The sequence below is a fragment of the Hydrogenophaga sp. H7 genome, from assembly GCF_002025745.1.
GTDB lineage: Bacteria > Pseudomonadota > Gammaproteobacteria > Burkholderiales > Burkholderiaceae_C > Hydrogenophaga > Hydrogenophaga pseudoflava.
This window is the reverse complement of sequence record NZ_MCIC01000017.1, coordinates 337510-392135: the sequence shown is the minus strand read 5'-3', so window position 1 is coordinate 392135 and position 54626 is coordinate 337510. Positions and strand designations below refer to the sequence as shown.

The window sequence follows — 54626 nt, the reverse complement described above, 5'->3', positions numbered from 1 at the left end:
GTGCGCCTCGGGGAAGCCGCTGAGGATGAGCACGGCCAGGTCGGGGAAGCGGGCCTTGATGGCCTTGAGCGCGTCCACGCCGCTCTGGTCGGGCATGGAGATGTCCAGCAGCAGCACGTCCACCTCGCCCGCGCGGGCCAGCTCCAGGGCTTCGGCGCCGTTGGTGGCTTCCCCCGTGACGCGCAGGTCCACATGGTCGGCCAGGTACTGCCGCAGCCCGGCCCTCACCACCGCGTGGTCGTCGACGATGCCAATCCGGATCATGCGTTCTCCTTGTGTCTGGTTCTCTCGTGCGTGCCGCCCGCAGGCGGCTCAACCAATGTAGCGCGGGGTAGCCGCGCTGTCCGTCAGACAGTTCCTACACCCCTCCGACAGCCGGGCGGGGCGCTGTCCTACAGGGGCACAGGGGCCCGACCGACAGCCCGCGGGCGCTGCGTTTTCTACAGTGACCACACAGCGCGGCGAGTCCTTCGCCCTGGCTGTTCCGGGTCGGTCCACGCACCGGCCCGGCCTTCCGCCAACCCATCCAAGGAGCACGAGATGAAACTTTCCAACCGAGCACAAGTGGTCATTGCCACCACCGCCGTTCTGCTGTCGCTGACCGCCTGCGGACAGAAGGAGGAGGCCACGGTCGGCCAGAAGATCGACGGCGCCATGACCAGCACCGAGCAGGCCGCCCTGCAGGCGCGCCAGGACATGGAGAGCACTGCCGCCGACATCAAGCGCGAAGGTGAGCAGGCCGTCCAGTCCGTGACGACCGCAGCCACGGACATGGCCATCACCACCCAGGTCAAGGCCGCACTGGCCGCCGACGACCAGCTCAGCGCTTTGAAGATCGAGGTTGACACCGTGCAGGGCGTGGTGTCGCTGACCGGCCCGGCGCCCAGCGCCGAAGCCGCCGAACGGGCCACCACACTGGCCAAGGCCGTCGAAGGCGTGACCGAGGTCCAGAACAAGCTGGTGGTGGGCTGACAGGGCCGACCCTGAACCGACCACCGATCACCCACCCAACACAGGAGATCCACATGCTCAAGACCATCGCCCTCGCCTCGGCCCTCGCCCTCGGCGCTGTCACCATCACCGGCTGCGCCGTGGCGCGCGACCAGCAGACCGTGGGGTCCTACATCGACGACACCACCATCACCACCCAGGTCAAGGCCCGCTTCGCCGAAGACCCGATCGTCAGCGCCATGTCCATCAAGGTGGAAACGCTCAAGGGTGTGGTGCAGCTCTCGGGCTTTGCCAAGAACAGCGCCGAACGCGATCAGGCCGCCACCATCGCGGCCAACGTGAAAGGCGTCACACGTGTGACCAACGACATCATCGTGAAATAAAGTGTGTCAGACATGTCCTACAGCGGTGGCCACGCACAGTGGCTATCGTTGCAGGACTCTCCAGGCCCGTGTTCCATGCCAACCCTCAGCGCATTCATCGTCGAAGACAACCCCACCATCCTCAGCAACCTGGTCGCCACCCTGGAGGAGCTGACCAGCGTCCGGATCGTGGGGTCTGCGCCTTCCGAGGAGGCCGCGGTGCGCGGGTTGCACGAACATGCCACCGACCTGGACCTGGTGATCGTGGACATCTTCCTGGCCGCCGGCAGCGGCCTGGGCGTGCTGGAAGCGGCGCAGGGCATGCAGATGCGCGCCCAGCGCGTGGTGCTCTCCAACTTCGCGACCCCGGAGGTGCGGCGGCGCTGCCTGGCGCTGGGGGCGGCCGAGGTGTTCGACAAGTCCCGCGACCTCGACGCCCTGATCGACTATTGCGACAAGCTGGCCGAGGCCTGAGACTGCCGCATGCCTCCGCCGCCCAGCCTCACGCCCGACGCCGAACGCGTCCAGCGGTTCCGCCATCGCTTTGAACTGGCCGCCCGCGGCCGCTACACCATGCCCATCGTGATCGCCCTGGGGGTGGTGGGCATGGTGGTCAACGAGAGCGCCTACCAGCACTCCGGGGCCACGCTGGACAACGACATCGCACTCACCGACGCCCGCGTGAAATCGGCCGAGACGCTGCAGCGGCTCACCGAAGTGGGCCTGTACGCCCGCTCCTACATCCTCACCGCCAGCCCCGAGGAGGCCATCCGCTACCGCGCCGCGGTGGAGGAGCTGCAAGCGGTCAAGGACAGCGCCTTCGCCCTGATCACCCGGGAAGTTCCGGAGGAGACGGTGTCGGTGGAACCGATCGAGCGCCTGATCGACGAACACATCCGCACCACCGAGTCCTGGATCGCCATGGTGGCGCGCGGCGAGCGCGCCCCGGCGATCGCCGCCGCCGCCAGCAGCGCCAGCCTGGAGCGCCGCAACGCCCTGCGCCAGGCCTTTGCCGAGGTGCTGGAACAGACGGCCGCGGTGCAGCAGAAGTCGCGGGTCAACCTCTACGACGCGCTGATGATCAACCGCATGGCCGTGCACCTGCTGGCGCTGGCCACCATGCTCGGCCTGTTCCTGTTCCAGCGCCAGTTGCACCGGGGCGACCAGCAGATGCTCGAGGAAGGGCAGCGCCTGGCGGCCCGGGTGAAGGAACGCACCGCCGAGCTGACCGAAATGGCCAACCACCTGGTCAACGCCCGGGAGGACGAGCGCGCCCACATCGCCCGCGAACTGCACGACGAGATGGGCGGGCTGCTGACGTCGATGAAGCTGGACTTTGCCCGGCTGCGCCGCCAGCCCGACCTGCCCGCGAAGGCGGTCGAGCGCATCCTGGCGATCGAGGCCCGCCTGGGCGAGGGCATCGCCCTCAAGCGCCGCATCATCGAAGACCTGCACCCGTCCGCGCTGTCGCAGCTGGGCCTGGTGCAGGCGCTGGAGATCCTGTGCCGCGAGATGGCCGAGCGGCTGGACAGGCCGGTGCACGCCGAGCTGCAGGATGTGGCCCTGGACAAGCCGGCGCAGCTCGCGCTCTACCGCATCGCACAGGAGTCGCTGACCAACATCGGCAAGTACGCCGGTTGCACCGAGGCCCGGGTGCGCCTGCAGGCCGAGGGGCCCACGGTGCGCCTGAGCGTTCACGACAACGGCAAGGGTTTCGACCCGCAGCGCGTGCCGCACGGCCGCCACGGTCTGCTGGGCATGCGCGTGCGGGTGGAGTCGCACGGCGGCACGCTGCGGGTGGACAGTGCGCCCGGCGCCGGCACCACCATCGTCGCCACGCTGCCGTCCCGGCCGGTGCCGGCCTGAGCCGGGCCGCCCCCGCAGCAAATTTCAAAGCCGAAAAGCGGTTTTCAATGGGCGCGCGCCACCGCCGCCGCTACGATCCGGTGCATTCAAGCCCACCCCGGAGACAACCCATGCCCGTGATCACCAACATCGAAGACCTGCGCGTCCTGGCCGAGAAGCGCGTGCCGCGCATGTTCTACGACTACGCCGATTCCGGCTCGTGGACCGAGGGCACCTACCGCGCCAACAGCGAGGACTTCCAGAAGATCAAGCTGCGCCAGCGCGTGGCGGTGAACATGGAAAACCGCACCACCGCCACCAAGATGGTGGGGCAGGACGTGAAGATGCCGGTGTGCATCGCGCCCGTGGGGCTGACCGGCATGCAGAGCGCCGACGGCGAGATCAAGGCGGCCAAGGCGGCCGAGCGCTTCGGCATCCCGTTCACGCTCTCGACCATGAGCATCTGCTCGATCGAGGACATCGCGCAGAACACCACGGCGCCGTTCTGGTTCCAGCTCTACATGATGCGTGACCGCGAGGCCATGGCCCGCATGATCGAGCGCGCCCGCGCGGCCCGCTGCAGCGCGCTGGTGCTGACGCTGGACCTGCAGGTGATCGGCCAGCGCCACAAGGACCTGAAGAACGGCCTGACCGCGCCGCCCAGCCCCACCATCGCCAACATCATCAACCTGATGACCAAGCCGCGCTGGTGCCTGGGCATGGCGGGCACCAAGCGCCACAGCTTCGGCAACCTGGTGGGCCACGTGAAGGCGGTGACCAACATGAAGTCGCTGGCCTCCTGGACCAACGAGCAGTTCGACCCCACGCTGTCGTGGGAAGACGTGGCCTGGGTCAAGGCGCAGTGGGGCGGCAAGCTGATCCTCAAGGGCATCATGGACGTGGAGGACGCGAAACTGGCCGTGGCCAGCGGCGCCGACGCCATCGTGGTGAGCAACCACGGCGGCCGCCAGCTCGACGGCGCGCCCAGCAGCATCGAGGCCCTGCCGGCCATCGTGGCCGCGGTGGGGGAGCAGATCGAGGTCTGGATGGACGGCGGCATCCGCAGCGGGCAGGACGTGCTCAAGGCCTGGGCCCTGGGCGCGCGCGGCACCATGATCGGCCGCGCCATGGTCTACGGCCTGGGCGCGATGGGCGAAGAAGGCGTGTTCAAGGCGCTGCAGATCATCCACAAGGAACTGGACATCACCATGGCCTTCTGCGGCCACACCAACATCCAGAACGTGGACACCGGCATCCTGCTGCCGGGCACCTACCCGACCGCCTGAATCAGCTCAGCGCGTCGAGGATTCGTTTGAGGGCCCACCACAGCGTGGCCATGTCGGACGACGGTCCGACCGCGCGGGCCTCGTGCCAGCGCAGGCCACGGGCCTCGGTCGTGCTGCGCAGCGAGTCGCTGAACCAGCTGTCGGCCCCCAGCCCGACGATCACCGGCTGGTGGTGCACGTGCTGGCAGGCCGTCAGCAGCCGGTCCAGCAGGTGTTCGTTGCGTTCGGCGTCGGCATCCAGCAGGATCACCACCGCTGCGTAGTCGGGCAGAAAGGCGTGGGTCATGCCCATCGCCAGGCCCTTGCGGGCATTGACGATCAGCCGCCGGCCGGCCGCGGCCTGCTGCGGCAGGTCGAGGTAGTCGCTTTCCACGTCCAGCGCATCGCGCGCCGCACCAGCAAAGCGCCGGTGCACCACGGCCCGCTGTTCGTGGGCGGACAGCCAGCGCAGCAGATCGAAGGCATCGGTGCGGGCGGCCGACATCATCATCACCCGCTGGTAGCTGCCGTCGTTCGCAGCGGCCACCTCGACGTGTCCCGGCAGCGGTGAACACAGGCTGCGCCAGACGCTGGCCGGCTCGTAGCCCCTGCCCTTCTGGTGGCGCTCCTGCAACGCCATCACGCGGCGCGCGAACTCGCCGGTGGTCTCGGTGGTTTGGGCGATGGAGCCGATCCAGGGCTTGAACAGGCGCGGCTTGCCCACGCTCTCGTGCACCACCCGCAGGCTGCGATGGCGCGGATCAAGCGCGACCCGCTCCAGCAGTGCCCTGATGCCGTCGGGCGGCCCCTCGATCCACTCGACGAACCAGCCGCAGCGGTGCATCAGCGCGACACGGAGGTTGTGGGCCTGGTTGTTGACCACCGCGTGGTCGCGGATGCGGCGCATCTCGTCGAGCACGGGCCCATCGACCTGGCAGATGCTGGCGTAGATCAGGCGGCCGAGCTCCTGGCGCGACAGTTCGCTGCCGCTGTCCGGCCAGTTGGTGTTGTCGGGGTCCTGCAGTACGGAACTCATGCGAAATTGTCCCCCTGCAACGACCGGACGAGCATGCACAGGCTGTGCAGGATGTCATGCCTGCAGGGGTTTTGAAGCCACGGCGAGGGGCGCCAGCCGGGTTCAGAGACTGGCCGGCTGGGTCTCGGCCAGCCAGGGCGACAGCGCCACCGGAGCCTGCGGCCGCAGCACCCAGGTGCGCCGCAGCACCCGCTCGGGCTCGTCGTGTGCATGCAGGGCCAGTTGTTCGGCCAGGTTGATGATGCGGACTGCGGCGGATTCGTCGGTGCCGGCCGGCACGTCGACCACACCGATGGCCACTTCCGGCTGGAACGGCAGCGAGAGCGGATCGGGACCGACGCTGACCGACATGCGCAGTTCGCGCAGCACCCGCTCGGTCACCAGCTCGGCGCGCGTCGGGTCCTGAACGGCCGAGAGGGCCAGCACGAAGCAGCGCTGGTGGTACAGGCCCACGACGTTGCGGAACCCCACCAGTTGCCGGATGCGCGCCGACAGCGCCACGAGGATGTCCCCTTCCGGGTTCATGACCGGCGACTCGCGGTAGGCGTACAGGTTGGACACCGACACCGCGGCCACGAGGCAGGGGCGGCCCATGCGCTGGCTGCGCCAGAGCGCATCCTCCACCCGTGCCACCAGATGGGCGCCGACGGGGAGGCTGGCCGAGGCCATCGCCGGCACCTGGCCCGCAGCCTGGCGCCGCAGGTGCCGGAAGTGGCGGCTGCGCTGGCGCACCAGCACGACCACGGTGGTGAAGTAACCGACGGTGGCACAGGCGGTGAGCGTCCAGTAGGCGTTGCCCATGTCCATGCCCAGGCCCTTGGCGTACAGCCCGGCGGTCATCTGGGCCAGGCAGAGACAGGCCAGCACCATCCAGCGCGAGAGCTGGTCGCCCAGTGTCACGCTGCGCACGGCGATCAGAACGCCCATCAGCACCGCTAGGCTGTTGACCGCGCCGGTCAGCAGGAGCACGGTGTCGGCCGGCAGGCCGGCGACTACCAGGCCCAGCAGGAGGAAGGTGCCGCCCACCAGAAACGACGCACCCGGTCCCATCACGCGCCGCACCAGCAGGTCTTCGCTGCGCAGGCCCGACCACAGCCCGAGGTAGGTCATCGCCAGCGCGCCGCACAGGGGGCCGATCGTGGCCTTCAGCGGCAGCCAGTTGATCTCGTTCCAGGAGGGCCACAGCGCCTCCGGCAGGCCCGACATCAGGATGCAGGCGCCACCGGTGAGCACCAGGCTCAGCCACGAGCGGGCCGACGACAGGCTGGGGCGGGTGGCCACGTCGAACGTCGCCGCCACGGTCAGGGTCACCAGGACACCCGCCATGGCAGACCAGATCGCCATTTCTAGAACTTGCATGGCTGGCCGTGAGTGAAAAAGGACCTCCGCTTCTGTGGCATCGGATGCCGGCGCCGCAGGCGGTGGACGGCGTTCAGGATGCGGCGCAGTGTACCGCCGCTGGTGTCAGGCAGCGCCCCGGCCCCCCGCCCCTCGCGGGCATACTTCCGGCATGAACGATCCGCACACCGTCCCGACCGACACCCCCCGCGCCCCCGCCAGCCGCCGCGTCTCGCCGTGGTGGCGCGCACTGGCCATCGTCCTGCTGCTGGCGCTGATGCTGGGCTGGGCCGCCAGCGCCAGCCTCTACGAACAGCTCAAGGCGCAGATCGGCCACCTGCAGGCCAAGGTGGCCAACGTGCCGCAGATCCGCCACATCGCGGTGCTGCTGGACGACCAGGGGGCTGCGGCCATGCTGGTGACCATGGACCCGCAGGCCGGTGTGCTGCAGCTGCAGCGCCTGAACGAGGTCAAGGAAGGCCGCGAAGACAGCATGCAGCTGTGGGCGGTGAAGGACGGCCAGGCGCCGCGCTCGCTGGGCGTGATCGAGAGCAAGTTCAAGACCCTGCAGCTGCCGGCGCAGGAGGCGGCGCTGGCGGGCGTGGCCGAGCTGGCGATCAGCGTCGAAGACAAGGGCGGTGTGCCGGAAGCCCAGGGCCCGCGCCTGCCCTGGCTGTTCAAGGGCGCCCTGGTGCACAAGGCCATATAAGGGCAGCTCCGGGGCGGGCTCGGCCGGGCGCTGCGGCGCTATGCTCGCGGCACCGTGACCGAGTCCGCGCCCCGACCCCGCCGCATCGCCCACCTCGACATGGACGCGTTCTACGCGTCGGTCGAGCTGCTGCGCTACCCGCAGCTCAAGGGCCTGCCCATGGTCATCGGCGGCGGGCGCCGGCGCGAAGCCGAAATGTTCGAACGCCTGCGCCAGGCCTGGCCCGAACGCGAGTGGGGCCCGGCCACGCTGGACCGCATCCCGGTGGACTTCTTTCCGCGCCTGAAGGACTACGTGGGCCGTGGCGTGGCCACCACCGCCACCTACGCGGCGCGCCAGTTCGGCGTCGGCTCGGCCATGGGGCTGATGAAGGCCGCCAAACTGTGTCCGGACGCCATCCTGCTGCCGGTGGACTTCGAGGAGGTCAAGCGCCTCTCGCGCCTGTTCAAGCAGACCATCCTGGAGATCGCGCCGGTGATGCAGGACCGCGGCGTGGACGAGGTCTACATCGACTTCACCGACGTGCCCGGCGGCCAGCGCGAGGGCGGGCGCGTGCTGGCGCGGCTGATCCAGAAGTCCATCTTCCAGGTCACGGGACTGACCTGCTCCATCGGCGTGGCGCCCAACAAGCTGCTGGCCAAGATGGCCAGCGAGTTCAACAAGCCCAACGGCATCAGCATCGTGCAGCCGGAGGACCTGCAATCCCTGATCTGGCCCCTGCCCTGCCGCAAGATCAACGGCGTCGGCCCCAAGGCCGACGCCAAGCTGCAGAGCCACGGCATCCACACCATCGGCGAGCTGGCGGCGCGCGAAAAACACTGGCTGGTCGAGACCTTCGGCAAGAGCTACGGCGCCTGGCTGCACGAGTCCGCCTGGGGTCGCGACGACCGGCCGGTGGAGACCGAGAGCGAGCCGGTCAGCATGAGCCGCGAGACCACGTTCGACCGCGACCTGCACGCGGTGCGCGACCGGGCCGAAGCCGGCGCCGTGCTCACGCGGCTGTGCGAGCAGGTGGCCGCGGACCTGCAGCGCAAGGGCTACACCGGCCGCACCATCGGCATCAAGATCACCTTCGACAACTTCGAGAAGGTCACGCGCGACACCACCATAGCCGTGGCCACCGCCGATGCGGCCGTCATCCGCCGGCACGCGGGCCTGTGCCTCAAGCGGGTGGACCTGTCCCGGCGCTTCCGCCTGCTGGGCGTGCGCGTGGGCAAGCTGGTCAAACCCGGGACAGAAGGTGCCGAGGCGGCGCACTACAGTGGCGCGACCCCTCCCCCCCGACACCCGAAAGCCGACCATGAGCGCACCGACCTGCTTTTCCCTGAACTGGATTGACGGGCACATTGCCCACCTGGTGCTCAGCCGCCCCGAGGCGATGAACACCATGCACCCGACCTTCTGGCGCGAGCTGGACGAGATCGTCACGCAGCTGCACCGAGAGGGCACGGCGCGCGCGCTGGTCATCAGCTCCACCGGCAAACATTTCAGTGCCGGCATGGCGCTGGAGACCTTTGCCGGCGCGATCCAGATGGACGACCAGAGCCCGGAAGGCCGCGCCGCCATCTTCGACCTGCTGACCGACATGCAGGCCACGTTCACGAAGATCGAAGCGCTGCGCTGCCCGGTGATCTTCGCCATCCAGGGCGGCTGCATCGGCGGCGCGGTGGACATGGTCACCACCGGCTGCATCCGCTACGCCACGCAGGATGCCTTCTTCTGCATCCAGGAAATCAACATCGGCATGGTGGCCGACGTCGGCACGCTGCAGCGGCTGCCGAAGCTGGTGCCCTTCGCCGTGGTCAAGGAGCTCGCCTACACCGGCCGCCGCCTGCCGGCCGCCAAGGCGCTGGCCTACGGCCTGATCAACGAGGTGTTCGACACGCCCGAGGCCCTGCTGGCCGCCGCGCTGCAGTGCGCGAAGGAAATTGCCAGCAAGCCGCCCATCGCCATCTGGGGCACCAAGCAGGCCGTGACCTACGCGCGCGACCACAGCGTGGAGGACAGCCTGCGCCAGATGGGCTGGCTGCAGGGCGCGATCTGGAGCAACGCACACGTGCGCGAGTCCATCGCCGCGATGAAGGACAAGCGCGCGGGCTCGTTCACGCCGCTGTCGGCGCTGCAATCCTTCAAGGAACTGGGCTGAGCGCGCGGCGGGCGCCGCTCAGGGCTTGCAGCTGGCGTTGCCGCGCACCACGGTGCCGTCGCGGCACTCGGTGATGATGTCCGCGTCGTCCGTGCGCGAGGCCACGGTGGCGGCCGGCCGGGCCGGACGCCCCGCCGCCGGTGGCGTGCTGGCCCGCACGTAGACCAGCTTGCGCGCGCCGCGGGCGCAGGTGCCGACCACCTTGCCCGCCACCTCGGCGTCCGCGTCCACCACGATCACCGCAAAGCCGGTGGCACCGGTGCTGGCGATCTGGAACTCGATGTGCTCGCGCAGCGGTTCGCAGATGTCGGCGGCAAAAGCACCGCTGCTCACCAGGCCCAGGGCCAGCGCGGCCCAGCGTGTGGATCTCATCGCACGCCCCCTCAGGACGCCAGCAAGCCATCGAGCCGCCGCAAACCGGCCACGGTCTGCAGGCAGGCGTCGGCCGCCTCGGTGCCCTTGACCGCAAAGTGGCGCAGGAAGTACTTGCGATGCTCGGCGTGTTCGCGGAAGTGGTGCGGCGTGTGTACGGCCAGGATGGTCGGCACACCGGTGTCCAGCTGCACGTTCATCATGGCCTGGACCACGGTCTGCATCAGCGCGTCGAACCGGTAGATGCCGTCGTCCACCACCAGCGCGCTGCCGACCACGGCGGCGTAGCGGCCCGAACGGGCCAGGCGCTGGGCGTGCAGCGGAATCTCGAACGCACCGGGCACATCGAACAGGTCGATGCGCTCCGGGCCGATGCCGGCTTCGGCCATGCGGGCGAGGAAGGCGTCGCGCGCCTGCTGGACGATGTCGGCGTGCCAGACGGCCTCGACGAAGGCAAAGCGCAGACCGGCAGGCAGGTCGGTGGGAAAGGTGGCGGGGGTAGTGGTGCTCATGGATGCCGGTATTGTCCGGGATGTCAGGCCCCGGTGATCCAGCCTTCGAGCGGGTCGAACGGTGGCAGACCGTAACAGGGGTGACCCGAGGTGTGCTGCTGCAGCGCCCAGGCCGCCTGCAGCAGGCACAGCACTGCGTCGAGGGTGTCGCCGCTGGCGTCGTCGGCCAGGGCGTCGCGCTGGGCGTGGCTGAGCTTGAGGCGCAGGCCGGCGCCGCGCAGCAGCGGCGCGTCGCCCAGCTCCAGCGCGTGGATCAGGGTCTTGCGCGCGATCAGGCGCTCGGGCGTCTGCTTGGCCCGGTCGTCGCTCTTGTACGAGGTGCTGCCGAGCACACTGCGCGCCAGCAGGCCGGGGTAGGCCTCCAGCGCCACGCGCCGCGGGTCACCCTCGTGCAGGCCGGGCAGGCTCGCACCGGCGGCGATCAGGCGCGGCACGCCCGCGTGCAGCATGAAGGCCACCGGCGGATTGACCCACTTCATGCTCGGGCTCGACCCGGCCGGGCCGTCGGTGGCGCGGTGGGCGAACTTGCCACCGGCCGGGCGCGCATCGCAGAAGGCCGCGAAGGTATCGCGGATCTGTTCGCGCGTGAGCGCCGCATAGTGCGCCATGCAGTCGCACCAGGCGGTGGGCCAGCCCAGGGTTTCGACCAGCTCGCGCGGCAGGCCGAACGGCAGGTCGAAACCGCCGACCCAGCCGCCGCCGGGCGACTCGGCCAGCCGGGCCTGCCAGGCGTCCAGGGTCTCGAAGGTCTCGATGCGCTCCAGCAGCACGCGCCCGCGGTCGCTGCGGCCCACGGCCAGCGTGACCGGCTTGCGCTTCGAGGGCGCGCTGGTGAAGTCGCAGCCCAGCAGGGTGACGGGGTGCCTGTCCATCGTCGTCACCCGAGTCCCAGCGCCGCCACGCCCGCCGCGATGCAGCAGGCCCCCAGGATGCGCAGACCGCGTTCACCTTCACCCAGCAGCTGGCCGCCGATCAGCGCCGCGAACAGCATCGACACCTCGCGTGCGGGGGCCACGTGCGAGAGCGGCGCCTGCTGCATCGCGTAGAGCACCAGCACGTAGGCGATGGGGCTGACCGCCGCGACGGCCAGGGCGTAGCGCCACTGCTTCTGCCACAGCACCCAGGCGGTGGCGCGGTCGCGCAGCACGGCCGGCGCCAGCAGGGCCACGCGCACGAAGTTGCCCATGTAGTCCACCAGGATGGGCGACATCAGCAGCCAGCGCACCGCATAGCCGTCGACCAGGGTGTAGGACGCGATGAAGGCGCCGGTGAGCACGCCGTAGAACATGCCCTTGCGCACCCGCTTGCGCGCCACCGGGTCGTGCGCCGCGCGCCACAGGCCCGGACCGCCCGCGATCAGGAACACGCCCAGCACCACGCCCGCGATGCCCGCCGCGCCCAGGGCCGAGATGCGCTCGCCCAGGAACACGATGGCGACCAGCGACGACAGCAGCGGGCCGCTGCCGCGCGCCAGCGGGTAGACCACGGTCAGGTCGGCCTTGCGGTAGCCACGCAGCAGGATCACGTAATAGAAGACGTGCAGGACGCCGCTGGCCACCACCAGCGCCCACTCGGTGCGGCCCCAGGTCGGCACCACGTCGCGCCCCAGCCACCAGCCCAGCGGCGCCCAGAGCAGCATCATGATGAAGGCGGTGAAGAAGGCGAAGCGCGCATCGCCCGCCGCCTTCTTGGCGACGATGTTCCAGCCGGCGTGGATCAGGCCGGCGAGCACGATGAGCGCGAAGGCAGTGGGGGTCACACGAAAACCAAAAAAAGACCGCAGGCCCGCCAACGGGGCACTGCGGCCTCACAGGAAAAAGAGTCAGGCTCTTCCGATGATCGAAGCAGTCGCCATCAGCTCTTCGAGCAGGGCCAGCGAGACCTTGCCCGAGACCTGGTACGGATCGAACTCGGGCCGCTCGGAGTACTTGAGAACGATGGAGGTGTTGAGCTTGGCCAGGTTGACCGTGCCCATGGTCCAGCCGCCGAAGCGACGCTCGCTGATTTCCTCGTAGTGCAGCAGCGCCACGTCGGTGTGGCGCTTGTCGAGCACGATGTGGTTGTAGAGCGTGTTGACCGCGTCGCGCCCGCCCTCGATGGCTTGCAGGAAGATGCCGCCGCCGTAACACAGCACGCCGGTGATGCCGTGGTGGAGGTTGTGGGCGCGGGAGGTTTCGAGGATCGACTCCATGGACTTGGCGCAGTCCTTGTCGATCGCACGGCTGACGTATAGCAGGCGTACCAGCATAGTGGTTTCCTCAGGATTTGCGGGGAATGAGGGAGAGGAATTCGCGGCGCAGGTTGGGGTCCTTGAGGAACACGCCGCGCATGACCGAGTTGATCATCTTGCTGTCCATGTCCTTCACGCCGCGCCAGGCCATGCAGTAGTGGCTGGCCTCCATGACGATGGCCAGGCCGTCGGGCTGGGTCTTCTCCTGGATCAGGTCGGCCAGCTGCACCACGGCCTCTTCCTGGATCTGCGGACGGCCCATGATCCATTCGGCCAGCCGCGCGTACTTCGAGAGGCCGATCACGTTGGTGTGTTCGTTGGGCATGACGCCGATCCAGATCTTGCCGATGACCGGGCAGAAGTGGTGGCTGCAGGCACTGCGCACCGTGATCGGGCCGACGATCATCAGCTCGTTGAGGTGCTCGGCGTTGGGGAATTCGGTGACGCTCGGACCCTTGACGTAACGACCGTTGAAGACCTCCTTGAGGTACATCTTGGCCACGCGGCGCGCGGTGTCGCCGGTGTTGTGGTCGTTCTCGGTGTCGATCACCATGGCGTCGAGCACACCCTGCATCTTGACCGTCACCTCGTCCAGCAGCTTCTCCAGCTCGCCGGGTTCGATGAATTCGGCGATGTTGTCGTTGGAGTGGAAGCGGTGGCGCGCGGCCTTCAGGCGCTCGCGGATCTTGACCGAGACGGGGGTGCCTTCACCGTCGTCCAGCTGTTCTGAATTGCTCATGGGTGTTCCGGATTTCATCAGCATCGGGCCATGCTAACACCGCACCCCCGGCCCACGGCCCCCAGGGGTTTCAGTACCGGTGGCCTGTCAGGAACAGCAGGGTCCGCATGGCCATGAAGGCGATCCGGTCCAGCAGGCGCTGGTGCCAGGGGCGGCTGTCCAGGGCCCGGGCGTCCAGTTTCTGTCCGGCGTGTTCCAGCAGCATGTCCAGTCGCTGGTGCAGCAGTTCGGCGAACCGCCGGTCGGTGGTCATGACGTTGGCCTCGCGCGCCAGCAGCAGGGACAGCGGGTCCAGATTGGTCGAGCCGACCGTGGCCCAGGCGCGGTCCACCACCGCCACCTTGGCGTGCAGGGCGCTGGGCGCGTATTCGCGGATGTCGATGCCGGCGTCCACCAGCCGCTGGTAGACCGGGCGGGCCGCGCGGTACTGGAAGAAGTTCTCGTAGCGGCCCTGCATCATCAGCCGCACCCGCACCCCGCGGGCCGCCGCCATGGTCAGGGCCTTGCGCAGCTTGCGCCCGGGGATGAAATAGGCATTGGCGATCACGATGTCGTGCCGGGCCGTGCCCAGGGCCTTGAGGTAGGCCCTTTCGATGTCGTGCCGGTGGCCCACGTTGTCGCGCAGCAGCAGGGTGGCCCGCGCGTCGTTGACACCCATCGGACCGTCGCTGACCAGCACCGAACTTCCGCTTTCGGCGTCGGTGTTGACCCGCGACCCGAAGCCGGTGTAGAGCTCGACCTTGCGCAGCAAGCGCGTGAAGTCGCCCACCGGCTGGGCTTCCTTGAACGCCTCCCAGGCGGCCCGGAACTCGCGCTCGCGCGCCTTGCGCACGGCCTGCAGCCGCCACCACAGCGTCTCCATGGTGTCCACCATGTCCTCCACCAGCGGCCCGGCCACGCGCAGCGCGAAATCGAGCCGCGGCACCTCCAGCCGGCCCAGCGACACGTCGTCGCGGTCGTCGATGATGTTGATGCCGCCACAGAATCCGACCAGCCCGTCGACCACACACAGCTTGCGGTGCAGGCGCCGCCAGCTGCTGGGAATCAGCAGACCCAGCCCGCCCAGCGGCGCATACACCCGCCAGCGCACGCCGGCCGCGGCAAAGCGGCGCTGCCACTCCTCTGGCACCCTGGGCGTGCCCACGCCATCGACCACCAGGCGCACCAGCACGCCGCGGCGGGCGGCGCGTTCCATCGCCTCGGCCACACTGAGCGCGGAGCCGGCGAATTCGAAGATGTAGGTTTCCAGGTGCACCACGCGCCGGGCAGCGTCCATCGCCTCGACCAGCGCGGGGAACAGCGCGTCGCCACCTTCGAGCAGCAGCAGCTGGTGGCCAGGTCTGGGCGGCGCCAAGGGCCTGTCGTCGGCCAAAGGGGGGTCGACAGGTCCGTCGGCTTTCACAGTTCCAGCTCGGCGATCAGCGGCAGGTGGTCGGACATGCGCGTCCAGGCCCGGCCGTGCGGCACATGCGCGCTCACCGGCCTGAGCCCGCGCATGTAGATGCGGTCCAGGTGCAGCATCGGCAGGCGCGCCGGGTAGGTCGGCAGCCGGATGCCGTCGAAGGTGCGCAGGTCCAGCGCCGCCATCGGCTTGAGCAGCTGGGCGCCCCAGTCGTTGAAGTCGCCAGCCACGATGAGCGGCGCGTCGGCCGGCACCTCATTGGCCACGTAGCGCCCCAGTCGCTGGACCTGGCGCTCGCGGCTGGCGTGGATGAGGCCGAAGTGAACCACCACCACATGCACCTCGCGCCCGTCGATCAGCAGGTGCACGTGCAGCAGGCCGCGCTGCTCGAAGCGGTGGTCGGACACATCCGAATGGCGGGTGTCCAGCACCGGCCAGCGCGACAGCAGCGCGTTGCCGTGTTCGCCGTGGCGCGTCACGGCATTGGTGCGGTAGACCGACTCATAACCCTCGGGCGAGAGGTAGTCGGCCTGCTCCAGGTCGGGCCAGCGGGTGAAGTGCTTTTCCAGCTTGCGGTGGTGGCGCCGCACCTCCTGCAGGCAGACGATGTCGGCGTCGAACTGCTCCACCGCATGCGCCAGGTTGTGGATTTCCAGCCGGCGCACTGGCCCCAGGCCCTGAACGCCCTTGTGGATGTTGTAGGTCGCGACTCGCAGGATGCTCATATACGAATGATCGCACGCCAGCAACCCGCGCAAGCAGCGGAGCTTGGGGGCTTAGAAGCCGCCTTCCCGCACCAGCACAGATGCCACCTTGCGGAACACCCCCACGGCCAGCGACTCGGCCTCGCCCTCGATGCGCACCCGGAACAGCGCGCCGCGCACCACGTGGCCCCGCCTGCGCCTCTTCGATGCAGGCATCCACCACCCAGCTGCGCCACCGGCTCGCGCGGCTTGACCCAGACGCCGGGCGCCGCCGAAAGGTCTTCCTCCAGCCGCAGCAGGTTCAGCGGGGGCGCTGTGACGGCCGTCCCGAAGATTTGGCAAAACAACACTAGATCAGGCCTAGCCGAAGGTTGCAGAAAGCCTATCTTTCTGCTTGAAAGATGCGTGGCAGCTGCAAGATGGCCTCCGCGTTGGAGAATGAAAAGCACCGGTCCGCCGCCTCCAGCCGGGGCAGCCACACCTGCGCCCGGTGCTCCCGTGGGTTGAGCACCACCGGCCGAGCCTCGGGCACGCACAGGCCGAACACCCGCTCGGTGTTCAGGACCACCCCGGGCGCATACCGGTGGCGCCACTGCGGATAGATCTCGTAGATGTTCTGCAGGCCCCAGTCGCTGAGCCGGTGACCTGGCGCGGACACATCCAGCCCGGTTTCTTCGGCCACCTCGCGCGCGGCCGTGACGTCAAACGGCTCGTCCCACGCATCCTTGGACCCGGTCACCGACTGCCAGAAACCCGGCGACTCGGCCCGCTCGATCAGCAACACCTCCAGCGCCGGGGTGTGGATCACCACCAGCACCGACTCGGGGATTTTGTAGGGGGGAGAGGACGGCACGGTGGTTCGGTAGGCGGCACAAAAAAAGGCGCCCGCAGGCGCCCTTTCATCCTAGCCGAAGCCCTGTTCAGGCCGGCTTGACCGCGTCCGGGTTGCGCAGCCGGATGTGCAGCTCGCGCAGCTGCTTCTCGTCCACCGGGCTGGGCGCCTGGGTCAACAGGCACTGGGCGCGCTGGGTCTTGGGGAAGGCGATCACGTCGCGGATCGACTCGGCGCCGGTCATCAGCGTGACGATGCGGTCCAGGCCGAAGGCCAGGCCGCCGTGCGGGGGGGCGCCGTACTGCAGCGCGTCCAGCAGGAAGCCGAACTTGAGCTGCGCCTCTTCGGGCGTGATCTTCAGCGCGTCGAACACCTTCTGCTGCACATCGGCACGGTGGATGCGGACCGAGCCGCCACCGATTTCCCAGCCGTTGAGCACCATGTCGTAGCCTTTGGCGATGCACTTCTCGGGCGCGGTGACCATCCAGTCCTCGTGGCCGTCCTTGGGTGCGGTGAAGGGGTGGTGCACGGCCGTCCAGCGGTCTTCTTCCTCATCGTGTTCGAACATCGGGAAGTCCACCACCCACATCGGCGCCCAGCGGTCCTCGAACAGGCCGTTCTTCTTGCCCAGTTCGCTGTGGCCGATCTTCAGGCGCAGCGCGCCGATGGCGTCGTTGACGATCTTGGCCTTGTCAGCGCCGAAGAAGATGATGTCGCCGTCCTGCGCACCAGTGCGCGAGAGGATCTCGGCAATCGCCTTGTCGTGCAGGTTCTTGACGATGGGCGACTGCAGGCCGTCCTTGCCCTTGGCCACTTCGTTGACCTTGATCCAGGCCAGGCCCTTGGCGCCGTAGATCTTGACGAACTCGGTGTAGGCGTCGATCTCGCTGCGGCTCATCTCGGCGCCGCCGCGCACGCACAGGGCGACCACGCGGCCGTTCTTCATGGTGGCGGGCGCGCTGAAGACCTTGAAGTCCACGTCGGCCATCACGTCGGTGAGCTCGGTGAACTCCATCTTCACGCGCAGGTCGGGCTTGTCGGAACCGTAGCGGTGCATGGCTTCGCCGTAGGCCATGACCGGGAACTCGCCCAGATCCACGTTCAGCACGTTCTGGAACACCGTCTTGATCATGCCCTGGAACATGTCGCGGATGTCCTGCTCGGTCAGGAACGAGGTCTCGATATCGATCTGGGTGAACTCGGGCTGGCGGTCGGCGCGCAGGTCCTCGTCGCGGAAGCACTTGGTGATCTGGTAGTAGCGGTCGAATCCGGCCACCATCAGCAGTTGCTTGAACAGCTGAGGGCTTTGCGGCAGCGCGAAGAAGTGGCCGTCGTGCACGCGACTGGGCACCAGGTAGTCGCGCGCGCCTTCGGGCGTGCTCTTGGTCAGCATCGGGGTTTCGATGTCGATGAAGCCGTTGGCGTCCAGGAACTTGCGCACTTCCATGGCCACGCGGTAGCGCAGCATCAGGTTGTTCTGCATGTAGGGGCGGCGCAGGTCCAGCACGCGGTGCGTCAGGCGCGTGGTCTCGCTCAGGTTGTCGTCGTCCAGCTGGAACGGCGGCGTGACCGAGGGGTTGAGCACCTTCAGTTCGTGGCACAGCACCTCAATCTGGCCGCTCTTGAGCTTGTCGTTGGTGGTGCCGGCCGGGCGGGCACGCACCAGGCCGGTGACCTGCACGCAGAACTCGTTGCGCACATCCTCGGCAGTCTTGAACATGTCCGGGCGGTCCGGATCGCACACCACCTGCACATAGCCTTCGCGGTCGCGCAGGTCGATGAAGATCACACCGCCATGGTCGCGGCGGCGGTTCACCCAGCCGCAGAGTTGCACGGTTTGCCCCAGCAGGGCTTCGGTCACCAGACCGCAATAGTGGGAACGCATGGCCATATCGGTTCTTCTTTCAGCAGGCGGGCTGCACAGCGGCAGCCCCGGGTATCAGGCGGTCGCGGAAGCGGTCGCCTTGAGGTTGGGGTTCTTGGGTCCACCGGGCACGATCACACCCATGGAGACGATGTAGGTCAGCGCTTCGTCCACCGACATCTGCAACTCCACGCAGTCGCGCGCACGCACCATGACGAAGTAGCCGCCCGTGGGGTTGGGGGTGGTGGGCACGTAGACGCTGACGAAGTCTTCGTCGGCGGCACTGCCCGGCTTGGTGCGCAGCTGCTGCAGCACCTCGCCCTGGGGCGTGCCCGTCAGGAAAGCGATGGTCCACATGCCCTCCTGCGGCCACTGCACCAGCAGGGCCTTGCGGAAGGCATTGCCCTTCTCGGAAAACAGGGTGTCGGAGACCTGCTTGACGCCCGAGTAGATGGAGCGCACCACCGGGATGCGGTGCAGCAGGGCGTGCCACCAATTCACCAACTGGTGGCCGATGATGTTGGACGCCAGGGCGCCGATGGAAAGCACCACCACCAGTGCAAAGATCACGCCCAGGCCGGGCACATGAAAGCCGAACAGCTGGTCCGGCTGCCAGGCGCCGGGCAGGATGCGCAAGGTCTGGTCGAGCGTGGACACCACCCAGTCCAGCACCCAGAGGGTGATGATCAGGGGCACCAGGACCAGCAGGCCCGAGAACAGCCACTTGCGCAGGTTGGCCACAGGGAAGGTCTTTCCGTTTCGATCAGTGGCAGGCGCAGGAGCCGCCACAGGCGGCGGCTGGTGCGGCGCTGGCCGTTTCAGCCGGTTTCGAGTCGGTCGAGGAAGCGGCTGCCGTACCGGTGGCCGCGGCGGCCGTGCCACCTGAGCCGCCCTTGAAGTCGGTCGCGTACCAGCCCGAACCCTTGAGCTGGAAACCGGCGGCGGTCAGCTGTTTGCTGAACGTGGCGGCACCGCAGGCCGGGCATTCCGTCAGCGGCGCGTCGGAGATTTTCTGCAGGACGTCCTTGGCATGGCCGCAGGACTCGCACTTGTAGGCATAGATCGGCATGGCGTGAACGGTGGAATGGCCCGGCGACCACAGCCCAAAGGGCCCGAAATGCACCGCAGCGGTGCAAACACGGCGGGGCGCCGGGAAGTTGAACAAAACCCGTCATTATAGGTGGGGCACCCCACCCGCGCCTTCAAGGGCAGCCCGCCGGTCGACCCCTCACCAAAGGCGGATGCGCAGCATCACCTGGGTGACGATCAGCCCCAGCACGAAGCCGATCCCGCCGTAGATGATGTACTGCAGCAGGCGGTTGGTCCGCCGCTGCTCCGCCATGAGTTCGTCCAGTTCGGCCCTCAGCTGGTGCGGCCGGTGCTGCAGGTAGTCCTGCAGCAGGCGCGGCAGCGCCGGCAGCAGCTTGGCGTACTGCGGCGCCTCGGCCTTGAGCTGCTGCAGCAGCTTCTGCGGCCCCACCTGCTCCAGCATCCACTTCTCCAGGAAGGGCTTGGCGGTGTTCCACAGATCCAGTTCGGGGTCCAGATCGCGGCCCAGACCCTCGATGTTGAGCAGGGTCTTCTGCAGCAGCACCAGCTGAGGCTGGATTTCGACATGGAAGCGGCGTGAGGTCTGGAACAGGCGCATCAGCACCATGCCCAGCGAGATCTCCTTGAGCGGCCGGTCGAAGTACGGTTCGCACACCGCCCGGATGGCCGACTCCAGCTCGTCCACCCGGGTGTCAGGCGGCACCCAGCCGCTTTCGATGTGCAGCTCGGCCACGCGCTTGTAGTCGCGCCGGAAGAAGGCAGTGAAGTTCTGCGCCAGGTATTCCTTGTCGAACTCGGTCAGCGTGCCGACGATGCCGAAATCGAGCGAGATGTAACGACCGAAGGTGGCCGGATCGACACTGACCTGGATGTTGCCCGGGTGCATGTCAGCGTGGAAAAACCCGTCGCGGAACACCTGGGTGAAGAAGATGGTCACACCATCGCGCGCCAGCTTGGGTATGTCCACGCCTTTCTGGCGCAGCTCGTCCACCCGGTTGATGGGCACCCCATGCATGCGCTCCATCACCATCACCTCGGTGTGGCAGTAGTCCCAGAACATCTCCGGAATCAGCACCAGATTGAGGCCCGCCATGTTGCGGCGCAGCTGGGCCGCGTTGGCGGCTTCCCGCAGCAGGTCCAGCTCGTCGTGCAGGTACTTGTCGAACTCTGCGACCACCTCCAGCGGCTTGAGCCGCTTGCCATCGGCCGAGAGCTTTTCGACCCAGCCGGCCATCATGCGCATCAGGCTCAGGTCTTTCTCGATCACCGGCAGCATGTTGGGCCGCAGCACCTTCACCGCCACCTCGCGCCCGCCGTGACGCCCATCGCGAAGCGTGGCGAAGTGCACCTGGGCAATCGAGGCGCTGGCCACCGGCGTGCGATCGAAATGGCCGAACACCTCGTCCAGCGGCTTGCCAAAAGCCCTTTCGATGGTGGCCACGGCGATGGCACTGTCGAACGGCGGCACCCGGTCCTGCAAGCGCGCCAGTTCGTCGGCGATGTCGGACGGCAACAGGTCGCGCCGGGTCGAGAGCACCTGACCGAACTTGACGAAGATGGGCCCCAGGCGCTCCAGCGCCTCGCGCAGGCGCTGGCCGCGCGGGGCATCCAGGTTGCGACCAACCGACACAATGCGCGTCAGCAGCCGGATGCCTGGCCGCTGGAAACTGGACAACACCAGCTCGTCCAGGCCGTGGCGCAGCACCACCCAGACGATGAACAGGCCGCGGAACAACCGCGTCATGCCGAGCGTCCGTCGCTGTGACCCGGTTCGGTCGGCGAACGGCGACCGACGAATGCCTTGATGCCGGCCACCGCCGACTTGGCGCCACCCACCAGAGTGTGCGCAGCGGCGTCACCGACCAGCCGCGACAGGTCTTCCTCGACGTCCCAGCGCACGTTGTCCACCAGCCAGGCCACCTCGGCCGCCAGCTGCACATCGCCCTGGATGTCGACATTCGGTCGCTCGCCGCCCAGCACCTGCTGGGCCAGGGCGAAAGGCGAGGTCTGGGTCACGGTCACGTGCAGTTCGGGTTGCCGGTCGCCAGCCGGCCGCTCCAGCAGGCCGGCGGCGGTGGGGGCGAGCGTGAGGTGGAAGTCGCCCCAGGCCACGCGCACCGGCTTGCCCAACTGGCGGCGCAGACGCTGCTGCGCCTGGGGTTCCTGCATCAGGACGTGGTTGAGGAACAGCACCACCCGGTTCTGGACCTCGTCCACCACCCATTCCGGCGGCCGGACACTGCCCAGCAGGGACTGGAGCATGCCCAAAGGAGAACGGGAACTGGTCGAATGGTTGGGGAATTCACTGTTCATGATCCCCCGATTCTGACGGATAACCGTGCCGCCTTTTACCGCAGCGCCTGCACCCCGGCCACCAGCCAGCCAGCATCCCCGGACTTGGGGCGGGTGATGTTCCAGATCTCCCGGAACGGGTTCGGGCCAGCCGACGGGTCCTCGCGGATCAGACCGGAGAACTCGACGCTCGCCAGGTAGGCTTCGTCCTGCTCCTCCAGACCGAGCAACTGCGCTTCCAGCATGACCACCTCGGTCTTGTTCGGGGCGGCACCGGCGCGCTCGCGCTCGGCCAGCTGGGTCTGGATCTCGGCCAGCATGCCGCCGGTCATCATGGCGCGCAGGCTGGCAATGTCGGAGCGGTCCCAGGCGTCCTGGAGATTCACGAAGTTCGTCTTGGACGCCCGCAGGAAGCTTTCGGCATCAAACCCTCCGGCATTCTGGCCAGCCGGTTCGGGCGGACGCGGGGCATCCGCCAGAGATTCCCAGGGCCTTGCCGACGCGTCGTTGCCCACGTTCTTGGGGCTGTATCCCCGGGGCGCCGACACCGCGCCGTCCGGCCCCACCCCTGCCAGCAGGCCGGGCGCTCCAGTCGTGGACTCGTTGCGGCGCAGCGTCTTGCGCTGCGCACGGCGCCCCCCCAGCAAATCCGACCACCACCGAGCTTCCATGACGCTGTCCTCCTTTTGTCCCCGTCATCAACACTTGATACCGACGTGGAGTGCCACCACCCCCGCGCTGAGGTTGTGCACGTCCACATGACCGAAGCCCACCGACTTCATCAGCTGGCGCAGTTCCTCCTGCCCGGGATGCATGCGGATCGACTCCGCCAGGTACTGGTAGCTGTGGGCATCGCCCGCCACCATCTGACCCAGCTTCGGCAACACGTTGAACGAATACCAGTCATAAGCCTTTTCCAGTGGCTTGGCGACGCGGGAAAACTCCAACACCAGTAGCTTGCCCCCCGGTTTGAGGACGCGCCGCATCTCCGACAGGGCCTGCTCCTTGTGCGTCATGTTGCGCAAACCGAAGGCCACGGACACCAGATCGAAGCTGTTGTCGGCAAATGGCAGCTTCTCGGCGTCGCAGACCATGGTCGGCAGCACCAGGCCTTCGTCGAGAAGTCGGTTGCGGCCTTCGCGCAACATGGCCTCGTTGATGTCGGTGTGCACCACCCGGCCGGTCGGGCCCACGCGCCGGGCAAATGCACGCGAGAGGTCGCCGGTGCCGCCCGCGATGTCCAGCACCTGCTGGCCCGGTTGCGGGTTGGCCACGGTGATGGTGTAGCGCTTCCAGATGCGGTGCAGGCCAGCCGACATGAGGTCGTTCATCACGTCGTACTTGGGCGCGACCGAATCGAACACGCTGCGCACGTGTTTCGCCTTCTCCTGTTCGTCGACGGTCTGGAAGCCGAAATGGGTCGTGGCCATGGAATGGGTCTCCGTCGGGTCAGTGGCTGCCGCAGGCGTGTCCGCCCTTTTCCGGCATCGGTGCATCGCGGTCCACCCCTGCGGCCTGAAGCCGCTGGTGGTAATCGTTCCAGAGTTGTTCCTGTTGCGATCCCAGGAAATACAGGTAATCCCAGGCGTAGATGCCGGAATCATGGCCATCCGAGAAGGTAGGCTGCACCGCGTAGTTGCCCACCGGCTCCAGCGCCACCAGGGTCACATCGCGCTTGCCGGTCTGCAGCGTTTCCTGTCCAGGCCCGTGGCCCTGCACCTCGGCCGAAGGCGAGTAGACGCGCATCAACTCGAACGGGATGCGGAAGTGCGCACCGTCGGAAAACGCCACCTCCAGCACGCGCGAGGCGCTGTGCACGGTGATGTCCTGCGGCGTCGGGGTGTCCTTGTTGAGTCCAGCCATGGGGGCCTCCAATGTGTTCAGACCAGCACGCGCTCGATACCGCCCTGGTTCGCTTTCTCGACGTATTCGGGCAACCAGTTCTCGCCCAGGATCTGGCGCGCCATTTCGACCACGATGTAGTCGGCCTCCAGCAGGCCGTTCTGCAGGTCGTCGGTGTAGCGGGACAGCCCCTGGAGGCAGCTGGGGCAGGACGTGAGCATCTTGACGTTGGTTTTTTCGCCCACCGTACCCGCCGCGCGCAGAGCCGCTTCACCCTTTCGGATTTCCTCTTCTTTTCGGAAGCGCACCTGGGTCGAGATGTCGGGGCGGCTCACGCCCAGCGTGCCGCTCTCACCGCAGCAGCGCTCGCTCTTGATCACGCCATCGCCCACCAGTGCCTTGACGGTCTTCAGGGAATCCTGGAGCTTCATCGGGTTGTGGCAGGGCTCGTGGTACAGGTAGCCCCCCTGCCCGGCCGGCAAGGTAATGCCCTTCTCCAGCAGGTACTCGTGGATGTCGATGATGCGGCAGCCGGGGAAAATTTCCTCAAACTTGTAGCCCTGCAGCTGGTCGTAGCACGTGCCGCAGGAGACCACCACCGTCTTGATGTCCAGGTAATTCAGCGTGTTGGCCACACGGTGGAACAGCACCCGGTTGTCGGTGATCATCTTCTCGGCCTTGTCGTACTGGCCCGAGCCGCGCTGCGGGTAGCCGCAGCACAGATAACCCGGCGGCAGCACGGTCTGCACGCCCGCATGCCACAGCATGGCCTGGGTCGCCAGGCCGACCTGGCTGAACAGGCGCTCCGAACCACAACCCGGAAAGTAAAACACCGCCTCGGTCTCGCTGGTCGTGCCTTGCGGGTTGCGAATGATCGGAACGTAGTCCTTGTCCTCGATGTCCAGCAGCGCGCGCGCCGTCTTCTTGGGCAGGCCACCCGGCATCTTCTTGTTGATGAAGTGGATCACCTGCTCCTTGACCGGCGCTGGCCCCAGACTGGCCGGCGGCGCATTGGTCTGCGCCCGTGCGGCGGGCTTGAGCAGGTTGTTGGCCAGGCGCTGGGCCTTGAAACCCACGTCCACCATGGCCGAGCGCATGAACTTGATGGTCTCGGGGTTGGTGGCGTTGAGGAAGAACATGGCCGCCGCGTTGCCCGGCCTCCAGCTCTTCTGGCCCATCTTGCGCAGCAGGTTGCGCATGTTCATCGACACGTCGCCGAAGTCGATCTTCACCGGACAGGGCGTGTAGCACTTGTGGCACACCGTGCAGTGGTCGGCCACGTCTTCGAACTCTTCCCAGTGCTTGATGCTGATGCCGCGGCGCGTCTGCTCTTCATACAGGAAAGCCTCGATCAGCAGCGAGGTCGCCAGGATCTTGTTGCGCGGGCTGTAGAGCAGGTTGGCGCGCGGCACGTGGGTGGCGCAGACCGGCTTGCACTTGCCGCAGCGCAGGCAGTCCTTGACCGAATCGGCGATCGCGCCGATGTCGCTCTGCTGCATGATCAGCGACTCGTGGCCCATCAGGCCGAACGAGGGCGTATAGGCATTGGCCAGATCGGCCTGGCGCACGCTCGCATCGCGTTCCACCAGCGCCTGGTGTGCGCCGCCCCGCAGCAGCTTGCCCTTGTTGAAGCGACCCTCGGGATCGACCTTGGCCTTGTATTCGGCGAACGGGCTCAGCTCGTCGTCGGTCAGGAATTCGAGCTTGGTGATGCCGATGCCGTGCTCACCCGAAATCACGCCGTCCAGGCTGCGCGCCAGCACCATGATGCGGGCCACCGCCTCGTGTGCGGTCTGCAGCATTTCGTAGTCGTCGCTGTTGACCGGGATGTTGGTGTGCACGTTGCCGTCGCCGGCGTGCATGTGCAGCGCCACCCAGACGCGACCCTTGAGCACACGCTTGTGGATGGCATTGCACTCCGCCAGGATGGGGCCGAAAGCCGCGCCGCTGAAGATCTGCTGAAGCGGGGTGCGGATCTGCGTCTTCCAGCTCGCGCGCAGCGAGTGGTCCTGCAGCTGAGGGAACAATGTGTCGACGTCGCGCAGCCAGCCAGCCCACAGGTCGCGCACCTCGCGCACCATCGCCAGCGCCTGCTGCACGCGGTCTTCCAGCAGCTCGGCGTTGGGCAGGTCGTTGGCGTCGTCGGTCTTGCCCAGCGGCAGGCTGCCCCGGGCAAAGAAGGCCTCCAGCGCATCGCACAGCTTGAGCTTGTTGCGCAGCGAGAGCTCGATGTTGATGCGCTCGATGCCCAGGGTGTACTCGCCCATGCGCGGCAGCGGGATCACCACGTCTTCGTTGATCTTGAAGGCGTTGGTGTGCTTGCTGATGGCCGCGGTGCGCTTGCGGTCGAGCCAGAACTTCTTGCGCGCTTCATAGCTGATGGCGATGAAACCCTCGCCGCTGCGGCCGTTGGCCAGGCGGATCACCTCGCTGGTGGCGCGCGCCACGGCATCAGCGTCGTCACCCACGATGTCGCCGATCAGGACCATCTTGGGCAGGGTGCCGCGCTTGCTCTTGGTCGCGTAACCCACGGCCTTGAGGTAGCGGTCGTCCAGATGCTCCAGGCCGGCCAGCAGGGTGCCGCTGCGCTTCTGCTCGGCAAACATGAAGTCCTTGATCTCGACGATCGAGGGCACGCCATCCTTGGGGTTGCCGAAGAACTCCAGGCACACGGTGCGTGTGTGCTCGGGCATGCGGTGCACCACCCAGCGGCCGCTGGTGATCAGGCCGTCGCAGCCTTCCTTCTGGATGCCCGGCAGGCCGCTGAGGAACTTGTCGGTCACATCCTTGCCCAAGCCTTCCTTGCGGAAGGTCCGGCCCGGAATGGCCAGCTGTTCGGTGCGCAGCGGTGTCTTGCCGTCGGCGGCGAAGTACTTGAGTTCGAAGGTCGCGACCTCGGCGTCGTGGATCTTGCCCAGGTTGTGGTCCAGGCGAGTCACCTCGAGCCACTCGGCCTGCGGCGTCACCATGCGCCAGCTCACCAGATTGTCCAGTGCCGTGCCCCAGAGCACGGCCTTCTTGCCACCGGCGTTCATGGCGATGTTGCCGCCCACGCAGGAGGCCTCGGCCGAGGTCGGGTCCACCGCAAACACATAGCCGGCGCGTTCGGCCGCATCGGCCACGCGCTGGGTGACCACACCGGCCTCGGTCCACACCGTGGCCACGGGTTGCACATGACCCGGAATCGAGACATGCTCGACCTCGGTCATGGCTTCGAGCTTCTCGGTGTTGATGACCACGCTCTTCCAGGTCAGCGGGATGGCGCCCCCGGTGTAGCCGGTGCCGCCCCCGCGCGGGATGATGGTCAGGCCCAGCTCGACACAGCCCTTGACCAGGTGCGCCATCTCGGCCTCTGTGTCGGGCGTGAGCACGACGAAGGGGTACTCCACGCGCCAGTCGGTCGCGTCGGTAACGTGCGACACGCGCGAGAGGCCGTCAAACTTGATGTTGTCCTTGGCGGTCAGCTTGCGCAGCACCTTGTTCGTGCGCTGGCGCAGTTCGGCCATCTCTTCAAAAGAGAGGGCAAACGACTCGACTGCGGCCCTGGCTGCGGCCAGCAGCTGACCCACCGACTCGTCACGCCCCGGGTCGTCCTGCGGCGTGCGGCGCTTCTGCACCTCGCCCAGACGGTGGTGCAGGGCATCAACGAGCGCCGAGCGGCGCTTGGGGTTGTCGAGCAGGTCGTCCTGCAGGTAGGGGTTGCGCTGCACGACCCAGATGTCGCCCAGCACCTCGTACAGCATGCGGGCAGAGCGGCCGGTGCGCCGCTCGCCGCGCAGTTCGTCCAGCAGCGCCCAGGCCCGGGAGCCCAACAACCGCATCACGATTTCACGATCCGAGAACGACGTGTAGTTGTAGGGGATCTCGCGCAAACGGGGTGATTCGTCTGCAGCGGTTTCCAGAAGCGGAAGCGGCGTGGGGGCGTTCATGAGGGAAATGGGCCAGCAAACGGAGCTGAGCCAAGGATGGTACCGCAGCGCAACATGCGCGACACCGTCTCATGGAAAGCCCTTGTTGTCACCTTTCGGAAAGAAAGCTGCAATGCCTTGGTCACATTCGTTGCCTAGGCTGGCTTTTTTTGTGTCATCGAAACCGTTCCCAACCTACAGGAGACCCACCATGCCCATGCGCCAACATCTCTCCACACTCACCGCCGCGCTGCTTGTGTTCGGCTTCGGCAGCAACGCCCAGGCACAGACTGAAATCCAGTGGTGGCATTCGATGACCGGCGGCCTGAACGACTGGGTCACGGACCTGGCCAATGGTTTCAATGCCAGCCAGAAAGACTACAAGGTGATCCCCACCTACAAGGGGACCTACGACGAAACCATGCCGGCCGCCGTGGCCGCCTTCCGGGCCGGCAATGCGCCCCACATCCTGCAGGTCTATGAAGTGGGCACGGCCACGATGATGGCAGCCAAGAGCGCGATCGTGCCCGTGGGCAAGGTGCTGGCCGACGCGGGCTACAAGTTCAACCCCCAGGCCTACATCCCGGCCGTCGTCGGCTACTACACCGCGCCCAACGGCCAAATGCTCAGCTTTCCGCTGAACAGTTCCACGACGGTCTTCAACTACAACAAGGATGCCTTCCGCAAGGCCGGCCTCGACCCGGAGAAGCCGCCTCAGACCTGGCCCGAAGTGGTGCTGGCCGCAGCCAAGCTCAAAGCCGCCGGCGTCAGCTGCCCGTTCACCACCAGCTGGCAGGGCTGGACGCAGCTGGAAAGCTTCTCGACCTGGCACAACACCGAGTTCGCCACCAAGGGCAACGGATTCGGTGGCACCAGCGCACGCCTGAACTTCAACAGTCCGCTGCATGTGCGCCACATCGAGAACCTGGCCAACATGGCCAAACAGGGCCTGTTCGTCTACCGCGGCCGCGGCAATGCGGCGGATGCGCCGTTCTATTCGGGTGAATGCGCGATGGCCACCGCGTCTTCATCGACCTACGCCACCATCAAGAAGAACGCCAAGTTCGACTTCGGCATTGCCCCTCTGCCTTACTACCCGGACGTCGCGGGTGCCCCGCAGAACACCGTGATCGGCGGCGCTTCGCTGTGGGTGATGGCGGGCAAGAAGCCGGACGAGTACAAAGGCGTGGCCGCCTTCTTCAACTACCTGACGAACGCCGAGATCCAGGCCAAGAGCCACCAGCGCACCGGCTATCTGCCCATCACCATGGCCTCCTTCGAAGCCACCGAGAAGTCCGGTTTCTACAAGCAGAACCCCGGAACCGACGTGGCGGTGAACCAGATGATCCGCAAAACCACCGACAAGTCGCGCGGCATCCGACTGGGCAACTTCGTGCAGATCCGCGCGATCGAGGACGAGGAACTCGAGCAGGTGTGGGCGGGCAAGAAGACCGCCAAGGAAGCCCTGGACAGCGCCGTCAAGCGCGGCAACGAGCTGCTGGTGCGCTTCGAGGCCGCCAACAAATAAGCGCAAGCTCGGCGAGCCCGCGGACGGCATGGCAGTGCCGCCGCTGGCCGCCGTTGTGCGGCATCGCCTGCCTGATCCAGTCCACCTCGTCCGACAACCCGAATGGCCTCAGAAAAACGCGTCGTTTTCCGCTCCCGCTGGCTGCCGTGGGTACTGCTCGCGCCCCAGGTCTCGGTCATTCTCGTGTTCTTCTTCTGGCCGGCCGGCCAGGCCTTGCTGCAATCGTTCCAGCAATCCGATGCCTTCGGGACTTCGACGGAGTGGGTCGGCCTGCAGAACTTCGCCAACCTGCTCGAGGACGACACCTACCTGGCATCGTTCAAGACCACGGCCATCTTTTCGGTGCTGGTGGCCGGGCTGGGCATCGGCATCTCGCTTGTGCTGGCCGTGTTTGCCGACCGGGTTGTCAAGGCCACGCTGATCTACCGGACCCTGCTGATCTGGCCCTACGCGGTGGCTCCCGCCGTGGCCGGTGTGCTCTGGCTGTTCATGCTCGCACCCTCCATCGGTGTCGTGTCCCACGCGCTGCGCGCCCTCGGCATCGAGTGGAACAGCCTGCTCAACAGCAACCACGCCATGATCCTGATCGTGCTGGCGGCCGTCTGGAAGCAGATCTCCTACAACTTCCTGTTCTTCCTAGCAGGTCTGCAGAGCATTCCCAAATCGCTCATCGAGGCCGCCGCCATCGACGGTGCGCACCCCTGGCGGCGCTTCTGGACCATCCAGTTCCCGCTGCTCTCGCCCACCACCTTCTTCCTGTTCGTGATCAACGTGGTGTATGCCTTCTTCGACACTTTCGCCATCGTGGATGCGGCGACCCAGGGCGGTCCCGGCAAGGACACCGCGATCCTGGTCTACAAGGTGTACTACGACGGCTTCAAGGCCCTGGACCTGGGCGGCTCGGCCGCCCAGTCGGTCGTGCTGATGGCGATCGTGATCGCCCTGACGGTGATCCAGTTCCGCTTCGTCGAAAAGAAAGTGCAGTACTGACATGATCGAACGCCGCCCTGGCCTGACCTTTCTGTCGCACGCCGTTCTGATCCTCGGCATCTCGGTGGTCTGCTTTCCGCTCTACCTCACCTTCGTGGCATCGACCCAGACCGCTCAGGAGATCATCCACGCCCCCATGTCCCTGCTGCCAGGCAGTCACCTGATCGAAAACTACGTTGCGGCGCTGCAAGGGTCGGGCATGGGAGCGGCCTCCAACGCCCCGGTGGGCCGGATGATGATGGTGAGCCTGATCACCGCCCTGGTGATCGCCGTGGGCAAGATCGCGATCTCGCTGCTCTCGGCCTTCGCCATTGTCTACTTCCGGTTCCCGTTCCGCATGCTGTTCTTCTGGTGCATCTTCGTCACCTTGATGCTGCCGGTGGAGGTCCGCATCGGCCCGACTTACGCGGTCGTCGCCAACCTGGGCATGCTCAATTCCTACGCAGGCCTGACCGTGCCGCTGATTGCGTCGGCCACCGCCACCTTCCTGTTCCGCCAGTTCTTTCTGACCGTGCCCGACGAGCTGGTCGAGGCCGCGCGCATAGACGGCGCTGGCCCGATGCGCTTTTTCAAGGACGTGCTGATGCCGCTGTCGGCGACCTCGATCGCGGCCCTGTTCGTCATCCAGTTCATCTACGGCTGGAACCAGTATCTGTGGCCACTGCTGGTGACCACCGAGGAAAACATGTACCCGGTCGTCATCGGGATCAAACGCATGATCAGCGGTGGGGACGCGGCCACCGACTGGAATATCGTGATGGCCACCGCCGTGCTGGCCATGATTCCGCCGGCACTGGTCGTCATCCTCATGCAGAAATGGTTCGTCAAGGGCCTGGTCGACACCGAAAAATAAGCACCCTCATGGCTTCCCTCTCCTTCCGAAACGTCGTCAAGCAATACCACCAGGGAAAACAGTCGCTGCAGGTGATCCACGGTGTCAACGCCGAGATCACCGACGGTGAATTCATCGTCATCGTCGGCCCCTCGGGCTGCGGCAAGTCGACGCTGCTGCGCATGGTGGCCGGGCTCGAAGAAATCAGCGGTGGCGAGATCCGCATCGGCGAGCGCGTGGTCAACCAGCTCGAACCCGCCGACCGTGACATCGCCATGGTGTTCCAGAACTACGCGCTCTACCCGCACATGAGCGTGTTCGAGAACATGGCCTACGGGCTGAAGATCAAGAAGCTGCCGGCCGCCGAGATCCGCCAGCGCGTGGACAAAGCCGCGGCCATCCTCGAGCTGGGCCACCTGCTGGACCGCAAGCCGCGCCAGCTCTCGGGCGGACAGCGCCAGCGCGTCGCCATGGGCCGCGCCATCGTGCGCCAGCCCCAGGTGTTCCTGTTCGATGAACCGCTGTCCAACCTGGACGCCAAGCTGCGCGCCCAGACCCGGCTGGAGATCCAGAAGCTGCACCGCGAGCTGGGCATCACCTCGCTGTTCGTCACCCACGACCAGGTCGAGGCGATGACGCTGGCCCAGCGCATGATCGTGATGAACGCCGGCCGCATGGAGCAGTTCGGCACGCCCGAAGAGGTCTACTCCCGCCCCGCCACCACCTTCGTCGCCAGCTTCATGGGATCGCCCCCGATGAACCTGCTGAACAACGCGCCTGGGGGGCGGCTGGGCTGCACCATGGGCATCCGCCCCGAACACATCGATCTCGCGCAGGAAGGCTGGAGCCTGCAGGTGGAGACGGTGGAATTGCTCGGTGCCGAGCGACTGATCCACGCCCGCCTGGGCGACGAGGCGCTGATCATCCGCACCCACGAGGACCAGGGCGCCCCCGAAGTCGGCAGCACGGTGGTGGCGCGCCCGCGCGAGGACCGGCTGCACTGGTTCGACCAGCAGACTGGAGCACGCCTGTGAAGGACACCCCCACACCCTGGCCCTACCCGCGCTGGATCGCCCACCGCGGCGCCGGCAAGCTGGCCCCGGAAAACACCTTGGCCGCGTTCCGCCTGGGCGCGCAGCATGGCTACCGCATGGCCGAGTGCGACGCCAAGCTCAGCGCCGATGGCCAGGTCTTTCTGCTGCACGACGACACGCTGGACCGGACCACCGACGGCCAAGGGATCGCCGGCCACCAGCCCTGGGCGGAACTGAGCCTGCTCGATGCAGGCAGCTGGCACTCGCGCCAGTACGCGGGCGAGCGCCTGCCCACGCTGGAGGGCGTGGCGCGGTTCTGCCGCGCCAATGCCTTCCTGCTCAACATAGAAATCAAGCCCACACCGGGGCTGGAGGAAGAAACCGGGCGGGTCGTCGCGCGGGAAGCAGCCCGTCTATGGGCGGACGCCCCCATCCCGCCGCTGCTGACCTCGTTCCAGCCGCAGGCGCTGGCTGGCGCCGTCGAAAGCGCACCCGAGCTGCCCAGAGGACTGCTGCTGGAGACCCTGTGGGACGGCTGGCTGGAGATGGCGCAGCGGATGGGCTGCGTGGCCGTCGTCTGCGACCAGGTGCTCTGGACTTCCGAGGTGATGGCCACCGTGCACGGCCGCCAGATGCGCGCCCTGGCCTACACGGTGAACGAGCCGCAGGAAGCCGAACGGCTCTGGGGACTGGGCATCGACGGCCTGATCACCGACCGGGTCGACCTGTTCGCGCCCGACTGACCGGGTGGCGCCTGGTCAGCGCCTGCGCAGCCACCAGCCCAGCGAACCCTGGGCCAGCACCAGCGCGGTGTAGCTGAGCATCTTGCCGTCCCTGCCGAAGAGGACCAGCCCGGCCAGCAACACCGCCACCCCCAGCGCGCAGAGCGCCATCAGTTCGTGGCGGGCGCCCCACCGCCCCGCCCGCGCCTTCGGCCAGATCCGGGGCATGCCCCACAGCAACAAGGCCACCCCGATGGCCGGGGCGATGAAGTTGGCAAGGTGCCCGATCAGGGCCAGAAACGACATGGGTGGTGAAATCCGTCCGGGCAGAGGCGGCGAATTTTATAATCGCGGCCATGTCTGTCTGGGCGCTCGGCATCAACCACCACACGGCTCCGCTTGATTTGCGGGGCCGTTTCGCGTTCGCGCTCGACCAGATCCAGCCCACGCTGCACGGCTACCGCAGCAGTCTGGCGCGTCAGCCCGAGGCCACGCTGCTGTCCACCTGCAACCGCACCGAGCTGTACGCCGCGGGCGAACAGTCGGCCGTGGAGCCCACGCTGGAATGGCTCGCACAGACCGGTGGTGTCAGCACCCATGTGCTGAAAGACCACGCCTACATCCTGCGCGAAGGCGAGGCCGCGCGCCACGCCTTCCGCGTCGCCAGCGGCCTGGACAGCATGGTGCTGGGCGAGGCCCAGATCCTGGGACAGATGAAGGACGCGGTGCGTGCCGCCGACGAGGCCGGAGCCCTGGGCACCACGTTGCACCAGCTGTTCCAGCGCTCCTTCGCAGTGGCCAAGCAGGTGCGCACCTCCACCGAGATCGGTGCCCATTCGATCAGCATGACCGCCGCCGCCGTGCGCCTGGCCAGCCAGCTGTTCGAAGACCTGAAGGACATCAAGGTGCTGTTCGTCGGCGCCGGCGAGATGATCGAGCTGGCCGCCACGCACTTCGCGGCCAAGACACCCAAAAGCATGGCCATTGCCAACCGCACGCTCGAACGCGGCGAGACCTTGGCCAGCCGCTTCGGCGCCCAGGTCATGCGCCTGGCCGACATTCCCGAGCGCCTGCACGAGTTCGACGCCGTGGTCAGCTGCACCGCCAGCACCCTGCCCATCATCGGCCTGGGCGCGGTCGAACGCGCGCTGAAGAAGCGCAAGCACCGCCCCATGTTCATGGTCGACCTGGCCGTGCCGCGCGACATCGAGATCGAGGTCAAGGGCCTGTCCGACGTGTACCTCTACACCGTGGACGATCTGGCCAGCGTGGTGCAGACCGGCAAGGAAAACCGCCAGGCGGCCGTGGCCCAGGCCGAGGCCATCATCGACGCAGGCGTGCTCAGCTTCATGCACTGGCTCGACCAGCGCGACCCGGCCAAGGGCGGCGTGGTGCCGCTGATCCAGCAGATCAACGCCCAGGCCGACGCCTGGCGCGCCGCCGAACTGGCCCGTGCGAAGAAGCTGCTGGCCAAGGGCGAGCCGGTCGAGAACGTGCTCGAAGCCCTGTCCAAGGGACTGACGCAGAAGATGCTGCACGGCACCCTGGCCGAGCTGCACGCCGGCGACGCCGAGACCCGCGCCGCGACGGCGCAGACCGTCTCGCGCCTGTTCCTGCGCGAAAAGTCCTAGCGACGCCGCCCGGCGCCCTCGGGCGCCCTGCACGGTCCGCCGGCCCCGTGCGCCCCTTGCCGCCGTCGCTTCTTGTCCGTTCCCGCATGAAACCCTTCGTCCGCGACACCCTGCTGCGCCAGAAAGCCCGCCTGCACGAGCTGGACGCCCTGCTCTCCGCTCCCGATGTGGTGAGCGACCTCGAGCGCTTCCGCACCCTCAGCCGCGAACACGCCGACGCCTCCGTCATCGTCGAGGCCTTCGACCGCCACCAGCAGCGCGAGGCCGATCTGGCTGCGGCGCAGGAGATGCTGGCCGACCCCGACATGGCCGAGATGGCACAGGAAGAGATTGAGGCGGCCCAAGCCGACCTCGAACGCCTGGACCAGGAGTTGCAGCACCTGCTGCTGCCCAGGGACCCGGACGATGAACGCCCGGCCTTCGTGGAAATCCGTGCCGGCACCGGCGGCGACGAGTCGGCCCTGTTCGCGGGCGACCTGGCCCGCATGTACACCCGCTACGCCGACAGCCAGGGCTGGACCACCGAGATCGTGAGCGAGTCGCCCAGCGAACTCGGCGGCTACAAGGAGGTGGTGCTGCGCATCGCCGGACGCGGCCCAGGCGCCAGCGTCTACGGCCAGCTGCGCTTCGAGTCCGGCGGCCACCGCGTGCAGCGCGTGCCCGCGACCGAAACCCAGGGCCGTATCCACACCAGCGCCGCCACCGTGGCCGTGATGCCCGAGCCCGACGAGGCCGAGGCGGTCAAGCTCAATCCGGCCGACCTGCGCATCGACACCTTCCGCGCCAGCGGCGCCGGCGGCCAGCACATCAACAAGACCGACTCGGCCGTGCGCGTGGTGCACCTGCCCACCGGCATCGTGGCCGAATGCCAGGACGGCCGCAGCCAGCACAGCAACAAGGCCAAGGCGCTGCAGGTGCTGCAGGCGCGCATCCAGGAAAAGGAACGCAGCGAGCGAGCGGCCAAGGAAGCCGCCACCCGCAAGGGCCTGGTCGGCAGCGGCGACCGCAGCGACCGCATCCGCACCTACAACTTCCCGCAGGGTCGGCTGACCGACCACCGCATCAACCTCACGCTCTACAAGCTGCTGCAGGTGATGGAGGGCGACCTGGGCGACGTGATCCACGCGCTGCAGGTGGCGCGTGGTGCCGAGCTGCTGGCCGACCTGGAACAGCAGAACAGCCGATGAACACGCTGCAAGACGCCCTGCGGCAGGCCGCCACCGCCAGCCTGGACCGGCTGGATGCACAGATGCTGCTGCTGCACGCCCTGGGCCGTTCGCCGCACGACAGGGCCTGGCTGATCGCGCACGACAGCGACCCGCTGCCACCGGAAGCGGCGGCTCGCTGGCAGGCGCTGCAGCAGCGCCGCCGGGCGGGCGAGCCGGTGGCCTACCTGTTGGGCGAAAAGGAATTCGGTGGCCTCACGCTGCAGGTCGATGCCCGCGTGCTGGTGCCGCGCCCGGACACCGAGGTGCTGGTGGACTGGGCCCTGGACGCACTGCCAAAGCCCGGTGGTGCCGAACCTCCCCGCCTGCTGGACCTGGGCACCGGCAGCGGCGCCATCGCGCTGACGGTCGCCGCCCGCCGCCCGGACGCACAGATCAGCGCCACCGACGCCAGCGCCGACGCCCTGGCGGTCGCGCAGGCCAATGCCCAACGGCTGAACCTGCCGGTGCGCTTCGCCCAAGGCGCCTGGCTGGCGGCGGTGCCGGGCGAGCGCTTTGATGTGATCGCCAGCAACCCTCCCTATATCGCCGAAGGCGACCACCACCTGGTCGCCCTCAGCCACGAACCCCTCACCGCCCTGACCGCCGGCCCCGACGGACTGGACGACATCCGCCAGATCGTGGCGCAGGCCCCCGGCGCGCTGCGCCCCGGTGGCTGGCTGCTGCTCGAGCATGGCCACGACCAGGCCGCCGCCGTGCGGGAACTGCTGGGCACCCAGGGGTTCGAAGAAGTCTGCAGCCGGACCGATCTGGCGGGCATTGAACGCTGCAGCGGCGGCCGCTGGCCCGGCTTGCGATAATCCACCATCGGCCGGCAGCTTCCGGCGCCCTCAACGAACCGACACAGGACAAGCCCATGAGCGACGTGCAAACCCAGATCGACCAACTGGTCAAATCCAACGACATCGTGCTGTTCATGAAGGGCAGCGCCAGTTTCCCCATGTGCGGCTTCTCCGGCCGCGCGATCCAGATCCTCAAGGCCTGCGGCGTGGACACCAAGGCGCTCAAGACCGTCAACGTGCTGGAAGACGACGGCATCCGCCAGGGCATCAAGGAATACAGCAACTGGCCCACCATCCCCCAGCTCTACGTCAAGGGCGAATTCATCGGTGGCTCGGACATCATGATGGAGATGTACGAGTCGGGCGAACTGCAGAAAACCATCTCCGGCCAGGCCTGACCTGCCAAGCCCCTCGCAAAGCCACCTTCGGGTGGCTTTGTGCTTTGCGGGGTGCGATCCTTCACGGTGAGTGGCAACCACAGGGCTTTTCCGACGTTGAGCAGTGGCACGTCTTGTGCTTGAATGAAGCTGTCCTTCGAACCTCCAGGAGAACCGAATGAGCTCTAGCAGCCTGGTCGCTTCCCCCACCCTCGGACTGCCCATCGCCCGGATGCGCAGCGTGTTCAGTGCCGATGCGGTCGAACGCAAGCTCGAACAGCTTCAGGCGAGCGGCAACGAACGCGAACACGAGGGCCTGCGCAACACCTACCAGCGCATGCTCGAACGGGGTCCCCAGCGTTTTGCCGTCAAGCCTTCGGGCGTGCCCGACATGGCGCCGCTGTACGACCTGCTGCCCAACTTCACCGAGGTGCTCGACGACGTCAAACGCCATGTGGCCCTGAGCCAGGACAGCCACGACAGCCTGGAAGTCACCCCCATCCTCCTGCTCGGCCCGCCGGGCGTCGGCAAGACCCACTTCGCCAGGCAGATCGCCGACCTGCTGGGCACCGGCATGAGCCTGGTGCCCATGAGCAGCATGACCGCCGGCTGGCTGCTGTCGGGTTCGTCCTCGCAATGGAAGGGCGCCAAGCCCGGCAAGGTGTTCGAAGCGCTGGTGGATGGCCAATACGCCAACCCGGTGATCGTGGTCGACGAGATCGACAAGGCGGCGGCCGACGCGCAGTACGACCCGCTCGGTGCGCTCTACGGCCTGCTGGAGCACGACACGGCGCAGAACTTCATCGACGAGTTCGCGGAGGTGCCGATCGACGCCAGCCAGGTGATCTGGGTCACCACCGCCAACGACGAGCGCAGCATCCCCGACCCCATCCTCAACCGGATGAACGTGTTTGAGATCCAGCCGCCCTCACCCGATGCGGCTCGCCGCATCGCCGCCCACCTCTACGACAGCATCCGGGGCGAACACGACTGGGGCAAGCGCTTCGACCCGGAGCCGGCCGACGATGTGCTGGACTTGCTCGCCACCCTGGCGCCGCGGGAGATGCGTCGGGCGCTGGTCACGGCCTTTGGCAACGCCCGCCTGGCGGACCGGTTCAGCGTGGAAGCAGGGGACCTGCCCAAGGTGGGCAGCGGCAAGACAAGGATCGGTTTCCTGCAGTGAGCGCTCTGGCCCTCAGGCGGCCGGAGGCACCCAGTTTCGGGCCGCCGCGTACACCGCGTTGGGGTACTCGGCGCGGCCACGGCTGCCGTTGTAGCGCCCCAGCGCCATGAAGGTGTCGCCACGCTCGCGGTCCAGGTAGTGGCGCAGGATCACGCAGCCGAAGCGGATGTTGGTCTGCATGTGAAACAGCTTGCCCGGGTCGCCGTCGCCGATCAGGCGCGACCAGAACGGCATGATCTGCATGTAGCCCCGGGCGCCCACGCGGGAGATGGCAAATTTGCGGAACGCGCTCTCGACCTGGATCAGCCCCATCACCATGGTCGTGTCCAGCCCGGCGCGACGGGTCTCGTACCAGACGGTCTGCAGGAACTCGATGCGGGTCTGGAAATCCGGCTTGCGCTTCTTGAGGCGCTCGCTCATCGCGCCCATCCAGCGCAAATAGGCCAGCCGCTTCTCGGTGTCGGTGAACTCGGGCACCGGCGGCGCGCTGTTGGCGATGGCCGAACTGAGCGCCGTGCGCACCGAATCGGCCAGCGGCTCTTCCACCTGACCGCCCGCGTGCACCAGACCTGCGCCGAGCCATCCGGCCGAGCCCAGTGCTGCCGCACGCAGCAGGCACTGGCGGCGATCCAACGAGGACATGGCTGCGGTCATCGAGCAACCTTCCGTGCTGCGCACTGCAGGGCTGAACGCCTTCGGAGCGGCCGTTCGGCGTTCACGCGCCCAGTCGACCCTTGACGAAGGCCAGGGCTTCGGCGGCCGGCACCTTGGTCGCAGCGGCATCGCGGCGGTGCTGGTACTCGACCATGCCCTCCTTGAGACCCCGATCGCCGATGGTCACGCGGTGCGGCACGCCGATCAGCTCCCAGTCCGCGAACATCGCGCCCGGGCGCTCGCCGCGGTCGTCCAGGATCACGTCCACGCCCGCGGCCAGCAGGCCTGCGTAGAGCTCGTCCGCCGCGGCTTTCACAGCTTCGCTGCGGTCGGCACCGACCGGGCAGACGACCACCGTGAACGGTGCGATGGCGTCGGGCCAGACGATGCCGCGCTCATCGTGGTTCTGCTCGATGGCCGCCGCCGGCAGGCGCGTGATGCCGATGCCGTAGCACCCCATCTCGAAATGCTTGGGCTTGCCATCGGTGTCCAGGAAGGTCGCGTTCATGGCCTTGCTGTACTTGGTGCCCAGATAGAACACGTGGCCCACCTCAATGCCGCGCTCGATCGCCAGCGCCCCCTTGCCGTCGGGCGACGGATCGCCTTCAACGACGTTGCGCAGATCCGCCACCAGGTCGGGCTCGGGCAGATCGCGGCCCCAGTTCACGCCCGTGGTGTGGAAATCCGGCTCGTTGGAACCGCAGATCCAGTCGGCCATCACCGCCACCTCGCGGTCGGCCACGATCTTCAGCGGCTGCTTCAGACCGACCGGCCCCAGGTACCCGGGCTTGCAGCCGAAGTGCGCGTCGATCTCGGGGATGCTTGCGAAGCGGAAGCCCTTGTCCAGACCCGGCACCTTGCTCACCTTGACCTCGTTCATGTCGTGGTCGCCGCGCAGCAGCAGCAGCCAGACCTGGCTCCTGACGATTTCCCCGGCCTCATTGAGCTCGTCGGTCGCCAGCACCAGCGACTTGACCGTGGTGGCCAGCGGCACACCCAGGTACTCGGCCACATCGGCGCAGGTGCTCTTGCCCGGCGTGGGCATCTTCACCATCGGGTTGGCCGGTGCCGGGCGCGGACCCGCGGGCGCCAGCGCCTCGGCCTTCTCCATGTTGGCCGCGTAGTCGCTGGCCGGGCAGTACACGATGGCGTCTTCGCCTGTGGCCGCGATCACCTGGAATTCTTCGCTCAGATCCCCGCCGATGGCACCGCTGTCGGCCGCCACTGCGCGGTACTTCAGGCCGAATCGGTCGAAGATGCGGCGATAGGCCGCCGCCATGACCTGGTAGCTGGCCTTGGCGCCGGCCTCGTCACGATCAAAGGAATAGGCGTCCTTCATGATGAACTCGCGCCCGCGCATCAGGCCAAAACGCGGCCGGCGCTCGTCGCGGAACTTGGTCTGGATCTGGTACAGGTTCTTGGGCAGCTGCTTGTAGCTGCGCAGCTCTTGGCGCGCCACGTCGGTCACCACCTCTTCGCTGGTCGGCTGAATGATGTAGTCGCGCTCATGCCGGTCCTTGATGCGCAGCAGCTCCGGCCCCATCTTCTCGAACCGGCCGGTCTCCTGCCAGAGCTCGGCCGGCTGCACGACCGGCATGGTCATTTCGACCGCGCCGGCGCGGTTCATCTCCTCGCGCACGATGGCTTCCACCTTCTGGATCACGCGCAACCCCATGGGCATGTAGTTGTAGATGCCGGCGCCGAGCTTGCGGATCATGCCGGCACGGGTCATGAGCTGGTGGCTCACCACCTCGGCATCGGCGGGGGCTTCTTTCAGGGTGGTGATGAGGAACTGGGAAGCTTTCATGGGCGAACCACCACAAAGGTGGAAAAGGCATGGGGACAGGTCGGAATGGGGCTGGAGAGCAGCGGCTCCGTCGGTCGGTGTTTACCCGGCGTTGGGCCGATGCCGCATCGCGTTTGGTACGCAATTTGTCATGCGCGATGCATAATCCAGACAGTTCAAAAATTTGGGGTTGATTATGCTTGACAGAGAAGGCTTCAGGCCCAATGTCGGCATCATTCTGCTCAACCAGCGAAACCAGGTGTTCTGGGGCAAGCGCATCCGCTCCCACTCTTGGCAGTTTCCACAAGGCGGCATCGACCGGGGTGAAACCCCCGAACAGGCCATGTACCGGGAGCTGCATGAAGAGGTTGGGCTCAAGCCCGAACATGTCTGCATCGTCGCCCGCACGCGGGACTGGTTGCGCTACGAAGTGCCAGACCGGTTCATCCGCAGAGATGCCCGCGGTCACTACAAAGGTCAGAAACAGATCTGGTACCTGTTGCGCCTCGTCGCGCAGGACTGGAACCTGAACCTGCGTGCCACCGACCATCCCGAGTTCGATGCCTGGCGCTGGCACGACTACTGGGTGCCACTCGATGTGGTGGTCGAGTTCAAGCGTGGTGTGTACGAAATGGCGCTGACCGAACTGGCGCGTTACCTGCCCAAAAACGACCACCGCAACCGCTACCTGCGCTCGGGTGGTCGACCGCAACGATCCGGCGCGGAACAGATCCCGCACGCGCTGCCCCGCCTGTGCCCCGGCGGAATGGAACTGCCGCCGGGCGCCAGTTTCGACCCCGACCCCCAGGCCCAGCCTCGTCCCGGCCTGGACTGAACCGACCCCCTGGGCCGAATCCCCTGCTCAGGTGCGCGTGAGCACCAAGTTGTCCCGGTGGATCATCTCGGGCTCGGCGGCGTAGCCCAGCAGGCGTTCAAAATCTGCCGACGATCTGCGGCAGATCAGGCGCGCCTCCGGGCTGGCGTAGTTCGCAAGACCCCGCGCGATCTCCAGCCCGTCCGCCCCCCGCACCGCGATCACGTCGCCGCGCGAGAACTCCCCCTCGACGCCGGTCATGCCGATGGGCAGCAGGCTCTTGCCTTCTCCCATGATCTTTTCGACCGCCCCGGCATCGACCACCACCGCACCCCGCATCTGCAAGTGGTCGGCCATCCACTGCTTGCGCGCCTGCTGCTTCGCGGTCTGGGCCACCAGACAGGTGCCGATGGCCTCACCATCACAAAGGCGCTGCAGCACGCGCGGCTCACGCCCCCACGCGATCACGGTGGACGCACCCGACCCGGCGGCACGTTTGGCCGCCAGGATCTTGGTGATCATGCCGCCTTTGCCAATGCCAGAACCCGCGCCACCGGCCATCGCCTCCAGCTGTGGGTCGCCAGCACGCGCCACATGCACAAAGGTTGCTGAGGGATCACGGCGCGGATCGGCGGTGTACAGCCCTTTCTGGTCCGTCAGGATGATCAATACATCTGCCTCGACCAGATTGGCCACCAGGGCGCCCAACGTGTCGTTGTCACCGAACTTGATCTCGTCGTTGACGACGGTGTCGTTTTCGTTGATCACCGGAACCACGCCGAGCTGCAGCAAGGTCAGCAGCGTGGAACGTGCGTTGAGATAACGCTCGCGGTCGGCCAGATCGGCGTGCGTCAGCAACACCTGCGCACTGCCGACGCCACACTCACGCAGCTTGGTCTCGTACATCTGGACCAGCCCCATTTGCCCGACGGCCGCCGCAGCCTGCAGCTCATTGATTTCTTTCGGACGATTCGCCCAGCCCAAGCGCTTCATGCCCTCGGCCACCGCACCGCTGCTGACCATGATCAGCTCACGCCCATCTTGAACAAGGGCTGCCAGTTGCTGACTCCAGTGGCCGATGGCAGCCTCGTCCAGTCCCCGCCCTTCATTGGTGACCAGACTGGAACCCACTTTGACCACGATGCGCCGCGCGGATCTCACCACCGGTGGAACACCGCTCAGGTCGTTGATCGGAGCGGTCGCGAGGCTTCCCACATCTGCCATGTTCTTAGCGAAGTTTCGTCAATCGGTTTGTTGATCACTGCCTGCGAAGCGCGGGTCCACCACAGCGGGTGCCTGCGCGTCTTCATGAACCTTGGCAATGTGAGCATAGATCTTCTGCACCAGCAGTTCGCAGCCTTCGCGGGTGAGCGCTGAAATCTCGAACACCGGCCCCTTGTGCTTGAGTCTCTTGACGATGTCTTTCACCCGTGATTCCCGCTCTTCGGCCGGGACCATATCCAGCTTGTTGAGAACCAGCCATCTAGGCTTGGCGTACAACGCCGGATCGAACTTCTTGAGCTCGGCCGCAATGGCCTTGGCCTGCTGCACGGGATCCACGGTGTCGTCGAACGGCGCCACGTCCACAAGATGCAGCAACAGCCGGGTGCGCTGCAGGTGACGAAGGAACTGATGCCCCAGACCAGCTCCTTCCGAGGCTCCCTCGATCAGGCCAGGCACATCGGCCACCACAAAGCTCTTCTCCGGCCCCACGCGCACCACACCCAAGTTGGGGTGCAGCGTGGTGAAAGGGTAGTCCGCGATCTTCGGGCGCGCGTTGGAAATGGCCGCAATCAGTGTCGACTTGCCCGCGTTGGGCATGCCCAGCAGACCGACATCCGCCAGAACCTTGAGCTCCAGCTTGAGCGTGCGGCGCTCCCCAGGCCACCCGGGCGTCTTCTGCCGGGGCGCCCGGTTGGTGGAACTCTTGTAATGCATGTTGCCAAAGCCGCCATCGCCTCCCTTGGCAATGGTGATCTGCTCACCCGGCTGGAGCAACTCGAACAGCACTTCACCTGTCTCGGCGTCGGAAATGATGGTTCCCACTGGCATCTTGAGGACGATGTCATCCCCCTTGACGCCAAACATGTCGGACCCCTTGCCGTGCTCGCCTCGCTGCGCCTCAAAACGGCGCGTGTAACGGAAATCCACCAGCGTGTTCAGACTGGCATCTGCAAGAGCGTAGACATGGCCGCCACGGCCGCCGTCCCCACCGTCCGGACCACCGAACTCCTTGTACTTCTCATGCCGGAACGACGCGCAGCCGTTGCCGCCATCGCCTGCAGCGACATCGATCGTGGCTTCGTCCACAAACTTCATGATCAGCGCTTCCGAAAAATCAAACAAAAAAGGCCCGCGAACGGCGGGCCTTTCCACGGGATGCTGCCATCCAGCCAGTGGCCCGAGAGGGCCACCGCATCACACCGGCGTGATGCTCACGGTATGGCGGTTCAGTGCACCCTTGGTAGCGAAGGTCACATGCCCGTCCACAGTCGCGAACAGAGTATGGTCCTTGCCCACACCGACGTTAGTACCGGGATGGAACTTGGTACCGCGCTGGCGCACGATGATGGAACCAGCCGACACCAACTCACCACCGAATGCCTTCACGCCGAGCATCTTTGGCTTGGAATCGCGCCCGTTTCGCGTAGAGCCGCCGCCTTTTTTCTGTGCCATTTCAAACTACTCCTCAGGCAGCGATCGCAGCGATCTGCAGCTCGGTGAAATTTTGACGATGACCCTGGCGCTTCTGGTAGTGCTTACGACGACGCATCTTGAAAATGCGCACTTTGTCGTGCCGACCATGAGCCACCACGGTGGCCTTGACTGTCGCGCCAGAGACCAGGGGAGTGCCAACCTTGAGTTCGCTGCCATTGCCGACAGCAAGAACCTGGTCGATCACGATTTCCTGGCCCACTTCCGCAGCAATCTGTTCTACTTTAATTTTTTCGCCGGCAGCAACGCGATATTGCTTGCCACCGGTTTTTATGACCGCGTACATAGGAACCTCATAAAGTTGTTGCCAGCAGGGATTTGCCTGGCACTCGGCAGACGAACCTCCGCCGAACCGCAAATTATAGCACCCTCGCACCTTCTGACAGGAAGAAGTACGGCCCCCTCAAACGAGCACCCTGAAGATCGCAACACGGACACGGCATGCCGATCAGGCACACCTTGCTCGGTTCCTATAATCCGCGCACTTCATTCAGCCGAACCGCGGTAGCCGATCTTGACACCAGCCAGCCCTTCCAACGACTCGCCTCTCGACCTGATCCGGCTGGACATGCGGGCCGTTGATCTGGTGATCAATGAACGCCTCACCTCCGAGGTCCCCCTGGTCAAGGAAGTATCCCAGTACATCATCTCTGCGGGCGGCAAGCGGCTGCGCCCCGCCCTGCTTCTGCTCGTCAGCGGGGCATTGGGGAGCGACCATCCACACCGTCACACGCTTGCCGCTGTGGTTGAGTTCATCCACACTGCAACCCTTTTGCATGACGATGTGGTTGACGAGTCCACGCTGCGAAGAGGTCGCGCCACTGCCAATGAACGGTTCGGAAATGCGCCCAGCGTACTTGTGGGAGACTTCTTGTACTCCCGCGCATTCCAGATGATGGTAGACGTGAACAACATGCGGGTCATGCAAGTGCTGTCCGATGCAACCAACGTCATTGCCGAAGGGGAAGTACAGCAACTGGTCAACATGCACGACCCCTCCCTCGACGAGGCAGCCTACCTGCGCGTCATCCGGTCAAAGACCGCGAAGCTGTTTGAAGCAAGCGCCCGACTGGCTCCGATCCTTGCAGGAGCACCTACCGAGGTGGAAAGCGCATGCGCCGTTTACGGCCAGGCACTGGGGACCGCGTTCCAGGTGATCGACGATGTCCTGGATTACGAAGGAGACGCCCAAGAGCTGGGCAAGAACCTGGGCGATGACCTGCGCGAAGGAAAAGTGACGCTGCCCATCATTTGTGCACTCAAAAAGGCGTCGCCCGAACAGCAACAACTCCTGCAAGCCGCCATCATTGAAGGCGACGTGGAGCATATGGACGCCATCCAGAACATCATTCGCGAAACAGGCGCCCTTGAGGCAGCCCGATTGAGCGCCATGAAAGAGGCCCGTCGAGCCATGGAGGCCGCCCGAACGCTTCCTGACAATCCGTACCGCTCGGCTTTGCTACAATTGGCGGCTGACTTGTTGGAGCGACGCTCCTAAAGACAAAAAACAGCGCAGATCGGTTCGCACCAGATCGCGCGCTTCGGCGGGGTGTAGCTTAGCCTGGTAGAGCGCTACGTTCGGGACGTAGAGGCCGGAGGTTCGAATCCTCTCACCCCGACCATCGTTTTTTTGTCTGCCCGCCCCGGTTTCCACCGGCTTCGTGGGCATCAATCGACACCTCCATACAACGTACGGCCTGTGCGCAGGTACGATTTCGACACAGTTTGGGTGAATTGTGTCTTCCAAGTCATTGATTTACGATAGATTACGCGGTTATGGCATCTGTCGAAACAGCCCCTCAAGATACACCGTCCATGGCTCTGCCCGGCTTGGGTAGGGCGCTGGTGAGCGCAGGAAAGCTGGGACAAAAGGCCGCCGAAGATCTGTACAAGAAGGCTCAAAGCGGGCGCACCAGTTTCATCGCAGAACTGACCGGTTCCGGGGCCGTTTCTGCTTCCGATCTCGCTCATACGATGTCCACGGCGTTCGCAGCGCCCCTGCTGGATCTTGATGCGATCGACCTACAGAGACTACCCAAAGGCCTGCTCGACCCCAAGATCTGCAGCGACTACCGCATTGTTGTCCTGAGCAAACGCAACAACAGGTTGATGGTCGCTACGGCCGATCCGGCCGATCAACAAGCGGCAGAGAAGATCAAGTTTGCGACCCAACTGGGTGTGGACTGGGTCATCGCCGAGTACGACAAGCTCAGCAAACTCATTGAAGCGCAATCCACCACAGCCAATGAGGCGATGGACCAGATTGTCGGTGGAGAGTTCGAGTTCGACGAATTTGCAGCCGAAGCTGTCACGACGGAAGCCGACAAGACCACATCCTCGGAAGTTGATGACGCGCCAGTGGTCAAGTTCTTGCACAAGATGCTGCTGGACGCATTCAATATGCGGGCGTCTGACCTCCACTTCGAGCCGTACGAGCACAACTACCGGGTGCGTTTTCGCATCGACGGTGAGTTGCGCGAAATCGCCTCACCGCCCGTTGCGATCAAGGACAAGCTCGCTTCCCGTATCAAGGTGATCTCCAGAATGGACATCTCCGAGAAGCGAGTTCCGCAGGATGGCCGCATGAAGCTCAAGGTGGGGCCTGAGCGGGTGATCGACTTCCGTGTCAGCACGTTGCCGACGCTGTTCGGTGAAAAGATCGTGATACGTATTCTCGACCCCAGCAGTGCCAAGGTAGGCATTGATGCCCTTGGGTACGAGCCGGAGGAGAAGGAGCGTCTGCTCAGCGCGATTTCACGCCCATACGGCATGGTGCTCGTCACTGGTCCGACGGGCTCGGGCAAGACAGTTTCGCTTTACACCTGCCTGAATTTGTTGAACAAGCCTGGCATCAATATTTCCACGGCGGAAGACCCGTCGGAAATCAACCTACCAGGAGTCAACCAGGTCAACGTCAATGAAAAGGCGGGGCTGACGTTTGCCGCCGCGCTCAAGGCGTTCCTGCGACAAGATCCGGACGTCATCATGGTCGGCGAAATCCGCGATCTCGAAACGGCGGACATCTCGATCAAGGCTGCCCAGACAGGCCACATGGTCCTGTCGACACTACACACCAACGACGCCCCCACCACCCTCACGCGGATGATGAACATGGGCATTCCCACGTTCAACATTGCTTCCAGCGTGATTCTCATCACCGCCCAGCGACTTGCAAGACGCTTGTGCCCCAATTGCAAGGCGCCGCTGGACGTTCCCCGCAAAGCCTTGCTGGACGCCGGGTACAAGGCGGAAGAACTGGACGGGAGTTGGACTCCGTACAAGCCGGTGGGCTGCTCGTCCTGCAACAACGGCTACAAAGGCCGTGTCGGCATCTATCAGGTGATGCCCATTTCGGAGGAAATCCAGCGAATCATCCTCAAGGGTGGCAGCGCTCTGGACATTGCCCAACAGGCGTCGCGTGAAGGGGTCAGAACCTTGCGTGAGTCCGGGCTCCTCAAGGTCAAGCAGGGTGTGACATCGCTGGACGAAGTGCTCAGCGTCACAAACGAGTAATCGCCATCCGGACCGGGAAACGAGGAACACATGGCTACCGCAGCATCAAAAGGCACCCAGGATTTCGTGTTCGAGTGGGAGGGAAAGGATCGCAACGGAAAGGCGGTTCGGGGCGAGACACGGGCGATTGGAGAAAACCAAGTGCTGGCTGCCATGCGACGCCAAGGCATCGTGGTCACCAAGGTCAAGAAGCGCCGGATGCGTTCGGGCAAGCGAATCAAGCCCAAGGACATCGCCATCTTCACGCGCCAGTTGGCAACCATGATGAAAGCAGGCGTCCCCCTCCTGCAGGCTTTCGACATCGTCGGACGTGGCAACCCCAATCCGAGCCTCTCCAAACTGCTCAACGACATCCGGTCCGACGTCGAAACCGGTACATCCCTCAGCGCAGCCTTCCGCAAGTATCCGCTGTACTTTGACAGCCTGTACTGCAATCTCGTCGAAGCGGGGGAAGCGGCCGGCATCTTGGAAGAGTTGCTGGACCGCCTGGCGACCTACATGGAGAAAACGGAGGCACTGAAGTCGAAGATCAAGTCGGCCCTCATGTACCCGGTCGCGGTGATCATCGTGGCGTTCGTGGTGGTGGCGGTGATCATGATCTTCGTGATTCCGTCCTTCAAACAGGTGTTCACCTCGTTCGGTGCCGATCTGCCTGGCCCCACACTGTTCGTGATTGCGATGAGCGAGTTCTTCACCGAATACTGGTGGTTGATCTTCGGCGGAATCTTCGGCGTCTCGTACTTCTTCATGCAGGCTTGGAAGCGCAATGAAAAAGTGCAAATGTTCATGGACCGACTACTGTTGAAAATACCCATCTTTGGGGCATTGGTGGAGAAGTCGGTAATCGCACGATGGACCCGCACACTGGCCACCATGTTTGCGGCTGGCGTACCGTTGGTCGAGGCACTGGACTCTGTCGGTGGCGCATCGGGCAACTCGGTTTTCTCCAAAGCCACCGAGCGCATCCAGCAGGAGGTATCGACCGGCACCAGCCTGACCAATGCCATGACCAATGCCAACATCTTCCCTTCCATGGTGCTGCAGATGTGTGCCATCGGTGAAGAATCCGGCTCCATCGACCACATGCTGGGCAAGGCCGCGGACTTCTACGAGGCCGAAGTGGACGACATGGTCGCTGGGCTGTCCAGCCTGATGGAACCCATCATCATCGTGGTGCTCGGTACGGTGATCGGTGGCATTGTGGTGTCGATGTACCTGCCAATCTTCAAGCTGGGCCAGGTCGTTTGATCAGCATGGTCAACCTGCTGGACGCTGCACTTCTGGGCGTTCTGGGGCTGCTGGTCGGCAGCTTCCTCAATGTGGTCATCCACCGACTGCCCAAGATGATGGAGTTGCGGTGGGCCGCCGAATGTGCAGAACTGCAAGGCACAGCAACAGACACTGATGCTGCGGCCCCCTACAACCTCATGGTGCCTCGCTCTGCCTGCCCGCATTGCGGACACCAGATCCGGTGGTTTGAAAATGTTCCGGTGGTCAGCTATCTTGCCCTTGGAGGTAAATGCGCCGGCTGCAATGCGCCCATCAGTCTCCGCTACCCGACAGTGGAGCTCGTTGCGAGCGCTCTGTTCGCCTGGTGCGGCTGGACATGGGGGCTGGGTTGGGAGGCGTTGGTCTGGAGCGGGTTCGCCGCAAGCCTCGTGACACTGACCTGCATCGACTGGGACACCACACTGCTGCCCGACGACATTACCTTGCCGCTGCTTTGGGCTGGCTTGTGCGCTTCAGCGCTTGGCTTCACCGGCGTGTCGCTGGCCGAAGCGCTGTGGGGAGCTGTCGGGGGCTATCTGTCACTTTGGCTGGTGTATTGGGGATTCAAGCTGGCGACGGGCAAGGAAGGCATGGGCTACGGCGATTTCAAGCTCTTCGCCGCGCTGGGAGCATGGTTCGGCTGGCAGGCACTCGTGCCGATCATCCTCATGGCATCGGTCATCGGTGCCATCGTTGGCATTGGCATCAAGATGTTTTCCCAACTGCGCGAAGGAGGCTATGTTCCGTTTGGCCCCTTCCTGGCCCTGGCCGGACTCACTTCGCTGTTCTTCGGGCCCCGCGCCATTCTGGCCGCGATTGGCCTCTGAACTGCCCGCCAGCCATGCGTCGCGTGGGCCTGACAGGAGGCATCGGCAGCGGAAAGAGCACCGTGGCCAAGATCCTGCAAACGTGCGGAGCCACCGTTCTGGACGCTGACCACATTGCGCGCATGTGCACCCAAGCCGGCGGTGCAGCCATAGCGGACATACGGCACCATTTCGGCGAGACGTTCGTCTCCGCCGACGGCGCTATGGACCGCGACAGGATGAGGACACACGTGTTCGCAAACCCGCAAGCCAAACAGCTGCTGGAGTCGATCATCCATCCACGGGTCCATGAGGAGCTGGAGCGGCTGTTGCAAACAAGCCCTGCTGATTGCGTGGTGTTTGATGTGCCCCTGCTCGTCGAATCGGACCGCTGGCGCCCTCAACTGGATACAGTGCTCGTGGTGGACTGTGAGTACGAAACCCAGATCGCCCGGGTCATGGCTCGCAACGGTTGGCCTCGCCAGCAGGTCGAGAGCGTCATCGCCCAGCAAAGCCAGCGCGCCAAACGACTGGCCAGCGCTGACGGCGTGCTCTGGAACGATGGAATCGATCTACCGGCGCTGCAAGCCTTGGTCCTGGGAATGGCTCGCCGGTTGGGACTATGATGAACAAGCCCATGACTGAACCTCTGCGCCCTTTGACGCTGTGATCCTGTACGAATACCCCTTCAACGAGCGCGTCCGGACTTACCTCCGACTGGAGCATCTGTTCACACGGCTGTCCGAGCTTGTGACGCGCTCTGACGCGCTGGATCACCACTTCGCCATTCAGACCATCTTCGAGATCATGGATGTGGCCGCCCGTGCGGACATGAAGTCAGATGTCCTCAAAGACATTGACCGGCACCGCATCCAGCTCAACGGCTACCGCGGCAACCCTGCCATCTCCGAACGGGTGCTTGACGAAGTCATTGGCCAGCTGGACGCCAGTTTTTCGGAACTCAGCGGTGCAACCGGCAAAACCGGCCAGTCCCTGACCGACAACGACTGGCTGATGGCCATTCGGAGCCGCATCGGCATTCCGGGCGGTACCTGCGAGTTTGACTTGCCCGGTTACTTCCACTGGCAGCACCAGTCAGCGTCGCTGCGCCAAGCAGACCTTCAGCGCTGGGTACAGCCCCTGGCACCGCTGGCTGAAGCCATCATGTTGCTGCTGAAGATGATGCGGGACTCCGGGTCCCCTCACAAAGTGGTGGCTCCCGGCGGCCAGTTCCAGCAAAACCTTCCCCAAGGCCGTACCTACCAGTTGCTGCGCCTTGCCATAGATCCGCGCCTTGGGCTGATCCCAGAGATCAGTGGCAACCGCCTGATGCTGTCGGTCCGATTGCTGCGCTTGGGAGTGGATGAACGCCTGCATCCCGCCGGGGAGGATGCGTCATTCGAGCTCACGCTCTGCTCCTGAACGCCTTCATGAGCCAGGTACCCAAACAGGTGACATGCCCGACCTGCGGAAGTGCAAGCTTGTACGCCGCCACCAACCCCTACCGACCTTTCTGCAGCGAACGCTGCAAGCAGATGGATCTGGGCGCCTGGGCGAGCGAACAGTTCAAAGTGCCCGAGCAGGCGTCCGGCCGCGAGCCAGGCTTCGAAGAACACTGAGTCGGTTCAGCAGGCAGACGGGGCAGCCCCCGCTTCTTCTTCGGCCAGCCAGGCGAGCACCGGAACCGTCCCCGGCAGCACAGGCTCGCAGCTCACTGGCAACCGCTCCCAGCGATGGCTCTGACCCTCATGCATGTGCAGGTCCCCGGACCACTCGTAGACCTTGCAGAAGTTCAGGCGGACCAGCGCGTGGGGATAGTCGACCAGTGATCGCCGCCAGGCCATGGCCGGGCCAATGGTGACGCCGATCTCCTCCTGCAGCTCCCGTCGCAAGGCCTGCTCCACGCTTTCACCAACCTCCAGCTTGCCGCCCGGGAACTCCCAATACCCAGCGTAGACCTTGCCAGGTGGTCGGGATGTCAGGAGATAGCGGCCCTCTGCATCGACGAGGATGCCGACCGCAACCTCCGTGACCGGGCGCTGCGCGCCCTCGGTGGTGCCGCCGCCATCGACCACCAGCACCGCGGTCTGCCTCATGGCTGCGAACGATGAGAGCCCGCGTAGTCGCGGGCAAACTGGTAGGCCACGCGTCCGCTGCGCGAACCGCGTTCGAGCGCCCAGACCAGGGCCTGCGGTCGCGCCGCTTCGATCTCGGCTGCAGGCACATCAAACGACGCCAGCCACTGGGCCACGATACTCAAGTACTCGTCCTGGCTGAACGGGTAGAAGCTGACCCATAGCCCGAAGCGCTCAGACAGAGAGATCTTTTCCTCCACCACCTCGCCGGGATGCACCTCGCCATCGGCGGTATGGGTGTACGTGAGGTTCTCCTTCATGTACTCCGGCAGGAGGTGCCGTCGGTTACTGGTCGCGCAGATCAGGACGTTCTGCCCTGCCGCCGACACCGAACCATCGAGGATGGATTTGAGGGCCTTGTACCCCGCCTCGCCGTCCTCGAAACTCAGGTCATCGCAGAAGACCAGGAAGCGCTCGGGTCTGTCGGCCACCACATCCACGATGTCCGGGAGGTCCACCAGATCGGCCTTGTCCACCTCGATCAGCCTCAAACCCTTCGGCGCATACTCGTTCAGGCAAGCCTTGATCAGAGACGATTTGCCGGTACCACGCGCGCCCGTCAACAACACGTTGTTGGCGGGCAAACCTTGCACGAACTGCTCGGTGTTGCGCTGGATCTTTTCCTTCTGCCCGTCGATTTCCTGCAGGTCGGACAGACGCATCTGGGCCACCTGGCGCACCGGCTCGAGGACGCCATGACCGCTGCTGCGTTTGCGGTAGCGAAATGCGATGGAGGCGTTCCAGTCGGGAGCACCCAACGGCTGGGGCAGCACCGACTCGATGCGGGAGATCAGCTGTTCGGCTCTTTGCAGGAGCCGTTCGAATTGCTCGTTCATGCCCAGCGACCTTGGGTCAGGACCGGTAGTCGGCGTTGATGGTCACGTAGTCGTGGCTGAAGTCGCAGGTCCAGACCGTCTCGGTGGCGCTTCCGCGCCCCAGCCCGATGCGCACCAGGATCTCGGCTGCCTTCATGACGCGCTGCCCGTCTTCTTCGCGGTAGTCGGGGTTGCGACCACCCGCCTTGACGACATGCACATCCCCCAGATGCAATTCAATCTTGGACGCATCTAGGTCGGCGATGCCGGCGTAACCGACGGCGGCAAGAATCCGGCCCAGGTTGGGGTCGCTGGCAAAAAAAGCTGTCTTGACCAGCGGCGAGTGGGCCACGGCGTAGGCCGCCTTCAGGCATTCGTCGCTGCTGGCCCCGCCTTCCACCCGCACCGTGATGAACTTGGTGGCGCCTTCGCCGTCGCGCACGATAGCGTGGGCCAGGAACTGGGCCACTTCTGTCATGGCCGCCAGCAGGGCCCGGCCGTCGGCGCTGGCCAGGTCGGTCACGACCGGATTGCCAGCCTTGCCCGTGGCCACCACAACAAAGGAGTCGTTGGTCGATGTGTCACCGTCCACTGTGACGCGGTTGAAGGAACCGTCGGCCAGCCGTTTGGCCAGGGCCGGCATCAAGGCGGGCGCCACCGCCGCATCGGTGGCCACATAACCCAGCATGGTCGCCATGTTCGGGCGGATCATGCCCGCCCCTTTGGCGATGCCACTCACGGTCACGGTCTGGCCCCCCACCGTCGCCTGGCGGCTGATCGCCTTGGGAAGCGTGTCGGTGGTCATGATCCCCTCGGCCGCCTTGAGCCATTGCGCACCTGTGGCACCGGCGGCACTGCCGGCATCTGACAGAGCGGCAGGCAGTCCGACGAGCAGCCGCTCCAGTGGCAGGGGCTCCATGATCACGCCGGTCGAAAAAGGCAGCACCTGCTCGTGCTGCACACCCAGGGCCAGCGCCAGTGCATTCGTGGTCTGACGGGCGTTCTGCAAACCCGGCTCACCCGTACCGGCATTGGCGTTGCCCGTGTTGATCACCATGGCCCGGATACCCAGGCCCGCAGCGAGATGGTCCCGGCACACCTGCACGGGCGCAGCCGCGTAGCGGTTCTGCGTGAACACAGCCCCGACGACACTGCCCTCATCCAGCAGAAAAACGGTCAGGTCCTTGCGGTTCGCTTTGCGAATGCCAGCTTCGGCCACGCCGATGCGAACACCCGCGACGGGCAGCAGGTCCTGGGCTTGGGGGGCAATGTAGTTCACAGCCATGGCATCAGATTCCGGTCAAAAGGGCATCAAGTCAGTGCGCCGTGGCAGTGCTTGTACTTCTTGCCGCTGCCGCAGGGGCAGGGGTCGTTGCGCCCCACACGCGGCACCTCGGCCACCGCAGTCGCGGGGTCGACAATGCTCTCGGCTTCGCCGGTTTCGGTCGGCGCGGTGTAGGTCACGTTGGCAATCTGTTCGGCGCTGGCCTCCATCTGCTCGGTGGCTTCAGAGATCTGCTCGGCCGACTGCACGCGCACGTTCATCAGGATGCGGGTCACGTCGTTCTTCACACTGTCGAGCAACTGGCCAAACAGCTGGAAGGCCTCCCTCTTGTACTCCTGCTTGGGCTGCTTCTGGGCGTAGCCCCGTAGGTGGATGCCCTGCCGCAAGTAGTCGAGTGCGGACAGGTGGTCCCGCCACTGGCTGTCGATGGTCTGCAGGAGCACCATGCGCTCGAACTGGGTGAAATTTTCATCGCCGACCAGTGCCACCTTGTCTTCGAACACTTGCTTGGCAGCCTTCTGAACACGCTCGACGATGTCGTCGACCTCGACCGACTCAGACTCTGACACCCAGCTGGCAACCGGCAGATCCACCGACCACTCTTCGCGCAGCACACGCTCGAGGCCGGGCAGATCCCATTGCTCCTCCACGCTGCCTTCGGGCACGAACTGGTGCACCAGATCCGTCATGCAACCCTCGCGCAATGCGTCGATCTGGGCCCGCAGGCTCTGTGCGTCCAGGATGTCGTTGCGCTGCTGGTAGATCACCTTGCGCTGGTCGTTCGACACATCGTCGTATTCCAGCAACTGCTTGCGGATATCGAAGTTGCGGGCCTCGACCTTGCGCTGGGCACTTTCGATGCTGCGTGTGACGATGCCGGCCTCAATGGCCTCGCCCTCTGGCATCTTCAGCCGGTCCATGATCGCCCGTACCTTCTCGCCTGCAAAGATCCGCATCAGCGAGTCGTCCAGGCTCAGGTAGAAACGGGATGAACCCGGGTCGCCCTGACGGCCCGAGCGGCCCCGCAGCTGGTTGTCGATGCGGCGGCTTTCATGGCGTTCGGTCGCGATGATGCGCAGGCCGCCGAGTGACTTCACCTTCTCGTGGTCCGACTGCCACTGATCACGAAG

General features: G+C 65.7%; 58 protein-coding genes, 1 tRNA gene and 1 pseudogene (2 of these 60 only partly in view). 27 read left to right on the top strand and 33 right to left on the bottom strand.

The window, feature by feature from the left end:
• Positions 1 to 264, bottom strand: partial view of a response regulator transcription factor gene (locus BC358_RS17625; RefSeq protein WP_066153090.1) — the 5' portion only. The gene continues 369 nt to the left of window position 1, outside the view; only the first 264 of its 633 coding nucleotides appear in the window; it begins with the start codon at positions 262 to 264; its stop codon lies off the left edge, out of view.
• 276 nt (positions 265 to 540) lie between these two features.
• Here BC358_RS17625 and BC358_RS17620 point away from each other — a divergent pair, with 276 nt between their 5' ends.
• From BC358_RS17620 to BC358_RS17600, 5 genes are all read left to right on the top strand, one after another.
• Positions 541 to 972 carry a BON domain-containing protein gene (locus tag BC358_RS17620; RefSeq protein ID WP_079366809.1) on the top strand — a complete coding sequence of 144 codons (432 nt, stop codon included), beginning with the start codon at positions 541 to 543 and terminating at the stop codon, positions 970 to 972.
• Positions 973 to 1025: 53 nt separating this feature from the next.
• Positions 1026 to 1334, top strand: a complete 309-nt coding sequence (locus tag BC358_RS17615) for a BON domain-containing protein (protein WP_066153086.1) — start codon at positions 1026 to 1028, stop codon at positions 1332 to 1334.
• A 75-nt stretch (positions 1335 to 1409) separates the two neighbouring features.
• The gene (locus BC358_RS17610; protein ID WP_079366808.1) at positions 1410 to 1787 is read left to right on the top strand and encodes a response regulator; all 378 of its coding nucleotides are present in this window, start codon (positions 1410 to 1412) and stop codon (positions 1785 to 1787) included.
• Between the two features lie 9 nt (positions 1788 to 1796).
• The gene (locus BC358_RS17605) at positions 1797 to 3179 is read left to right on the top strand and encodes a sensor histidine kinase (RefSeq protein WP_079366807.1); all 1383 of its coding nucleotides are present in this window, start codon (positions 1797 to 1799) and stop codon (positions 3177 to 3179) included.
• A gap of 110 nt (positions 3180 to 3289) precedes the next feature.
• Positions 3290 to 4444: an alpha-hydroxy acid oxidase gene (locus BC358_RS17600; protein ID WP_066153078.1), complete on the top strand. Its 1155-nt coding sequence runs from the start codon at positions 3290 to 3292 to the stop codon at positions 4442 to 4444.
• Between the two features lies 1 nt (position 4445).
• On the opposite strand, the gene BC358_RS17595 is transcribed toward BC358_RS17600, so the two are convergent.
• Complete coding sequence (locus BC358_RS17595) at positions 4446 to 5459, bottom strand: BLUF domain-containing protein (protein WP_079366806.1); 1014 nt, start codon at positions 5457 to 5459, stop codon at positions 4446 to 4448.
• 102 nt (positions 5460 to 5561) lie between these two features.
• Entirely contained in the window at positions 5562 to 6803 is a 1242-nt protein-coding gene (locus BC358_RS17590) for a hypothetical protein (protein ID WP_066153072.1), read from the bottom strand.
• Positions 6804 to 6969: 166 nt separating this feature from the next.
• Between BC358_RS17590 and BC358_RS17585 the strand changes: the two genes are divergently transcribed.
• The 3 genes from BC358_RS17585 to BC358_RS17575 all read left to right on the top strand — a co-directional run bounded on the left by BC358_RS17585 (position 6970) and on the right by BC358_RS17575 (position 9652).
• Positions 6970 to 7506: an anti-sigma factor domain-containing protein gene (locus tag BC358_RS17585; RefSeq protein WP_079366805.1), complete on the top strand. Its 537-nt coding sequence runs from the start codon at positions 6970 to 6972 to the stop codon at positions 7504 to 7506.
• 99 nt (positions 7507 to 7605) lie between these two features.
• On the top strand, positions 7606 to 8844 hold the full coding sequence (locus tag BC358_RS17580) for a DNA polymerase IV (RefSeq protein WP_079366852.1): 1239 nt from the start codon (positions 7606 to 7608) through the stop codon (positions 8842 to 8844).
• Complete coding sequence (locus BC358_RS17575; RefSeq protein ID WP_079366804.1) at positions 8807 to 9652, top strand: enoyl-CoA hydratase-related protein; 846 nt, start codon at positions 8807 to 8809, stop codon at positions 9650 to 9652. Before BC358_RS17580 ends, BC358_RS17575 begins: the two co-directional genes overlap by 38 nt.
• Before the next feature lie 18 nt (positions 9653 to 9670).
• Here BC358_RS17575 and BC358_RS17570 read toward each other — a convergent pair whose 3' ends face one another.
• The 19 genes and pseudogenes from BC358_RS17570 to BC358_RS17485 all read right to left on the bottom strand — a co-directional run bounded on the left by BC358_RS17570 (position 9671) and on the right by BC358_RS17485 (position 27420).
• Positions 9671 to 10024 carry a DUF1161 domain-containing protein gene (locus BC358_RS17570; RefSeq protein ID WP_066153064.1) on the bottom strand — a complete coding sequence of 118 codons (354 nt, stop codon included), beginning with the start codon at positions 10022 to 10024 and terminating at the stop codon, positions 9671 to 9673.
• Between the two features lie 11 nt (positions 10025 to 10035).
• Positions 10036 to 10536, bottom strand: coding sequence for a 6,7-dimethyl-8-ribityllumazine synthase (locus BC358_RS17565; protein ID WP_079366803.1), 501 nt, complete (start codon positions 10534 to 10536; stop codon positions 10036 to 10038).
• Between the two features lie 23 nt (positions 10537 to 10559).
• Positions 10560 to 11408, bottom strand: a complete 849-nt coding sequence (locus BC358_RS17560) for a DUF429 domain-containing protein (protein ID WP_066153060.1) — start codon at positions 11406 to 11408, stop codon at positions 10560 to 10562.
• Between the two features lie 5 nt (positions 11409 to 11413).
• On the bottom strand, positions 11414 to 12295 hold the full coding sequence (locus BC358_RS17555; protein WP_079366851.1) for an EamA family transporter: 882 nt from the start codon (positions 12293 to 12295) through the stop codon (positions 11414 to 11416).
• Positions 12296 to 12358: 63 nt separating this feature from the next.
• On the bottom strand, positions 12359 to 12784 hold the full coding sequence (locus tag BC358_RS17550; RefSeq protein ID WP_066153054.1) for a BLUF domain-containing protein: 426 nt from the start codon (positions 12782 to 12784) through the stop codon (positions 12359 to 12361).
• 10 nt (positions 12785 to 12794) lie between these two features.
• Positions 12795 to 13505: a GTP cyclohydrolase I gene (folE, locus tag BC358_RS17545; RefSeq protein WP_306292805.1), complete on the bottom strand. Its 711-nt coding sequence runs from the start codon at positions 13503 to 13505 to the stop codon at positions 12795 to 12797.
• Between the two features lie 70 nt (positions 13506 to 13575).
• Complete coding sequence (clsB, locus tag BC358_RS17540) at positions 13576 to 14859, bottom strand: cardiolipin synthase ClsB (protein WP_079366850.1); 1284 nt, start codon at positions 14857 to 14859, stop codon at positions 13576 to 13578.
• A gap of 44 nt (positions 14860 to 14903) precedes the next feature.
• Positions 14904 to 15632, bottom strand: coding sequence for an endonuclease/exonuclease/phosphatase family protein (locus BC358_RS17535; RefSeq protein WP_079366801.1), 729 nt, complete (start codon positions 15630 to 15632; stop codon positions 14904 to 14906).
• Between the two features lie 51 nt (positions 15633 to 15683).
• Positions 15684 to 15827 (bottom strand): hypothetical protein, encoded by a 144-nt coding sequence (locus BC358_RS22150; RefSeq protein ID WP_179130099.1) that lies wholly within the window; start codon positions 15825 to 15827, stop codon positions 15684 to 15686.
• A 166-nt stretch (positions 15828 to 15993) separates the two neighbouring features.
• A complete protein-coding gene (gene nudB / locus BC358_RS17530) occupies positions 15994 to 16464 on the bottom strand; it encodes a dihydroneopterin triphosphate diphosphatase (protein WP_079366800.1) in 471 nt (156 codons plus the stop codon).
• Positions 16465 to 16531: 67 nt separating this feature from the next.
• Positions 16532 to 18334 (bottom strand): aspartate--tRNA ligase, encoded by a 1803-nt coding sequence (aspS, locus tag BC358_RS17525; protein WP_079366799.1) that lies wholly within the window; start codon positions 18332 to 18334, stop codon positions 16532 to 16534.
• Positions 18335 to 18382: 48 nt separating this feature from the next.
• Positions 18383 to 19048, bottom strand: a complete 666-nt coding sequence (locus tag BC358_RS17520; protein ID WP_066153040.1) for a DUF502 domain-containing protein — start codon at positions 19046 to 19048, stop codon at positions 18383 to 18385.
• Positions 19049 to 19070: 22 nt separating this feature from the next.
• Complete coding sequence (locus tag BC358_RS17515) at positions 19071 to 19376, bottom strand: FmdB family zinc ribbon protein (protein ID WP_079366849.1); 306 nt, start codon at positions 19374 to 19376, stop codon at positions 19071 to 19073.
• A 159-nt stretch (positions 19377 to 19535) separates the two neighbouring features.
• A complete protein-coding gene (gene ubiB / locus BC358_RS17510) occupies positions 19536 to 21101 on the bottom strand; it encodes a ubiquinone biosynthesis regulatory protein kinase UbiB (RefSeq protein ID WP_079366798.1) in 1566 nt (521 codons plus the stop codon).
• Positions 21098 to 21619, bottom strand: a complete 522-nt coding sequence (locus BC358_RS17505; RefSeq protein ID WP_066153031.1) for an SCP2 domain-containing protein — start codon at positions 21617 to 21619, stop codon at positions 21098 to 21100. Before BC358_RS17505 ends, ubiB begins: the two co-directional genes overlap by 4 nt.
• Positions 21620 to 21705: 86 nt before the next feature.
• Positions 21706 to 22239 (bottom strand): annotated as a pseudogene (locus BC358_RS17500) (Tim44 domain-containing protein); the annotation flags it as partial.
• 108 nt (positions 22240 to 22347) lie between these two features.
• On the bottom strand, positions 22348 to 23079 hold the full coding sequence (gene ubiE / locus BC358_RS17495; protein ID WP_079366796.1) for a bifunctional demethylmenaquinone methyltransferase/2-methoxy-6-polyprenyl-1,4-benzoquinol methylase UbiE: 732 nt from the start codon (positions 23077 to 23079) through the stop codon (positions 22348 to 22350).
• 19 nt (positions 23080 to 23098) lie between these two features.
• Complete coding sequence (locus BC358_RS17490; RefSeq protein WP_066153022.1) at positions 23099 to 23512, bottom strand: gamma-butyrobetaine hydroxylase-like domain-containing protein; 414 nt, start codon at positions 23510 to 23512, stop codon at positions 23099 to 23101.
• A gap of 17 nt (positions 23513 to 23529) precedes the next feature.
• Positions 23530 to 27420: a DUF3683 domain-containing protein gene (locus BC358_RS17485; protein ID WP_079366795.1), complete on the bottom strand. Its 3891-nt coding sequence runs from the start codon at positions 27418 to 27420 to the stop codon at positions 23530 to 23532.
• 196 nt (positions 27421 to 27616) lie between these two features.
• Here BC358_RS17485 and ugpB point away from each other — a divergent pair, with 196 nt between their 5' ends.
• From ugpB to ugpQ, 5 genes are all read left to right on the top strand, one after another.
• Complete coding sequence (ugpB, locus tag BC358_RS17480; RefSeq protein WP_243721796.1) at positions 27617 to 28927, top strand: sn-glycerol-3-phosphate ABC transporter substrate-binding protein UgpB; 1311 nt, start codon at positions 27617 to 27619, stop codon at positions 28925 to 28927.
• Positions 28928 to 29029: 102 nt separating this feature from the next.
• Positions 29030 to 29917: a sn-glycerol-3-phosphate ABC transporter permease UgpA gene (ugpA, locus tag BC358_RS17475; RefSeq protein WP_066153014.1), complete on the top strand. Its 888-nt coding sequence runs from the start codon at positions 29030 to 29032 to the stop codon at positions 29915 to 29917.
• A 1-nt stretch (position 29918) separates the two neighbouring features.
• Positions 29919 to 30770 (top strand): sn-glycerol-3-phosphate ABC transporter permease UgpE, encoded by an 852-nt coding sequence (gene ugpE / locus BC358_RS17470; protein WP_066153011.1) that lies wholly within the window; start codon positions 29919 to 29921, stop codon positions 30768 to 30770.
• Between the two features lie 8 nt (positions 30771 to 30778).
• Positions 30779 to 31783: a sn-glycerol-3-phosphate import ATP-binding protein UgpC gene (locus tag BC358_RS17465; RefSeq protein WP_079366793.1), complete on the top strand. Its 1005-nt coding sequence runs from the start codon at positions 30779 to 30781 to the stop codon at positions 31781 to 31783.
• A complete protein-coding gene (gene ugpQ, locus BC358_RS17460) occupies positions 31780 to 32526 on the top strand; it encodes a glycerophosphodiester phosphodiesterase (RefSeq protein WP_143434344.1) in 747 nt (248 codons plus the stop codon). Before BC358_RS17465 ends, ugpQ begins: the two co-directional genes overlap by 4 nt.
• Positions 32527 to 32541: 15 nt before the next feature.
• Here the strand turns inward: ugpQ and BC358_RS17455 are convergent, their stop codons facing one another.
• The gene (locus BC358_RS17455; protein ID WP_066153002.1) at positions 32542 to 32811 is read right to left on the bottom strand and encodes a hypothetical protein; all 270 of its coding nucleotides are present in this window, start codon (positions 32809 to 32811) and stop codon (positions 32542 to 32544) included.
• Positions 32812 to 32861: 50 nt separating this feature from the next.
• On the opposite strand from BC358_RS17455, the gene hemA reads away from it, so the two are divergent.
• The 5 genes from hemA (at position 32862) to BC358_RS17430 (ending at position 37704) form a co-directional block, all read left to right on the top strand.
• Positions 32862 to 34136 carry a glutamyl-tRNA reductase gene (hemA, locus tag BC358_RS17450; RefSeq protein ID WP_066152999.1) on the top strand — a complete coding sequence of 425 codons (1275 nt, stop codon included), beginning with the start codon at positions 32862 to 32864 and terminating at the stop codon, positions 34134 to 34136.
• Between the two features lie 86 nt (positions 34137 to 34222).
• Positions 34223 to 35323 (top strand): peptide chain release factor 1, encoded by a 1101-nt coding sequence (gene prfA, locus BC358_RS17445; protein WP_079366791.1) that lies wholly within the window; start codon positions 34223 to 34225, stop codon positions 35321 to 35323.
• Positions 35320 to 36162 (top strand): peptide chain release factor N(5)-glutamine methyltransferase, encoded by an 843-nt coding sequence (gene prmC / locus BC358_RS17440; RefSeq protein WP_079366790.1) that lies wholly within the window; start codon positions 35320 to 35322, stop codon positions 36160 to 36162. The genes prfA and prmC overlap by 4 nt, the downstream gene beginning before the upstream one ends.
• A gap of 56 nt (positions 36163 to 36218) precedes the next feature.
• Entirely contained in the window at positions 36219 to 36542 is a 324-nt protein-coding gene (gene grxD / locus BC358_RS17435; RefSeq protein WP_066152991.1) for a Grx4 family monothiol glutaredoxin, read from the top strand.
• 157 nt (positions 36543 to 36699) lie between these two features.
• Positions 36700 to 37704: an AAA family ATPase gene (locus tag BC358_RS17430; RefSeq protein ID WP_066152988.1), complete on the top strand. Its 1005-nt coding sequence runs from the start codon at positions 36700 to 36702 to the stop codon at positions 37702 to 37704.
• A 12-nt stretch (positions 37705 to 37716) separates the two neighbouring features.
• Here BC358_RS17430 and BC358_RS17425 read toward each other — a convergent pair whose 3' ends face one another.
• The gene (locus BC358_RS17425; RefSeq protein WP_306292804.1) at positions 37717 to 38346 is read right to left on the bottom strand and encodes a lytic transglycosylase domain-containing protein; all 630 of its coding nucleotides are present in this window, start codon (positions 38344 to 38346) and stop codon (positions 37717 to 37719) included.
• A gap of 73 nt (positions 38347 to 38419) precedes the next feature.
• Positions 38420 to 40165 carry a proline--tRNA ligase gene (locus BC358_RS17420; protein ID WP_079366789.1) on the bottom strand — a complete coding sequence of 582 codons (1746 nt, stop codon included), beginning with the start codon at positions 40163 to 40165 and terminating at the stop codon, positions 38420 to 38422.
• A 175-nt stretch (positions 40166 to 40340) separates the two neighbouring features.
• On the opposite strand from BC358_RS17420, the gene BC358_RS17415 reads away from it, so the two are divergent.
• Positions 40341 to 40979, top strand: coding sequence for an RNA pyrophosphohydrolase (locus tag BC358_RS17415; RefSeq protein WP_079366788.1), 639 nt, complete (start codon positions 40341 to 40343; stop codon positions 40977 to 40979).
• 27 nt (positions 40980 to 41006) lie between these two features.
• Here BC358_RS17415 and proB read toward each other — a convergent pair whose 3' ends face one another.
• From proB to rplU, 4 genes are all read right to left on the bottom strand, one after another.
• A complete protein-coding gene (proB, locus tag BC358_RS17410) occupies positions 41007 to 42182 on the bottom strand; it encodes a glutamate 5-kinase (RefSeq protein ID WP_079366787.1) in 1176 nt (391 codons plus the stop codon).
• An 18-nt stretch (positions 42183 to 42200) separates the two neighbouring features.
• The gene (gene cgtA, locus BC358_RS17405; protein WP_079366848.1) at positions 42201 to 43277 is read right to left on the bottom strand and encodes an Obg family GTPase CgtA; all 1077 of its coding nucleotides are present in this window, start codon (positions 43275 to 43277) and stop codon (positions 42201 to 42203) included.
• A gap of 99 nt (positions 43278 to 43376) precedes the next feature.
• Positions 43377 to 43634: a 50S ribosomal protein L27 gene (gene rpmA, locus BC358_RS17400; protein WP_066152967.1), complete on the bottom strand. Its 258-nt coding sequence runs from the start codon at positions 43632 to 43634 to the stop codon at positions 43377 to 43379.
• Between the two features lie 13 nt (positions 43635 to 43647).
• Positions 43648 to 43959, bottom strand: a complete 312-nt coding sequence (gene rplU, locus BC358_RS17395) for a 50S ribosomal protein L21 (RefSeq protein ID WP_066152961.1) — start codon at positions 43957 to 43959, stop codon at positions 43648 to 43650.
• A 282-nt stretch (positions 43960 to 44241) separates the two neighbouring features.
• On the opposite strand from rplU, the gene BC358_RS17390 reads away from it, so the two are divergent.
• The 8 genes from BC358_RS17390 to BC358_RS17355 all read left to right on the top strand — a co-directional run bounded on the left by BC358_RS17390 (position 44242) and on the right by BC358_RS17355 (position 50880).
• On the top strand, positions 44242 to 45171 hold the full coding sequence (locus BC358_RS17390; protein ID WP_079366786.1) for a polyprenyl synthetase family protein: 930 nt from the start codon (positions 44242 to 44244) through the stop codon (positions 45169 to 45171).
• 47 nt (positions 45172 to 45218) lie between these two features.
• Positions 45219 to 45295, top strand: a tRNA-Pro gene (locus BC358_RS17385).
• Positions 45296 to 45449: 154 nt separating this feature from the next.
• Positions 45450 to 47186 (top strand): type IV-A pilus assembly ATPase PilB, encoded by a 1737-nt coding sequence (gene pilB, locus BC358_RS17380; protein ID WP_066152957.1) that lies wholly within the window; start codon positions 45450 to 45452, stop codon positions 47184 to 47186.
• Positions 47187 to 47216: 30 nt separating this feature from the next.
• Positions 47217 to 48434: a type II secretion system F family protein gene (locus BC358_RS17375; RefSeq protein WP_066152952.1), complete on the top strand. Its 1218-nt coding sequence runs from the start codon at positions 47217 to 47219 to the stop codon at positions 48432 to 48434.
• Between the two features lie 5 nt (positions 48435 to 48439).
• Positions 48440 to 49282: an A24 family peptidase gene (locus BC358_RS17370; RefSeq protein ID WP_079366785.1), complete on the top strand. Its 843-nt coding sequence runs from the start codon at positions 48440 to 48442 to the stop codon at positions 49280 to 49282.
• Between the two features lie 14 nt (positions 49283 to 49296).
• Complete coding sequence (coaE, locus tag BC358_RS17365; protein ID WP_079366784.1) at positions 49297 to 49887, top strand: dephospho-CoA kinase; 591 nt, start codon at positions 49297 to 49299, stop codon at positions 49885 to 49887.
• Between the two features lie 40 nt (positions 49888 to 49927).
• A complete protein-coding gene (gene zapD / locus BC358_RS17360) occupies positions 49928 to 50683 on the top strand; it encodes a cell division protein ZapD (protein ID WP_066152938.1) in 756 nt (251 codons plus the stop codon).
• An 8-nt stretch (positions 50684 to 50691) separates the two neighbouring features.
• Positions 50692 to 50880, top strand: a complete 189-nt coding sequence (locus tag BC358_RS17355; RefSeq protein ID WP_079366783.1) for a DNA gyrase inhibitor YacG — start codon at positions 50692 to 50694, stop codon at positions 50878 to 50880.
• 6 nt (positions 50881 to 50886) lie between these two features.
• Here the strand turns inward: BC358_RS17355 and BC358_RS17350 are convergent, their stop codons facing one another.
• The 4 genes in view from BC358_RS17350 to secA are tightly spaced (at most 26 nt apart) and all read right to left on the bottom strand, a layout consistent with a single transcriptional unit that may run on beyond the window.
• Positions 50887 to 51357 carry an NUDIX domain-containing protein gene (locus tag BC358_RS17350; RefSeq protein ID WP_079366782.1) on the bottom strand — a complete coding sequence of 157 codons (471 nt, stop codon included), beginning with the start codon at positions 51355 to 51357 and terminating at the stop codon, positions 50887 to 50889.
• Positions 51354 to 52232 carry an ATP-binding protein gene (locus tag BC358_RS17345; protein WP_079366781.1) on the bottom strand — a complete coding sequence of 293 codons (879 nt, stop codon included), beginning with the start codon at positions 52230 to 52232 and terminating at the stop codon, positions 51354 to 51356. The genes BC358_RS17350 and BC358_RS17345 overlap by 4 nt, the downstream gene beginning before the upstream one ends.
• A 16-nt stretch (positions 52233 to 52248) precedes the next feature.
• The gene (gene argJ / locus BC358_RS17340) at positions 52249 to 53496 is read right to left on the bottom strand and encodes a bifunctional glutamate N-acetyltransferase/amino-acid acetyltransferase ArgJ (protein ID WP_066152924.1); all 1248 of its coding nucleotides are present in this window, start codon (positions 53494 to 53496) and stop codon (positions 52249 to 52251) included.
• A gap of 26 nt (positions 53497 to 53522) precedes the next feature.
• Positions 53523 to 54626, bottom strand: the final stretch of a protein-coding gene (gene secA, locus BC358_RS17335; protein ID WP_079366780.1) for a preprotein translocase subunit SecA. 1641 nt of this gene lie beyond the right edge of the window; only the last 1104 of its 2745 coding nucleotides appear in the window; its start codon lies beyond the right edge, outside the window; the stop codon is at positions 53523 to 53525.

Bases quoted from the DNA above. Each gene is read 5' to 3' on its own strand.
- BC358_RS17620 (WP_079366809.1), top strand. From the start codon at position 541: ATGAAACTTTCCAACCGAGCACAAGTGGTCATTGCCACCACCGCCGTT.
- BC358_RS17615 (WP_066153086.1), top strand. From the start codon at position 1,026: ATGCTCAAGACCATCGCCCTCGCCTCGGCCCTCGCCCTCGGCGCTGTC.
- BC358_RS17610 (WP_079366808.1), top strand. From the start codon at position 1,410: ATGCCAACCCTCAGCGCATTCATCGTCGAAGACAACCCCACCATCCTC.
- BC358_RS17605 (WP_079366807.1), top strand. From the start codon at position 1,797: ATGCCTCCGCCGCCCAGCCTCACGCCCGACGCCGAACGCGTCCAGCGG.
- BC358_RS17600 (WP_066153078.1), top strand. From the start codon at position 3,290: ATGCCCGTGATCACCAACATCGAAGACCTGCGCGTCCTGGCCGAGAAG.
- BC358_RS17595 (WP_079366806.1), bottom strand. From the start codon at position 5,459: ATGAGTTCCGTACTGCAGGACCCCGACAACACCAACTGGCCGGACAGC.
- BC358_RS17590 (WP_066153072.1), bottom strand. From the start codon at position 6,803: ATGGCGATCTGGTCTGCCATGGCGGGTGTCCTGGTGACCCTGACCGTG.
- BC358_RS17585 (WP_079366805.1), top strand. From the start codon at position 6,970: ATGAACGATCCGCACACCGTCCCGACCGACACCCCCCGCGCCCCCGCC.
- BC358_RS17580 (WP_079366852.1), top strand. From the start codon at position 7,606: ATGGACGCGTTCTACGCGTCGGTCGAGCTGCTGCGCTACCCGCAGCTC.
- BC358_RS17575 (WP_079366804.1), top strand. From the start codon at position 8,807: ATGAGCGCACCGACCTGCTTTTCCCTGAACTGGATTGACGGGCACATT.
- BC358_RS17570 (WP_066153064.1), bottom strand. From the start codon at position 10,024: ATGAGATCCACACGCTGGGCCGCGCTGGCCCTGGGCCTGGTGAGCAGC.
- BC358_RS17565 (WP_079366803.1), bottom strand. From the start codon at position 10,536: ATGAGCACCACTACCCCCGCCACCTTTCCCACCGACCTGCCTGCCGGT.
- BC358_RS17560 (WP_066153060.1), bottom strand. From the start codon at position 11,408: ATGGACAGGCACCCCGTCACCCTGCTGGGCTGCGACTTCACCAGCGCG.
- BC358_RS17550 (WP_066153054.1), bottom strand. From the start codon at position 12,784: ATGCTGGTACGCCTGCTATACGTCAGCCGTGCGATCGACAAGGACTGC.
- folE (WP_306292805.1), bottom strand. From the start codon at position 13,505: ATGAGCAATTCAGAACAGCTGGACGACGGTGAAGGCACCCCCGTCTCG.
- BC358_RS17535 (WP_079366801.1), bottom strand. From the start codon at position 15,632: ATGAGCATCCTGCGAGTCGCGACCTACAACATCCACAAGGGCGTTCAG.
- BC358_RS22150 (WP_179130099.1), bottom strand. From the start codon at position 15,827: ATGCCTGCATCGAAGAGGCGCAGGCGGGGCCACGTGGTGCGCGGCGCG.
- aspS (WP_079366799.1), bottom strand. From the start codon at position 18,334: ATGGCCATGCGTTCCCACTATTGCGGTCTGGTGACCGAAGCCCTGCTG.
- BC358_RS17515 (WP_079366849.1), bottom strand. From the start codon at position 19,376: ATGCCGATCTATGCCTACAAGTGCGAGTCCTGCGGCCATGCCAAGGAC.
- ubiB (WP_079366798.1), bottom strand. From the start codon at position 21,101: ATGACGCGGTTGTTCCGCGGCCTGTTCATCGTCTGGGTGGTGCTGCGC.
- BC358_RS17505 (WP_066153031.1), bottom strand. From the start codon at position 21,619: ATGCTCCAGTCCCTGCTGGGCAGTGTCCGGCCGCCGGAATGGGTGGTG.
- ubiE (WP_079366796.1), bottom strand. From the start codon at position 23,079: ATGGCCACGACCCATTTCGGCTTCCAGACCGTCGACGAACAGGAGAAG.
- BC358_RS17490 (WP_066153022.1), bottom strand. From the start codon at position 23,512: ATGGCTGGACTCAACAAGGACACCCCGACGCCGCAGGACATCACCGTG.
- BC358_RS17485 (WP_079366795.1), bottom strand. From the start codon at position 27,420: ATGAACGCCCCCACGCCGCTTCCGCTTCTGGAAACCGCTGCAGACGAA.
- ugpB (WP_243721796.1), top strand. From the start codon at position 27,617: ATGCGCCAACATCTCTCCACACTCACCGCCGCGCTGCTTGTGTTCGGC.
- ugpA (WP_066153014.1), top strand. From the start codon at position 29,030: ATGGCCTCAGAAAAACGCGTCGTTTTCCGCTCCCGCTGGCTGCCGTGG.
- ugpE (WP_066153011.1), top strand. From the start codon at position 29,919: ATGATCGAACGCCGCCCTGGCCTGACCTTTCTGTCGCACGCCGTTCTG.
- BC358_RS17465 (WP_079366793.1), top strand. From the start codon at position 30,779: ATGGCTTCCCTCTCCTTCCGAAACGTCGTCAAGCAATACCACCAGGGA.
- BC358_RS17455 (WP_066153002.1), bottom strand. From the start codon at position 32,811: ATGTCGTTTCTGGCCCTGATCGGGCACCTTGCCAACTTCATCGCCCCG.
- hemA (WP_066152999.1), top strand. From the start codon at position 32,862: ATGTCTGTCTGGGCGCTCGGCATCAACCACCACACGGCTCCGCTTGAT.
- prfA (WP_079366791.1), top strand. From the start codon at position 34,223: ATGAAACCCTTCGTCCGCGACACCCTGCTGCGCCAGAAAGCCCGCCTG.
- prmC (WP_079366790.1), top strand. From the start codon at position 35,320: ATGAACACGCTGCAAGACGCCCTGCGGCAGGCCGCCACCGCCAGCCTG.
- grxD (WP_066152991.1), top strand. From the start codon at position 36,219: ATGAGCGACGTGCAAACCCAGATCGACCAACTGGTCAAATCCAACGAC.
- BC358_RS17430 (WP_066152988.1), top strand. From the start codon at position 36,700: ATGAGCTCTAGCAGCCTGGTCGCTTCCCCCACCCTCGGACTGCCCATC.
- BC358_RS17425 (WP_306292804.1), bottom strand. From the start codon at position 38,346: ATGTCCTCGTTGGATCGCCGCCAGTGCCTGCTGCGTGCGGCAGCACTG.
- BC358_RS17420 (WP_079366789.1), bottom strand. From the start codon at position 40,165: ATGAAAGCTTCCCAGTTCCTCATCACCACCCTGAAAGAAGCCCCCGCC.
- BC358_RS17415 (WP_079366788.1), top strand. From the start codon at position 40,341: ATGCTTGACAGAGAAGGCTTCAGGCCCAATGTCGGCATCATTCTGCTC.
- proB (WP_079366787.1), bottom strand. From the start codon at position 42,182: ATGGCAGATGTGGGAAGCCTCGCGACCGCTCCGATCAACGACCTGAGC.
- cgtA (WP_079366848.1), bottom strand. From the start codon at position 43,277: ATGAAGTTTGTGGACGAAGCCACGATCGATGTCGCTGCAGGCGATGGC.
- rpmA (WP_066152967.1), bottom strand. From the start codon at position 43,634: ATGGCACAGAAAAAAGGCGGCGGCTCTACGCGAAACGGGCGCGATTCC.
- rplU (WP_066152961.1), bottom strand. From the start codon at position 43,959: ATGTACGCGGTCATAAAAACCGGTGGCAAGCAATATCGCGTTGCTGCC.
- BC358_RS17390 (WP_079366786.1), top strand. From the start codon at position 44,242: ATGCGGGCCGTTGATCTGGTGATCAATGAACGCCTCACCTCCGAGGTC.
- pilB (WP_066152957.1), top strand. From the start codon at position 45,450: ATGGCATCTGTCGAAACAGCCCCTCAAGATACACCGTCCATGGCTCTG.
- BC358_RS17375 (WP_066152952.1), top strand. From the start codon at position 47,217: ATGGCTACCGCAGCATCAAAAGGCACCCAGGATTTCGTGTTCGAGTGG.
- BC358_RS17370 (WP_079366785.1), top strand. From the start codon at position 48,440: ATGGTCAACCTGCTGGACGCTGCACTTCTGGGCGTTCTGGGGCTGCTG.
- coaE (WP_079366784.1), top strand. From the start codon at position 49,297: ATGCGTCGCGTGGGCCTGACAGGAGGCATCGGCAGCGGAAAGAGCACC.
- BC358_RS17355 (WP_079366783.1), top strand. From the start codon at position 50,692: ATGAGCCAGGTACCCAAACAGGTGACATGCCCGACCTGCGGAAGTGCA.
- BC358_RS17350 (WP_079366782.1), bottom strand. From the start codon at position 51,357: ATGAGGCAGACCGCGGTGCTGGTGGTCGATGGCGGCGGCACCACCGAG.
- BC358_RS17345 (WP_079366781.1), bottom strand. From the start codon at position 52,232: ATGAACGAGCAATTCGAACGGCTCCTGCAAAGAGCCGAACAGCTGATC.
- argJ (WP_066152924.1), bottom strand. From the start codon at position 53,496: ATGGCTGTGAACTACATTGCCCCCCAAGCCCAGGACCTGCTGCCCGTC.